This window comes from Lactobacillus gallinarum DSM 10532 = JCM 2011 (assembly GCF_001434975.1).
GTDB classification, from domain to species: Bacteria; Bacillota; Bacilli; order Lactobacillales; family Lactobacillaceae; genus Lactobacillus; species Lactobacillus gallinarum.
Genome location: NZ_AZEL01000041.1, coordinates 1 through 57,671, shown reverse-complemented (window position 1 = coordinate 57,671; position 57,671 = coordinate 1). Strand labels below are relative to the sequence as shown.

Here is a 57,671-nt window from a genome sequence, read left to right as displayed (position 1 = left end):
TGATTAAGCCATATAATTTGCAGGGTAAGGCTGTCGATCAACTAGTACAAGAGTTTGAAGATAACGGTATTAGTATTGTAGATGAGAATGGGGATCCATCACGACTAGCCTTAAAGAAACAAAAAGATGTTGAAAAGGCTGAATTAAAAGATATGTCTGCACCATCCAGCGTTCGAATGAACGATCCAGTGCGGATGTACCTGAAAGAAATTGGACGTGTACCTCTTCTTACTGCTGATCAAGAAATTGCACTTGCCAAAAGAATTGAAGAAGGGGACGAAGAAGCAAAGCAAGAATTGGCTGAAGCTAACCTTCGTTTGGTAGTTTCTATTGCTAAGCGTTATGTGGGACGTGGAATGTCATTTCTTGATTTGATTCAAGAAGGTAACATGGGGCTAATGAAAGCCGTAGATAAGTTTGATTATCGTCTTGGATTTAAGTTCTCTACTTATGCTACTTGGTGGATTAGACAAGCTATTACTCGTGCTATTGCAGATCAGGCTCGTACAATCAGAATTCCTGTCCACATGGTTGAAACGATCAACAAGTTGATTAGAATTCAACGTCAATTGTTACAAGACTTAGGTCGTGAACCAACTCCAGAAGAAATTGGTGCTGAAATGAATATGTCAACCAATAAGGTTCGTGATATTCTTAAAATTGCACAAGAGCCAGTTTCTCTTGAAACTCCTATTGGTGAAGAGGATGATTCACACTTAGGTGACTTCATTGAGGATAAGGATGCAACTAGTCCAGAACAACATGCTTCTTATGAGATGCTTAAGGAACAACTTGAACAAGTACTTGAAACTTTGACTGACCGTGAAGAAAATGTTTTACGTTTGCGTTTTGGTCTTGATGATGGCCGTACTCGTACTTTGGAAGAAGTAGGTAAGGTATTTGGCGTAACTCGTGAACGTATTCGTCAGATTGAAGCTAAGGCTTTAAGAAAGCTTCGTCACCCAAGTCGTTCAAATCAATTGCGTGACTTTATGGATTAATTATCTAGATCTATAAAAAAGACGTTAAGCATTTGCTTAACGTCTTTTTTTGATTTGCTTTATTGTTTGCTGACTTTTCCTTTAGCGATATCATCTTCAATGATCTTCATTGGGTTGAGCCAAGTACCATTGTCTTTCCAGTAGTAGCGACATGGTACACCATGTTTATCAATGTATTTCTTGTCTGTCTTAGTTATTCCTAAGTGGATGTGAGAACCGGTTAAGCGACCGATCTTTTGGCCTAACTTAATCTTTTGGCCCTTCTTTACGTAAATATCTGTGATGCTGAGAAAACCTTCTTGATAGATTTCTACATAGCCATCATCAGAAATCACCCAAACATATAAGCCAAGGCCTGGAGCATACTTAACTTTATGAACTGTCCCAGCATGCACAGCATAAACAGTGGAGTGTCCTACTTCGCTGAAGCCGAAGTCGTAACCATCGTGGAAGTAACTCTTAGTAGGGTAGTAACGTCTAATTATGTCAGTTTCACCGAATTTTTGACCTGATTTAAATTTTATTTTCTTTTCGTAAAGGCGTTTAAAAGGATAACCCCAGGTAACCTTATGAACTACTTTTTTCTTCTTTTTAGGCTTTTTCTTTTTTACGACTTGAGTCTGAGGTCTATTGGCATTTAAATCAAAGTGCCAAAGCGGTACCGAAGCAAAAATAATAATTGCAATTAATGCAATAAAAAGCGATACTTTGCTTTCTGTTTTTTTCATCTAAAAAAGTTCATCTCGTTTTCCATCAAGCATATGTTCACTAACATTAGGATCGAAAAATACAGGTAAATCATGATCAAAATTATAAGCTAGCTTATGTTGCTGCAGCTCTTCTTTAGTCATCCAAGTTAAAGTCCCTTCGTCTGATGCCTTGACTGTCCCCTTAAATTTATCGGCAACATAGAAAAAGACTAAATAACGTTCATGATTTTTATCATAGAACTGCTTTACTCCAACAAATTGGGGATGAGAAATGGCCAGTCCGGTTTCTTCTTTGATCTCTCGAACAACAGAATCATTAAAAGACTCATGTGGTTCAACGTGACCACCAGGGAAGGTAAGGCCTGGCCAAACTGGATCGTTGCGGTCCAAAACTAGAATTTTATCTCCATTTTTGATCATGCACATGTTAGTTAAAGTTACTGTCTCAGTTCTTTTCAATGCAAAAACCCACTTTCTTTGTACGATTATAGCAAAACATGACTAAAAACAACTACTAAATATGCTAAAATTTGATTAAACATACTCTTTATGGAGGATTAAATGAACTTAAGATTAAATACGCTGGCAAAAATGGTTGATCCGGACAGCAAAGTTGCAGACATTGGAACCGACCATGCTTATTTGCCAATTGAATTAGTTAAATCAGGAAAAATAAAATTTGCCATTGCAAGTGATGTAGCTGAAGGTCCGCTTGAAAATGCTAAAAGTGATATTGCAGAGGCAGGTTTAAGTGACCAAATTGAAACGCGTTTAGGCAATGGCTTGGAGACTATTACTCATCAAGATCAAGTAGATACTGTTGTTATTGCTGGTATGGGCGGTAAATTAATGGTAGATATCTTAGATACAGCTTGGAGTAAAGATTTTCAATTTAAGAATTTAGTGCTTGAGCCTAATATCGGTGAAGCAGGTGTACGTAATTGGCTAATGATGCATAATTATCAAATTGTAGTTGAAAAGTTAATTGCGGAAGCAGGCCACACTTATGAATTAATTAAGGCAGGATTAACTTCAGACAAGCATGATTTAACTGAAAAAGAGATTTTATTTGGCCCATTTATCATGCGTGAAAAAAATCCAGTCTTTTATCAAAAGTGGCAAGGGCAATTGCAATATTATGAAAAATTGCTGCAAAATTTGAATAAAGCACGCAAGAAAGATGAAGACCGTATTAATGAAGTTGAACATAATATTCAACTGATTAAGGAGGAATTAAGCGATGACTAAAGTTAAAGATATAGTAGAACGCTTGAGACAAGATTTCCCAGAAGACATTGCTTCTAAGGGCGATCCTGTTGGCATGCAAATTGGTTCAATGGATGCTGATGTTACTAAAGTAATGACTACTTTAGATGTACGTCCGCAAGTAGTTGAAGAAGCTGTCAAAAAAGGTGTTAATTTTATTGTTAGTCATCACCCAGTAATGTTTAGACCAGCTCGCAATTTGAACTTTGCCAATGCGCAAAATGCAATGTATGGCGAGATTATCAAAAATGGAATTACTGTTTATTCAATTCATACCAATTCTGATAAAGCTCAAAATGGTTCTGCCGATTGGCAGGCTGAAGAATTAGGATTAAAAGATGTAGAGCCATTTTGTTTAGATGATGATGGCATTGCAATGGGACGTAAAGGTAAGTTGCCTAAAACAATGTCAGCTTATGATTTTGCCTATTATGTTAAAGATAAAATGAACATTAAGATGGCTAGACTGATTACTGCAGATAATGAAAAACAAATTTCTACTGTTGGTTTTATTTGCGGTGATGGTGGTAAATATTGGACTAGCGCTTTAGATGATAATCTAGATGCCTTTATTACTGGTGACGTTTACTATCACGTAGGTCATGATATGATTTCATCAGGCTTAACAGTTGTTGACCCTGGTCATTATACTGAAAAATTGTTTAAATATAAGGTATACGATCGTCTCAAGAAATGGAACGAAGAGAATAACTGGAATGTTTGCGTTGAGCTTTCAGAAGTTTCAACTAATCCATTCCAAGATTTGTTTTAAATAGAAAGAGGACAGAGTAAATGGAATACCCAAACTTGTTACCAAGATTTTTAAAGTATGTAAAAGTAAATTCACGTTCAGATGAACATTCAGATCGTTTTCCTTCAACTGAAAGAGAAGAAAACTTCCAAAAGAACGTCATTATGAAGGATCTTGAAGACTTAGGTTTAAGTGACATTCATTACAACCAAAAAGCAGGTAGTGTAATTGCTGAAATTCCTTCAAACGTTGACTATGATGTTCCAGTAATGGGCTTTTTAGCACACAGTGATACTGCTGACTTTAATTCAGAAAATGTTAAGCCACAAATTCATGAAAATTATGATGGTAAAAGCAAGATTCAATTAGGTGACTCAGATTTTTATCTTGATCCCAAGGTCTTCCCACACTTGAAGAATTACAAGGGCCAAACTATTATTACTGCCTCAGGCGATACCTTGCTTGGTGGGGACGACAAGTGTGGTGTTTCTGAATTAATGACTTTTGCGGAATACTTAATGAATCATCCAGAAGTTAAGCACGGTAAAATTCGTTTGGCATTTACTCCTGATGAAGAAATTGGTACCGGTGCAGAACATTTTGACGTAAAAGATTTCGGAGCCGATTTTGCCTTTACTGTTGATGGTGAAGCACCAGGTAAGTTGGACTGGGGAACTTTCTCTGCTGCTCAATTTAGTCTTGATATTCAAGGGGTTAACGTTCACCCAGCTGTAGCTAAAGGTCAAATGATTAACGCTGTGCAAGTCGGAATTGATTTTCATAATCAGTTACCTGAACACGATCGTCCAGAACACACCGATGGTCGTGAAGGTTTCTTCCATTTGTTGAGTTTTAATGGTACTGTTGATAACGCTCATCTGGATTACATTATTCGTGACTTTGAACGTGATGGACTTGAAGACCGTAAGAATTTGGTTAAGTCAATCGTTAAAAAGATGAACGATGAATTTGGCGTTGAACGTATTAAGCTTCAAATGAATGATCAATACTACAATATGGCTGATGAATTGAAGAAGCACATGGATATTGTGGATTTAGCTAGGGATGCATACAAGGCAGAAGGCTTAGAAGTTAATGAAGATCCAGTTCGTGGTGGTACAGACGGCTCTCAATTAACTTACATGGGTTTGCCATGTCCTAATATTTTTGCCGGTGAAGAAAACATGCATGGCCGCTACGAATATACTGTGCTTGAATCAATGTATAAAGCGGTCGATGTCATGATTAAGATGGCAGAATTAAATGCGGAAAGAGCTAAGTAGTGAAACTATTTTAGTCATAATCATTTAAAATATATACTTTTAAACAACATGAAATCATTGATAAACCAATGAATTGTTTTGAACTTTATCTTATAAAAATAATTCACTGCTATTATTAAAAGCTTATACATCCTTTATTAATAGGATGTATAAGCTTTTTTTATTATTTTTCTAAATTGTGAAACAAATTTAATGCTTGCAAAAAGGCAAAAAGATAGTTATATTATGAGTGTAATAGATATGTAATACAGCTAAAAACAGAAGGTGAGTAAATGGAATTTAAAGATAATATTCCCATTTATCTTCAAATTGAACAATATTTATATCGTCAAATTGCTTTGGGGAAGATGAAAGCAGGAGAGAAAATCCCATCTGTAAGAAAGTTAGCACTTGAATTGACAGTTAACGTTAATACAGTTCAACGTGCTTTGCAACAGATGAACGATCAAGGCATTCTTTACACTAAGAGAGGCGAAGGTAATTTTGTTACTGAAGATATAGAATTATTAGCCAAAACTAAGCAAACATTGATTGATAATCAATTAGATGAGTTTGTTCAGAATATGGCTAAGTTAGGTGTTGAAAGAGATAGTTTAGTGACAGTTTTGGAAAAGTATTTAAAGGAAAGTGAGGAGTAAAATGTCAGATTTATTACAGGTCAAAGATTTATCTTATAAAAAGAATCAGAAGATGATTTTAAAAGATGTAAATTTAAATCTATCTTCAGGTAAAATCGTTGCTTTATTAGGTGAAAATGGTGCTGGTAAGACGACTCTGATGCGAATTATTGCCGGCGTCGCAAAGAATTATCGCGGTGAAGTCAATCTTGAAGGTTCAACTAAAGAAGCCGAGAGAAAGGCTAAATTGTCCTTTACTGATGGCTTAACTGGTTTCAGTGACTCCACTAAGATTAAGGACGTGGTTAAGTTTTATGCCATCATTTTTCAAGATTTTGATGAAAATGAATTTACTGAATTACGTAAGTTCATGAAGCTTGATCCAGAAATGAAACTCAGTCAATTATCACGTGGTATGAGAGAAAAGTTGATTATTGCATTGACCTTTGCACGCAAAGCTGATTTGTACTTACTTGATGAACCTTTTGGTGGAATTGATGCGATGGCACGTAAGAAGATCATCAACTCTATTATTCTTTGGAAAGAAGAAAAGGCCACAATTTTAATTTCAGATCACTTTGTCAACGAAATTTCATCATTGCTTGATGAAGTAGTTGTTGTAAAAGATCATACAGTTCTAGAACATAAATCAGCTGATGATATCCGTCAAAATCATAAGAGCATTGAAGAATACTATGAAAGTTTTTATGCAGATGAGGATGATGAATAATGACTAGTTTCAATACTTTGTTCAACAGGATGTTTCAAGAAAAAAGTAGGGCAGTTTATCTAATTTATTTGATTCAAGCATTTTCAAGTTTGTGCTTTTCGCTTTGGATGATTTTTTCCATGAGAGGCGAACCCAATGTCATGATGATTAATGGTCATCGTGAGGTAACTAACCATTTGATTGCTTACTTATTGATCTTTGGTGTCATGATGTTTATCACATCATTTTTTGCAAACTTTGTCTACTGGATTATTTCATCCGTTAAGAATGAAAAGATTAACCGTAGTCAAACTTGGCGACTGATTCCTATTAATGATACTGAATTTTTGCTAAGTAATTTTGGGACTGCTTTTATTTCTTATCTGTGGTTAATCATCTTGGAAGGAATTACCGTAGCAGTTACTTGTTTACCTGTCTTAACGGTGAATGAAGTTAGAAAGAATTTGTCTGGTTTCTTTGAGGAAAGTCACCGCTTAGCTGTACAAGACTGGTGGAGTCTGCTTGGAGCTTTAGTTTTAGTAATATTACTCGGTTATGCTTGGTATGCCATTGTTAGCCTTATTAACTTAAGCAGCCGCAGTATTATGGACTTTTTGCCTAACGGTTCTAGCAAATTTATTATGTTTATCGTTAGAGTAGTAATTATTATTGCGATTATTTGGTTATTAAGTAAAGCAACTACAGTTGTTTTTGGTGCAATTAGTAATTTTATTCCATTCTTAGCTGATGGTAATAATGATTTGCAAATGAGTGGTACATTAGTAGCATTTTTACTCTTTGATGTGGTAGTAACCTTGATTGATATTTTGCTCTTGAACAAATTTGTCGAAGCAAAGCAAAATTAAGGAGGTACTTATGACTAGTTTTTCGGCCTTATTTAGGCAAATGTTTGTCCAGAAACGACGCTATGCTCATCTAGTATTATTGGTACAAACCTTTGTAGTGATTTTTATTTTTTTAATGGATCTGATCACTAGCAACAATTTTGCTAAAGGCTATTTGGTGTTTGGTCAAGGTTCACATCCTAGGTTTTGGGATGTTATTTTGGCCTTAGGAATAATGACTACTGCTATTGGTGATGTTGTTTTTCTTGGCTTACTTTGCTGGCAAAATGAAAAGATTAATTTGAGTCAGACTTGGCAGTTGATACCAGTATCAAGTATTAAGCTTTGGTGGATCAATATTTTTACCAGTTTGGTTGAATGCGCATATATCTTTGTCATTCAAGTTGTGCTGGGGATCATTGTCTTTGTAATTGATTGCCTTAGCTATGGCTATAATATAGTCAAAATTTTCAATCAAACCTCCGGCTTCAATTCATGGTCTGATTATGCAGGCTTTTTTGAATTGATCTTTTGGCTAATTGGATTGGTTTTAATCATCTTTTGTTTTGTTAGTTTTGCCAATTTTTTGACCAGAACTATTACAGATCAATTACTTGGTAAGAACTCAACTGTGATCAAGATTTTTGTTATGGCAATCTTGGTAATCGTAGGTGTCACCATTGCCTTTAGAATTAATGATCAAATAACTACGATGTATATCAATCATATGATGAAAAATCGAGCATACAGTGGTGATACATTCCCAATGATTACTATTGAATACTTTGTTGGTTCACTAATTTTAGGGATAGTTAACTCTTACTTAGTACAAAAATTCGTTGAACCCAAGATAAGATAGGAAAGTGAGAAACTTGACTAGTTTTTGGAATTTATTTAAACAGATGTGGTTACAAAAACAGCGTTATATTTATTTGCTGTTTGTAGTTAACATTTTTACAGTCATTTTTATGACCGTATTGAGAATAACCATGCCCAGTAACTTTTCAGTTAATTCAGGTTTAACAGGATACTGGGAAGATACTTACATGTGGCTGACCATCTATTTTGACATTGCCTTTTGTGCAGTGACCTGCTGGCAAAATGAAAAGATTAACTTGAGTCAGAGCTGGCATTTAGTAGCTGCTGATGAAAGAAAGACTTATCTAGCCAATGTGTCTACAAGCATGGTTGCCTGTGCTTTGTTCTTTTTCTTGCAACAAATTATTAATGGGATCTTGTTGCTGCCAGGTTACGGATTAAACAGTTTTATTCAAGTCTATCGAGATTTTCAGCTTTGGCCAGCACACTATGATTTAATGAGAGATGTTTTATTACATTGGCTCTTTATCATTATGATCATTTTACTTATTTATCTTTTTGTTAGTTTTGCTAACTTTGCTTCAAGGATGATCACAGATTTTCTTCCATTTAAGAGCACGTTGTGGATTAGATTACTAGTAATCGCAATCTTAGTAGTTGTTGCTGTGTATTCAGGCTTAATTATTTTCTCTCATTTAGAAACTTTGATCGATATTAAGCGCATGTCGCCTCACGCTAATATAATTTGGCAGTATGATCCAATGTGGTTGGACACATTGATTTTATTTATTGTTAATCTTATATTTGACAGTATTGATCTCTGGTTTGTTCATAGCTTTGTGGAACCTAAAATCGCAAATTATTAAAAAAGCAGTCATCATTAAGATGGCTGTTTTTCTTGTTATAATGATTTTGAGGTAAAGTTATGAAAGAAGAATCATTATTTTCTTTAGCAAATCAAAATCAAAATACGCCATTGGCAGACCGCGTGCGTCCACAATCCTTAGCAGATTTCGTTGGTCAAGCTGATTTAATCGGTCCAGATAAGATCTTGCGTGAATTAATTGAGAAGGATGAGGTGCCCTCATTAATTCTATGGGGACCACCTGGCACAGGCAAGACAACTCTTGCTGAAATCATCGCTAAACGCACGAAGGCGCATTTTATCACCTTTAGTGCGGTTACTTCTTCAATCAAAGATATTCGGAAAATTATGGAAGAGGCAGAGCAAAATCGCCAATTTGGTGAGAGGACAATTGTCTTTATTGATGAAATTCACCGTTTTAATAAAGCTCAACAGGATGCTTTTTTGCCGTTTGTGGAGCAGGGGAGTATCACATTGATTGGTGCTACAACCGAAAATCCTTCTTTTGAAGTAAATTCGGCGCTTTTAAGTAGAGCGAAGGTATTCGTGTTGCACTCTTTGACTACCGATAATATCATTCAACTTTTAAAACAAGCGTTAAAGAATCCAAATGCTTTTCCTGAATTTAATATAAAAATATCAGATGAGGCTTTACGTAAGATTGCAATCTTTGGTAATGGGGATGCACGTAGCAGTCTAAATACTCTTGAAATTGCCGTTTTGAATGGTAAAAAATCTGGTAAGACTGTTGTAGTTGATGATGATATTTTAAGTCAGTTAATTGATACTAAATCTTTACGTTATGACAAACATGGTGAAGAACACTATAATTTAATTTCAGCTTTGCATAAATCAATGCGTAACAGTGATGTTGATGCAGCTGTTTACTGGGTTAACCGTATGATTGAGGGCGGAGAGGATCCTTTATATATTGCTAGAAGACTAGTTCGTTTCGCTAGTGAAGATGTGGGTTTAGCAGATACCAATAGTTTAAATGTCGCAATTAATACTTTTCAAGCATGTAAATACATCGGTTTGCCAGAATGTGGAGTTCATTTAACAGAATGTGTGATTTACTTGGCCTCTACACCAAAATCTAATTCAGTTTATGTAGCACAAGAAAAGGCAAAGAAATTAATTAAGAAGACAGGGAATCTCCCAGTTCCATTGCAGATTAGGAATGCACCAACTAAGTTGATGAAGGATTTGCATTATGGTGAAGATTATCAATATGCTCAAGACAGTCCGGATAAATTGACCAATATGAAAACTATGCCGCCAGAGATAGAAGACGAGGTATTCTATCATCCTAGTGATCAGGGAAATGAGATTCGATTTAAGAAGAGGCTAGCTCAAATTAAGGCTTGGCATGAAAAACACGGATAAAAAAGGCTTCACTCAAATTAAGAGTGAAGCCCTTTTTATGATTACTAATTAAGCATTAGCAGACATATAGTCATAAAGTTGATTAATTTCTTCGTTGGTGAATTCCCCATCACCAGTTTTCATTGCATGCACCTTTTCAACAGATAGGTGACTAGCAAAAGCTAAATCAGTATCATTAACATGGTGTTTAACTTGAAAATCAATAATTGCATTCGATAATTCTTCTTGTTGCTCATTCATAATAATCTCTCCTTACACTTTAATTTTAATCAAATTATATACAAAATAAAACTTTTAAATAATTAAAATGTTTTCCACTGAGTAAATGGCCAGTAGCGGAAGACAACTTTCCCAATAAGTGCACTCCGTTTAACAAAGCCAAAGTAACGAGAATCTTTAGAAACATCTCTATGATCACCCATGACGAAGTAGTGATTCTTAGGTACTTTTTCTTTTAATGTAAAATTGTTAGTATATAGTTCTCCTAAACGATGAGCTTGCTTTTCATACTTGTTATTCAAATATGGTTCAGCGATTTGCTTACCGTTAATGTAAAGCTTATCATTTTTTGAAGTAACCATATCGCCAGGTGTGCCAATTACACGCTTGATATATAAAGCGCCTTTTTGATCAGGAGCTTTTAAAATCACAATATCATTGCGCTTAGGCGTAAAATGACGAACGGCAATTAAACGATCACCATTTTCAAATGTTGGCTGCATTGAGGGGCCAGAAACTGTTTCATTTGAAAGGAAAAAGCTAAATACAAAATAGTAAATCCCCATCAAAATCGCAAACATAATGATTATATCGAGAACAAAATGACCTATGCTTTCTTCGTCTTCATTTTTCTTCTTAGTTTTTTCTCCCATAAACAATCTCCTTTTATTTGCTATTTTTATTATAACTGATTTCTATGACTTTGAATGGTAAAATCATTAGGTAAGGTAGGAAGATATGACGAATTATTTGCACAAATTAACTATGTTAGATGATGAAATTAATCATCCTCTGATACATGGTCAAGTAGAAGAAATAAAACAAATTGATCATTACGTTGGTAATGGTAAGCCGTTAAAAGCCGCACCAGATAAATTGGGATTATTACCAGATCAATTTGAAGATGTTTTAAAAGAAATCGGAAATAATCAAAAAAGAAAATTAACCGATATTAATAACTTATTTAATAATTTTCGGCAATACTTATCTTTGAAATATGGCATTTGGTCAATAGCCAATTTAAAAACGGCAGCTTTGATAAAAGATAAGATGCAGATTGATACTGCTTTGGAAATTATGGCTGGCAATGCTTATTGGTCAAGTACACTAGCAAATGTTGGAATTCAAACAATAAGTACGGATTCCTTAGAATGGGCTAAGACTTCATCAACAGGTGCGGAGCCATTTCATCCAGTTATTAATTTAGAAGCAGCGCAAGCAATAAAAAAGTATTCCGATGTGGATTTGATTCTTTGCTCTTGGTCACCCAATTTCGGTCAAAGTGATCTTACGGCAATTGATGCATGGCAAAAATATAGTAATGCAAAGCATTTTATCTTCATTGGTGAAGAAGATGGGGCAACTAATTCGCCAGAATTCTGGCAACGTAATTGGTTTAAACATACAGCAGCTTTGAATGAAATTAATAGTTCATTTCAAAGTTTTGATTTTATTGATGAACGGATATTTGAGATAGATAATGAATTTTAAAAGAATTTTTTTACTTTTAGTACCGTTAATTATGTTTTTGGGAATAGGCACTATGATTTCTAATATTCAATCTGATTATGCAGATGAAGTATTAGAAGCCCATGGGCTGACTAACAATACACGCTATTTTAGAACAGATAGCGATGAAAGCATTAGTTCTTTTTTACGTTACCTAAATAAGAACTATAAAAATCATAAGATTCAATTACACTTCGATAGTAATTATGAAAAAAAGCAGGTCTTAGTCTGGAGTAATCATGTGGTAAAAAGTTTGCCGACAGAAACAGGACGCTATTTTTCTCCAGATGATTTTGAAGGGAAAGTCTCATTTGCTGTATTAGGTCCTACCGCTAAGATCAATGTTTTAGAAGCACAAAATAATAAATATGTTGTTTTAGGACGAAATTATTATTCTGTAATTGGCACGTTTAAAAATTATCCTCAAGTTGAAATGGATAAATATTATCTGAGCACAGGAGTAAATCAGCCTACAGCACGAGATCAGTTAAGAAATTATAGGATAGTGATTGATAGTACTCCGTATGTAATTAGTAAGATAGCTAAACATTATCACACTAAGCTTCATATTCCTTCATTTGTACAGGAACATCACCGTGACCGCTTGTCAGTATTGCCTAATATTTTAATGTTAATAACTTGCATGATACTAGGTGTGGTAACTAATATAGTACTTGCAATTTTAATGATGCGACAAGCTAAATTAACCCACCTTCATGGCGATTTATTCCGCAATTGGGTAATTAATCGTAGTGCTCGTACTTTAATGGTAGAAGGCGTTTGTGGACTTTTAGCATATATCTTTTTAAGATGGCATGCATTTTATTCAGTGGCTAGTGTGTTGAGCATAGTTTTACTTGTGGCATGGCTAATGAATGTAGTGGCATTTTGTATCACGTTATATCACTTAATAAGAAAGGATAAAAAAGTTGTTAAAGCTACCCGTTGAATTTAAAGAAAAATACGAAAAATTATTAGGCGATAAAGAAGCGACAGCACTTTTTACGGCAATGAATGAAGAAAGCAAAAAGGCTTTTAGAATTAATACGTTAAAGAATCCGATCAAATTATCTTATGACTTAAATAAACCAATTCCTGATCTTAGGGATGCATATTATGGCGAAATAAGCGGTGAAGATCCTGAATGGGTAAGTGGATACGTTTATTCGCAAGATCCTGCTGCGATGTTTCCTGCTGCGTTGAGCGGTGTTAAGCCTGGAGACAGGGTATTAGATCTTTGTGCTGCTCCTGGTGGGAAAACAACTGAATTAGGAGAGCAGCTAGAAAACGAAGGACTGTTAGTTGCTAATGAAATCTCTGGCAGTAGAGCTAAAGCTTTAAGAGAAAATATCGAGCGTTGGGGAATAAGTAATGCACTGATTACTAATGAAAGCCCAGAAAAACTTTCGCCAGTATTTTCTGATTTCTTTGACGTAATTTTAGTTGATGCTCCATGTAGTGGAGAAGGGATGTTTAGAAAGAATCCTGAAGCAATTGATTATTGGGCTCAAGATTATGTTTTGACATGTCAAAGAAGACAAAAAGATATCTTGAACGAAGCAGTTAAGATGCTCAAGCCAAATGGACGCTTGATCTATTCGACTTGTACGTTTGCTCCAGAAGAAGATGAACAAATTGTTAGCTGGTTAGTTAATGAACACGATTTTAGTATTTTAGATACTGGAATCAAAGATGAAAGAATAAGTCTAGGTCATCCTGAGTGGAGTGATAATAATCAAGATTTGACCAAAACGCTTAGATTTTGGCCACAAGATGGAGTCGGTGAAGGTCAGTTTGCTGCTGTATTGCAGAAAAATGGTGGCAATGTAGAAGTTGTAACCAAAAAGAGTAAAAAGAAAAAGCAAAAAAAGAATCCATTGCGTTTGACTAAGAACGAACAAGAACTAGTTGCAGAGGTGATTAATCAATTTAATTTGCCTACTAGTTTGAGTGATTGGTCTAAAAAAGCAATGGTTAGAAATGATCATGTCTTTATTCCTGCGATTGTTTTACCTGAAAAGACTAAGCTGCACATTGTTAATAATGGTGTCGAATTAGGAATTCTAAAGAAAAAGAGATTCGAACCGGGTCATCAACTTGCAGAAGTATTAGGTCAATTGGAGCAGACATGTGTAGTTGATTTGGCAATCTTGGATGATTACCAAAAGTACTTACATGGAGAAACGATTAAGGTCCAAAGTGATTTGCGTGGTTTTGTGCTGGTTAGTTATAGTCAAATGATTTTTAGTTTTGGCAAAATTACTGGTAATGGAATTTTGAAAAATTTCTATCCTAAAGGACTTAGAAAATAATCGCGGCAGTTGCGGCTATAAAAGAAATTTTTCGACTGTTTCTCAATCTTCGGCTTGGACCGTAAGAAAAAGAACTAAATAAATATTAAAAGGATTAAGCATTAGATCCGGGGATCAGGAATGCTTAATCCTTTTTCTTTTCTACAATAAAAATAAAAGTAAGAAAGATATAGAGGCCAAAATAATAAAAATTATGTAAAATAAAAGCACTAGATTGTCTAGTGCTTTTTTGATATTAAATTAATTGATCTATTTGGTTCTTTAGTTGTAGATCATAGTATTTTTTTATTTGGGGTAGGGATGCCAAATCGTTTTTACCATAAATCGCAATTAAAGCAGCTAATTCATCTTTCCAATCGCTGATTAAGGTTTGAAGTCCCTCAAAACCATTCTTGTTGAATTCCTGCAAGAATACATTAGAAATACCAACAAATTGTCCACCTAAAGCTAGCCCTTTTAAAATATCTAGCGGGTTACATACACCACCTGAAACAATAAAATTAACGTTTTCTTTTTGTGCCATTAAGGCTGAAACAACAGTAGGTAATCCGATGTCTTCTAGATAAGAAACATCCCGTGAATTACGTGCATTTTCAATTTGAGCGAAATTTGTTCCCCCAGCACCTGCAATGTCAAAGTACTTAATGCCATTTTCTTTAAGCAGGTGAATGCTGTTTTGATCAAGACCAAATCCTACTTCCTTAATAATCACGGGGATGGAAATTTGATCGAGGATATTCTTGATTTTATCGAGCCAAATAAAGTCACGATCACCTTCTGGCATTGCAATTTCTTGGACTGTATTAAGGTGAATCTGTAATGCATCAGCTTGCAATTCATTTATTGTTTGTTTAATCGCACTAATGGGAGTTTCTGGATTAACATTGACAATTAAAACGCCATTTGGGTCTTCATTGCGAGCAACATAAAAACTTTCTAATTGATCCTTTTCCTTAGCTAAAATGCTAGCAGAACCAAGAGCTAGAGCAATCTTTTCTTGATGTGCGATCTTTCCCAGAGCCTGATTAATTATTAAGGATTGTTTTGATCCACCTGTCATTGCATTGATAAAAAAAGGAGCAGAAACGCTCTTGTTGAACATTTCTGTTGCCAAAATAGTGCGATCAACTTTCCTCTCTGGTAGAGCAGGGCGTAACAGATGCATTTGATCAAAACTATTATATTTTTCTTCATTAAAAAACATCTGAGCTAATTTCAGATGTTCTTCTTTTCTTTCAGATCTAATTGACATATTGATTCTCCAATTAGTGAGCAAGGCTAATTTGGTGAACTCTAAAGTTCAAAGGTAAAATCCCATTGCGGCGCCATTCACTCTCTAATGCATCAACATCAGTGTCAGCACCAGTAATTACAATACCGCAGTCACCATTACCAGCACCAGAAGTTTTAGCGGCACCACCAAAGTCTTCAGCAATTTTGATTAATTGAGTCAAACGTGGAATTTCAATGGCAATTTGGTTAATTTTAGCAAAATGTTGTAATAAATGACGATTAACACGAATTTGCTTCTTTATTAATGGAATATCATTTGCCTCAAAGCCGGCAATCATCTTTAATACGCATTCTCTAGAAGCAGCTAAGAAGTTTTTGTATTCCATATTTAAAGCTGCCTTATTAGCGTTGGTTTCATCAACTAAACGAGAAGTTGATGCTGGCTTTTGACTCCAACCAATCATTAATTTCATATCGTGAGGTGGGGTTAGCAACTCAATCTTAAGTCCTGGCCAAGCTTCATTTATGACTTCTGATAAGGTTTTATTAGTTAGTTCATATTGTAGCCATTTTTTATCAAAAGTTTGGTAGGCTAGCCAACCACCATAAACACTAGCTGCAATGTCACCAGCAGAACCATTACCTTGGACAGAATAATGGGAAATGGCAGATAATTTATATACTAGTTCATTGCTCATTTTGACACCATAGAAGTGTAAAATAGCTTTAACCGTAGCTACAGTGACAGCGGCACTTGAACCTAAACCATACTTTTTACCATCAGCAGAATCTAGATCTGAATTAACATGCAGATCGTAGACTTTCATCTTAATGTTTTGTTCAATACAATATTGTTCTGTGTAAGAAATTGCAGATAAAATGTATTCAAATGGGTTATCACGATTATCGATTACCATCTTAGAACCTTGACGGATCCAGTGAATAGAATCTTGTGAATATTGTTTAGAGTGGATTAAGCCCGTAGAAGTCTTGCTTTTAGTAATTGAAACACGTACAAATTGATTTACGGCAACTAAAACAGCAGGACAGTTTTGTTCTAAAACGGCGTATTCTCCAGCGATATATAATTTTCCGGGTGCTTTTTCTGTTATCAAAAGAATTAAATCCTCGAATCTAATTAACTTTCTATTACAACGATTAATCCAAGTAGGTAATACCAGGACCAAAATTTGCAATCACTATATTAACATTATTAAATACTGACTTAAAGCGTTCAACAATTTCTTTGCTATTTCTTAACCGGCAAAGAACTTTAATGTTTGGACCAGCATCTATAGTATAGTAGCATTCAATTCCTTCCTTGCGAAGATCTTCAGCTAATTTAATGGCGCGAATTGTATCTGGTTCAAAGTACGTAAATTCAGGTTGAGCGGTTAAATTGATGGCATGCATTTCATTAGCATTTAATTCTGCTAGTTCACCTAATGCGGTAAAGTCATTATTTTTAATGGCCGTAATCATTTGCTTTAGTTCACTTTCATTGCGTTCAAGCCAAGGCTTAAAGAAAGGAGAAGATTGTGCTTCTTTCATGCCGCTAGTAGAAGAAATCTTCTTTTGCTTAGTGTTTAATTCTACAGCCAAAAGGTGTAGATCCATTTGAGGATGTTCATCTAAAGCATATGCATAAGAACTTTCGTCGGAATCTCCCTTTTGCCAAACCGAGAACCCACCAAAAATAGAGCGACATGCGGAACCAGAACCGATTCGTGCTAAACGTGACAACTCTTTTTTGTCAACTTGGATATTATAGCATTGGCAAAAAGCAGCTGCCAATGCGGCGAAGGCTGAACTAGAAGAGGCGAGTCCAGCAGAGGTTGGAACATGATTAACAGATTTAACGATTAAGTTGTCATGAAAACCAAATTTATTTTGAAGTTTGGCCAAATATGAAAAAACTCGTTGGCTTTGTTTAGAATCTTGCTTTTTTCCATTTAAATAAAAAGCAGGATCATCGTTTGTCTTTTCGATTGTAGTATCGGTATAAAAAGCATCTAGTGTCATTGAGAGACTAGACATTAAGGGAAGTCTTAATTCCGCATTTGCTTTACCCCAATATTTAATTAAAGCGATATTTGTATGAGCACGTACTATTTTTGACATTAAATTTTCTCCACCCAGTAGTTACTAATTAGATCTTGACATTTATCCGCAATGTTTTTGGCGATTTCTTGGTTCTCGCATAGAGCAATAGTAATTCCGCCTAAGCCACCACCAGATAATTTGAAGCCAAGGGCACCATTATCTAGAGCAATTTTTTGTAATTGATCAATTTTGGTAGTTGAAATATTAAAAGAATGCAAAATCGTTTGTGCTTCATTAAAAATATTACCTACAGTTTTGATATCATGATCAATCCAGGCTTTTTTTGTCAGATCAGCTAATTCGCCTAAGCGTTTCATATTAACATTTGCCTTTTTTGATTCACTTAAAAGTTGACTTACTTGAGTAACAGCCTTCTTAGTATTGCCTAATTCTCCAGTGTCCATAATTAAAAGTGTAGCACCTAATTCAGCTTGTAAAACTTTGGGTCCCATTTTTTTGTTAAAAAATACTAAGTAGTTGGAATTAACTGTAGCGGCATCAAGACCAGAAGCCTTGCCGTGATTAATCATTTCTGCCTGATTGGTAACTGCCATAATTTCAGATTCAGATAAATTTAAAGAAAAGAATTCGTTTAAAGCCTTTGTAGTACCTAGAGCAACTGTAGCGCTGGAGCCAAATCCTCGTTCCATAGGGATTTCTCCAGTATATGTGATCTTTAATGGCTCATCGTTGTTTGCCTTTTTTTGCATAGCTTTGACAACATACTTCAGACCATCATATTCACTCGGAGCATCATAAAAAGAGCCATGGTAGCGTGCGGTATCCATCCACATTTTAGAATTGTTTTCGACAGTAGTTTTAATATGCAAAGCTTTGATAGGCATCGCTAAAGCATCATAGCCGTAAACAACAGAATGTTCACCAATAATAATTACTTTCCCATGAGCTAAAAAACTAGTTTTCATTTTTTAATCATCCTTAAAATAGATTTAATAAAAGATATCAACCTTGCTATGATAAAATAATAAACAAGGAAGTGCGAACAAATGATCAAAATTTTAACAGGACGACAAACTGACCCATTACAAGAAAAAATTCTGGCCTCAGCAATTGAAAATTATCAAAAGCACCCAGAAAACAAAACTTTTATCATCGTTCCTAATCATATTAAGTTTACCACAGAAGTTAGAGCGATTAATAAACTTGCATCTAAGAAAAAGCAAACGGAGACAGCAGTCAAAAATCTGTACGTGTTATCGTTCTCGCGTTTAGCGTGGTTTTTCTTAAAAGATGCTGAACAGGGATTGCCTACACAATTAGATGATGCTGCTAGTGCGATGTTGCTAACCCATATTATTGAGGAAAAGCAAGACGAGCTGATTATCTTTGAACAGAGTAATTCAGGGATGGTACGTCAACTTTATAATACGATTTTACAAGTGTATGACGGCAATTTGGATTTGGATAACATAGATGAAACTAATTTAGATCAAGAAACTAAAAGTAAAATTCATGATTTACGGATTATTTATAATGCTTTTATTGAGGAAATAGCGGGCAAATTTTCAACTAAAAACGAAGTACAAGTACAGTTGAATGAAATTTTAGCTAAAAATTCTGATTTAAAACATGTTAGTTTTTATTTCTGTGATTTCTCTCATTTTTCTCTGCAGGAAATGTTAACTATTCAAATCTTAATGAGAAAAGCTAAAGATGTAACACTGGCTTTTAAAACGAGACTAGGAAACATCAATCCTAAAGCTGAAGAAGGAGATTATGATTACGTCATTCAACAAACTATCCAGCGATTAGTTTCGTTTTTGCAAGAGAGAGATATGGATTATGTAGCAAATGAATTTCCGATTGCTGCTGAGCCTACTTCACGTGAAATCCTAAACAGCCTTTGGACAGAAACGATTCCTAAAGTTGATGAATTAAATCAAGTACAACTTGTTAAAGCTGATTCTCGGTATGCGGAAGCATATTTTGTTGCGCGAACAATTTATCAACAAGTGGCTCTGAATAATTATCGCTATCGTGATTTTCTAATTTTGGCACCAGATTTGAAAGAATATGAGACATATTTAACGCCAATTTTGCGGCAAAATAATATTCCTTTCTTTAATGATTTGCAGCAGGAAATGAAATATCACCCTCTAGTTGTATTGATTGAAAATCTGTTCAATTTACGTGACTTAAAGGATAGTCCATTTCAGACGCAGAGTATGCTTGCCATATTAAAGACGCATTTGCTCATCCCATCTTGGTATAAAGAAGAAGCTGAGTATATTCATGATGTAGATGAATTAGAAAATTTTGTTTTAGCTCACGGAATTAATCATAATTTGTGGAAAAAACATTTTGCAGATTTTGTAAGTGCAGAAGTTATCAGATTAGACAAAATTGATGAAGAAGTGGTCAAAATTGATCGATTACGTGGTTATTTGGTAGATAAAGTTACAAATTTGTTTACTAAATTAGAGCAAGAAAAGGATAGTCAAAAAGCTCTAACCATATTCTTTGATTTTTTGACTAAGAACGGAATTGCTGAGCGTTTAGAACAATGGCGCGATGATGCGAATGAATCTGGTGATTTGCAACAAGCACAGCAACCTGAACAATTATGGGACTTGCTGATTCAATTATTGAAAGATTATCTGGCAATTAACCCAGAGCAATTTGATTTAGATGAATTTTTTAATATGATGATTAGCGCATTCAAGGAAGCTGCTTTCTCGCAAATCCCTTCAACTCTTGATGCTGTCAACTTATCAGAAATGGGAATGGTTCAAGCCAGTGGGTATAAGCAAGTCTTTATTATTGGTGCGACAAGCGGAAATTTACCTGCAATTGAAAAAAAGCCAGGTTTTTTGACGACAGAAAATTTAAATCAATTGCAAAGTAGTTTTGAATCTGATGCATATTTGGAAGATAATCAGCGACTAAATAATTTAGATCAAAATTATCAGTTTGGCTTGTCTTTAGCCTTAGCGCAGGACAGAGTGTATATTTCTTATCCTGTTTTAAATGCATCAAATGAGAAATTAGATCCGTCAATTTATTATCAGCGTCTACAAAATTATGGTGCGCCTGAATTTAGTCAACATGATCTACCAGAAAAGATGCAGGATCTTTTATCTTTCATAACTAATCCTGATGCGAGCCTAGGTTACTTAGCCTATATGAATTCTAATGCTTCATCTGATGCAATAAATGAACTTCTAAGAATTACACAGAAATATTTACCACAAAAAGTAAAAGTTGTGCTTGACGCAAGCGACTTTGATAATCAGCCTGAAGATATCGGAGAAGATTTAGCAGCGGAACTATATGGTAAGAATTTGTATTCATCAGTTTCACAGTTGGAGACTTTTTATGAAAATTCTTACGAGTATTTCTTGACCTACGGGTTAAAATTACGGCGCCGCTTTGAAAATGAATTTGATGTTATTCAAGCCGGAAATTATTTCCATGAGACATTTGATCGGTTAGTTAAGCGATTGAATGAACAGCATCTTGATTTGGCCGATTTAAGTAGTGTAGAGCTTGAGCAGCAACTTAATCAGGTTAGAGATGTTATCAAGGATGAAAGTAAATATGCTCAATTGATGAATGACCCGTTTAACCAGTATTTATTCCACTGTTTAGATCATACGACTTCCAAGGTAGCTCGAAATTGGCGTAAATCACTAACTGAAACACCGCTGCGAGCCAAATATTCTGAATTAAGTTTTGGTTTAGATCAAAAAATTAAAGGTATCAGTTTAGATATTCCGGATTTAGCTGGTAATCATCAAGTTAATTTACGCGGGAAAATAGACCGAGTAGATTTAGCTAATTTTGCTAATAAAGATCAAGTTTTAGCGCAAGTGATCGATTACAAATCTTCTGCTAAAAAATTTGATTTAGGGATGTTTTATAACGGTATCGCCCTTCAGATGGTTTCTTACTTGGATGTTTTAACTAATAATAATCATTTCTTTGCGGAAGAGGACAAGCTTTCGCTATTAGGTGCTTTTTATCAAACAGTTACTAGACAGCTAGAAAGGCTAAATAGTAATAAGTTAATTGATAGCAGCTTAAACTTACGTGAAAATGCAATGGATAGTAAGCCTAAGTTGATGTATACGGGCCTAATTAGTAATAATCCGGAAATTTTGTTAGAAGCTGAGCCATTATTAGATGGTAAGCCTAGTCAAGCTTCTCAACTTTATACAGGAGTAGGAACCAAGGCAAAAGGCGGCTTTAAATTGCCAGCAGATCGTAACTTTAGCGAAGAAGAAATTCAGTTGCTATTGGAATATGATGAATATCTTATTAAAGAAGCTTCTAGACAGATTTTATCTGGTCAAATTGAATTAAATCCATATCGTTATGGCAGGAGCAAAAATGCTCTAACATATTCAGACTTTAAAGATATTTTCTTCTTTGACGCCATGCTTAGACATAATCAATATCACGAGATTAGCAACATGAGTAAGAGAGATTTGTTAGCTAAAATTAAGGAAAAACTAGGAAAGAAGGATTAGTTTTGCCACAATTTACAAAAGAACAAGAAAAAGCAATTAATGATCAAGGGCATGATATTTTAGTTTCCGCATCTGCCGGTAGTGGTAAAACTACTGTTTTAGTTGAGCGTGTTTTAAAAGAAATTTTAGCAGGTACGCGAGTAGATGAATTATTAGTTGTGACTTTTACCAAAGCCGCAGCCGAAGAAATGAAGATCAGAATTAAAGCTGCTTTAACTAAAGAATTAGCCAAACCTGGAGTTAATCATAGATATTTGCGTGAGCAGTTAAATCAGGTAGATACCGCTAATATTTCAACTATTGATGCATTTTGTTTGGATGTAATTCATCGCTTTTATTATTCAATTGAGTTAGATCCTAGTTTTACGATCTTAACTGATGATACGCAAGCTGCCTTGTTGAAAGAACGTGCTTTGCGTGAGATCGAAGGGGAAATGTTAACTAATAAGGATCAAGCTTTTAGACATTTCTATGATAATTTTGCTGGTGATCGGGATGCAGATAGTCCTCGTGATTTGCTATTAGATTTATACAATTTTGCTATGGCAAAACCAGAATATCGCGCTTGGCTTAAACAATTGCCACAGATTTATGATATTGAAGACAGTGTTGTGGAATCAAAGATTTGGCAAAAACAAATTAAGCCGTATATTGTGGCTAAATTCTCGGAATTACAGGACAAGATAGCATCTTATTTATCACAAGCTGTGATGGAAACTAAGGAATTGGCTAAGGTAAAAGAGTCATTCACGCTGTTTGCACAAAATATAGATAATTTTGTCCAAGCGGTTAAAGAAGATGCTGATTATGATAAGCAGAGGGAGTTATTAAGAAGCTGCGTATTTACAATTAGTTTTCGTAAATCGAAAAAATGGGATGAAGACCTGGTAGAGTTTTATGAAGAAATCCAAGCTTTAAAAGATGAATCGAAGAGTCAGGTACTCGATACCTTTACTTCATTTTTTGCGGTAGCTGAAAAAGAGCAGATCAAGATTATGCAAGACGGGCAAAAGATTGTCAGTGCTATTTCAGCTGCTGAAATTAAATTAATTGAACGCTTTAATCAGTTAAAACGTAATGAAAATTTGCTTGATTATAGTGATATGGAGCAATTAGCTTATCAAATCTTAAGTCAAGATACGTCTAGTTCCCAAATGGCGCGCGATTTTTATCAAAATAAGTTTAAGGAAATTCTGATTGATGAATATCAGGATATTAATGCTCTGCAGGAAAGAATTATTCAGCAAATTAAAAATGAGGAAAAGAACACTCTTTTCATGGTGGGGGATGTAAAACAGTCAATTTATGGATTTAGACAAGCTGAACCAAGTCTGTTTTTACAAAAATATCATCAATTTGCCCAAGAACAGAATGAACATGAAGAACGGATTTTGTTGTCAGATAATTTTAGATCAACCGAGCCAGTAACAGAAACAGTTAACCTAGTGTTTAAGAGCATTTTAAGTACTGATTTTGGTGGGATTGATTATCAAAAAGAAGGGCAGCTAGTTTTTGGGGCGAAATATTATCCCAAATCACTGCCTCAAGCAAGTGAAGTGATTATTCATGAAAAGAAAAACGGCACTAATAAAGATGAAAGTGAGATAGACTTTTCTGAAATTCAAATGGTACTTGCTCGGATTAAGCAGTTAGAAGAAGAACACGTTCAGGTTTTTGACAGTAATACTGGTAAAATGCGAGATATGCAATATAGTGATATTGCTATTTTAACTAGAAGTCGTAGTGATAATCTGGAAATTATGCAAGAATTTGCTAAGCAAGATATTCCATTATTTGTTACTGATGCAGAAAACTATTTTCAAACTTTTGAATTAACTGTCATGATGAATTATTTAAAAATAATTGATAATCCTGATCAGGATATTCCATTAGTAACAGTATTACGTTCTCCACTGTTCAATTTTGATGAAAAAGAGCTAGCCAGAATTAGAATTAAGAGTAAAAATAGCAACTTTTATAGTGCACTTACTTCATATGTAGGTACTAACGATGAGTTAAGTAAAAAGTGTAAAAACTTTTTAAATCAGTTAGCAGAATTGCGTAGTTTTGCCACTACCCATAGAATATCGGAATTAATTTGGAGCATATATGAGCGTACTAATTTATTAGAGATAATGACGGCATTGCCTAATGGTGAGCAGCGGCGAGTTAACTTAGAAGCACTATATGAAAGAGCTTCTTCATATGAAAGTGCAGGCTTTAAAGGACTATATCAATTTATTAACTTCATTGATCGAATGAGACGTAGTCAAAAAGATTTAGCACAGCCACTTTTAACTAAAGAAGCTGGTAATGCTGTTAGATTAATGACGATTCATGGTTCTAAGGGATTAGAGTTTCCAATTGTTTTCTATGTAGGGATGCAGCACCATTATCAGATGCGCGATTTAAATGGTAATTATATTATTAACTCTGATAGTATGGGGATTACCTTAAGAGAAAAGCATTATCGTGTAGACTCACTAGTTAAGGCAATGGGTAACATTACTAAAAAACAGCAATTGCTTGAAGAAGAAGCACGTATTCTTTATGTGGCTTTAACTAGAGCAAAGCAAAAATTGATTTTGGTAGGTGATGTTCCTAGCTTTAACAAAAAGGTAAAAGAATGGTCGACGGAATTGAATCACGCTGGTCAACTGCCATTAATTAATAAATTATCAGCTACTAGTCCTTTAAGTTTTATCGGACCTTCATTAAGATTTGATCGACATGTGGCTATTAAATTGAGTGATGTTACTAAGTCAATCGATCAAAGTCAAAAGATCCTGTTTATTGATTATCAGGATGAAGATATTAAATTTACTGAAAAAGAAGAAACTGATAATAAGCAGCAGGAAAATACAAGTAAGCTTAATTTGCTAACGCAGACAGTCAACCAGCTATATCAATTTGATTATCCTTTCAAAGATGCAAGTGAAACTACGGCTTATCAAGCGGTTTCTGAAATCAAAAAAGCATTTAATGATCCAATAGATGCTGAATTAGAGAATTCTCATTTATTAACTTCTACTAATCGTTATTTGCAACCAATTGATACCAAGCCTAATTTTTTGTATCAAACAAAATTTACAGGAGCAGAAATCGGTACGGCTACTCACTTAATCCTGCAGTATTATGATTACACGAATGATAGTGCAGATAATTTAGATCAAGAGATAGAAACGTTGATTGAACAAAAGAAATTGAATCCAGATATTGTTTCGAGCTTAAAGAAGGACCAAATTGACTGGTTTGTTCATAGTGATTTTGCCAAAGCTTTTTGGAAAGAGCCAGATAATTTAAAGCGAGAAGTTGATTTTTCTAGTTTGCTTTCAGCTAGAACTTTATTTAAGGATTTTAGTGATCCAGATGCTAAAATTTTGGTTCATGGTACAATTGATGGTTATTTTGTAGCAAAGAATGGTATCATTTTGTTTGATTACAAAACTGATCATGTGAATAAATCTAATATTGATAAATCAATTGAATTAATTAAAGAAAAATATACTGGTCAGCTTCGTTTGTATGAACAAGCGTTAAATGAATTTAGTGAAAAGAAAGTTATTGGCAAATATTTAATTCTGCTTGATGCAAAACAAGTAGTTGAGGTTAAGTAGTTAGAAAGAAGGAAAAAGATGGCAAAGATTTTTGCAAAAGATACCTTTGCTGTTGTTGACTTAGAAACTACAGGAACGCAGCGAGAAAAAGGCCATCATATTATTCAGTTCGGATGTGCAATTATCAAAAATATGAGGGTGGTTAAGACATATTCATTTATGATTAATCCTCATCGTGAAATTCCCCAGTCTGTAGTTAATCTGACTAGTATTCATAATGAAGATGTACAAGGGAAAGATGATTTCTCTGTTTATGCACCGAAGATAGTAGAGATTTTAAAAGATACGGTTTTCGTAGCGCATAATGTTGATTTCGATTTACCTTTTCTAAATTATGAATTAGTACAACATGGCTATGAGGCTTTGACTAATAAGGCAATTGATACAGTGGAATTAGCTAAGATTGCTTTTCCTACATTGCCTTCATATAAGTTGAGTGATCTAACTGCTCAACTTAAGATTAAACATCTTAATCCTCATAAGGCTGATTCAGATGCATACGGGACCGCCATTTTATTAATTAAAATTATTCATAAATTAGAGAGTCTTCCTCAGGCAACTTTGAATACGTTGAGCTCTTTATCAGCAAGTTTAATTAGAGATACATCTTGGGTAATTGCGACAATTGCAGATAATCTGCGTAAGCAAAAACGACCACTGGGCTCAAGCTATATGCAGGTTCGCAATATTATTTTACAAAAACAGAATGATCAATTAGATCGTCATGGAGAGAATGCTCATTTTCCAAAAACTGATGATGAAAAGAAGAATTTGTTTAAAGGTAAATTGCATTTTCGTCGTGCTCAGGTAGATTTAATTAACCATTTACATCAATTTATTAATAATTCCGATAAACGAGCTATGATAATTGAAGCGCCTAATGGAACTGGAAAGACTTTCTCATATTTGTTTTCATATGCGTATCAACTTTATTCGGGTAGAAAACTAGTAGTAGCTACACCAACCAAGGTATTACAAGAGCAGATAATGGAGCATGAGATACCTCAGCTTTTAAAGGTTACTAAATTAGATTTAACAGCTGAGGTCGTTAAATCCAGCAGTCATTATTTAGATTTAGATGGGTTTGTACAAACGATTTTTCAAGGTACGCCGAATAAAAATACTCTTGTATTACAGATGCAGATCTTAGTTTGGCTTACGGAAACTAAAACTGGTGATCTAGATGAGCTAAATTTGACTAACTATAATGCTCCGTTGTTTGCACAGATTCAACACCCGGGGGATGCAAGAGTAGGTAGTCGTTTTGCTAGTGTAGATTTCTGGAATCTTGCACGAAAGCGCCAGGAAGAGGCTGATATATTAGTTACTAACCATGCTTATTTGGCTAATCATTATATGGACACTATTTGGGGGCAAAACCCATATTTAGTAGTTGATGAAGCACATCGCTTTACTGAAAACGTTATTAGTTCACGTAATGATTCATTACGCTTTGAAGCTTTATGGGGCGTATTAAGTCATTTACGCAACCTGCTTTATTTTTCTAATGATGGTGTAGAAAATCAATTTAATGATAATGTGCAACTCAACTTTTTATTAAAAAAGCTTGATCCACAGATTCTAGAATTGATTCAATGTATTAATGATTTACAAAAGGATTTATACGCTCAAAACGATAATGCAGTCAATAGGTCATTTTTGGCTAATGGAACTTTAGAATTAAGTTTTCAAGGAAAAGGCTTATTTAATAAAAATAGTCAATTTAAGCAATTATTATCTAAGTTCCAACAAAAATTAGAGGAAGTTAGAGAATTAACCAATCAGGTTTTGTTTGAACTTTATCATGAGCAAGAACAAATTCTGACCAATACTGAGACGCTGCTGAGTGAAATTACTGAACAAATTGATCGTTTAGATTATTATTCTGAAAAGAGTTATCAATTAGCAGATATATTATCTGATTCGCAAAATTTGGATCAAGATGGGTTTATATTGATGGTTACTAATCCGGATGATCCTTTAAGCACTAACTTAGATTGGCTGATGTTAGATGCTGAAGAAGTGCTTAATCAAATTTATAGTCGCTTTGACCATATTGCTTTTATCAGTGCTACATTAACCAGTAACCATAATTTTGATTATGCCGTTAACCAGCTGGCTTTAAAAAATATGGCTGTAGTTGAATACATAGGCAAAAGCACATTTAACATCAAGAAGCATTTGCAAGTAATCTCGGTTAATAACATGCCTAATCCAGATAGTGAAGCGTATGAAGATGATATTGAGCAAATTTTAATTAACGATCTTACAAATAAAAACCACGTTCTAGTGTTAATGACTAATCTAGAAAAAATTCGAACGGTATTCATGGCTATTATGAATTCCCCAGAATTAAAAGATTTCGAAATATTGGCCCAAGGAATATCGGGTTCTAATAATAGAATTGCAAAAAGATTTGTAATTGCTAAAAAAGCGATTATTATTGGTGCTGATAGTTTTTGGGAAGGAATCGATTTTCATGATTGTGGTATTGATACTGTATTTGCAGCGCGATTGCCATTTGAATCCCCAGATCAGCCAGAAGTTCGTTTAAGACAAAAAAAACTAGAAGATCAAGGGATTAACGTCTTTGAAAAGGATAGCCTCCCTCGAGCTGTTATTAGATTCAGACAGGGAATGGGGCGCTTAATTCGTGGTGAAAAAGATCATGGACAATATATTATTTTGGATCCTAGATTATGGTCTAAAGAATATGGCAAGGCGTTCTTACAGGCAATTCCTGTTAAGGTAGAAAGAGTTACAAAAGAGAAATTAAAAGAATTAGAAAATAAGAAAAAATGATGATACAAGATGATACGAGACAAACGTTAAAATTTATATCATGGGTAATCGGGATTGTTATAATTGCTTTTGTGGCTAGCATTTTAATCTTTTATTATGCGGGGTCTCGCAGTCGAGGTAATGATCAAAAAATTGCAGAAATAGCCCGGACTAAAACTCCAATTAAGAATATTCAAAGCTACTATCATTTAGATAGAGGAACTAGTAGTTATGCTATTACTGGAACCGGGAAAAAAGGCAAACGCTATTATTTTGTTTATTTGCCTAACTCTAAAAAAGCATATTTATATCCAGCAAATAAAGGAGTATCTGAAACCTATATTAAAAATAAGTTTAAATCCTCTCATTCTGATGCTACAATTAATCATATTAATCTTGGTTGGTATAAAGGCCAAGCAGTTTGGGAAGTAGCCTATAAAAAGCATAATGATAATTTGGGCTATACAATATATGAATTTAAAGATGGAAATGATATTTCAGAAGTCGATAATTTATAGAAACTTTGGTATCATGGAACTGTATAATTGATAAAAAGGTGGACAGGAATTTTATGACAGAATTGATTTCAATTAAAGATTCTTCTAAACATGTTGACGAAGAAGTTAAGATGCATGTTTGGTTAACAGATAAAAGATCAAGCGGAAAAATTATTTTCTTGCAATTGCGTGATGGTACTGCATTCTTCCAAGGTGTAGTTCGTAAAAATGATGTAACAGATGAAGTATTTGAAGCTGCTAAATCACTTAGACAAGAATCTAGTTTTTATATCACTGGTATCGTACATGAAGATGCACGTTCTCACTTTGGCTACGAAATCCAAATTACTGATTTAAAGGTTGTTTCAAATAATGAAGGTTACCCTATTGGTAATAAGGAACATGGTGTTGATTTCTTGCTTGATCACCGTCACTTATGGTTAAGATCAAAGAAGCCATTTGCTATTATGCAAATTAGAAATACTATGTTTAAGGCAACTGTTGACTTCTTTGAAAAGGAAGGCTTCATCAAGTTTGATGCCCCAATTTTCATGCATTCAGCACCAGAAGGCACTACTCAATTGTTCCACGTTGATTACTTTGACCATGATGCTTACTTATCACAATCAGGTCAATTGTATGGTGAAGCTGGAGCAATGGCATTTGGCAAGATCTTTACTTTTGGTCCAACTTTCAGAGCTGAAGAATCAAAGGGTCGCCGTCACATGACTGAATTCTGGATGATGGAACCCGAAATGGCTTGGATGCACCAAGATGAATCATTAGACTTACAAGAAAGATACTTAGCTTACATGGTTAAGCAAGTATTAGACAAGAATGAATACGAATTGAAGATTTTAGGTAGAGATCCTGAAAAGCTTCGTCCAACTACCGAAGGTAACTTTGTTCGTCTTCCATATGATGATGCTGTTAAGATGCTTCAAGAGGCAGGTCGTGACTTTAAGTGGGGCGATGACTTTGGTGCACCTGATGAAGGTTACATTTCTGAACAATATGACCGTCCAGTATTTATCGTAAACTACCCAACCTCAATTAAGCCATTCTACATGAAGAAGAATCCTGATAATCCAAAGGAATACTTATGTGCTGATGTTATTGCACCAGAAGGTTACGGTGAAATCTTTGGTGGATCAGAACGTGAAGGTAACTACGAAGTGTTGAAGCAACAAATTATTGATGCTGGTCTTAACCTTGAAGATTATCAATGGTACCTTGACTTACGTCAATTTGGTGGTGTTCCTCACTCAGGCTTCGGTATGGGCTTTGAACGTACTATTGCTTGGGTATGTCACCTTGACCATATTCGTGAAGCAATTCCATTCCCAAGATTGATTAACAGAATGCAACCTTAATAATTGCATCGACAATTATGAATATGTAAACCGAAAGTTGGACTATTTATTAGTTCAACTTTTATTTTTGGAAAGGAAATCTGCCTTGCAATTTAATGATTATCGCGCTTTAGGTTTTACCACCTTACAAAATGGCTTAATTGCGTACTATTCTAAACTTAATATTAGTGATGCGGAGTTATTGTTAATTATTCAACTGGAAGCTTTTAGTCAGCGTGGAGAGTCGTTCCCCTCGAACGAAAAAATAGCGGCTAATACTAATTTGACGGTAGCAGATGTTGGCAATATTATTCAAAGACTAATTGATCGAGATTATTTAACTATTGAGCAAGTAAAAGATAATCAAGATAAAATTGGTAATAGATATAGCTTAAATAAATTGTATGATGCTATAGATCAATATATAGATCAGAATGTATTAATCAAAGATAAGAAGAGAGAAAAGACTGTATCCGTTGTAGATGATTTAGATAATAATCCGTTAAATTATCTTTCTCGTAAAGTTGAGGTAGAGTTTGGACGTTATCTGAGCCCAATTGAGAGGGAAGAGATCGCTCAATGGCTAAGTGTGGATCATTATACTCCTGAAGTGATAGAATTGGCTCTGAGAGAAGCTGTGTTGTCTCAGGCTTATTCTTTGAAATATATTGATCGAGTTTTACTTAATTGGCAGCGGCATAACTTAAAAACCGTTGATGAAATTGAGAGATTTTTAAAGAGGAACAGATAGGATGGCAGAAGATTTATTAAGCGATGATAAAGCACGTAGTGTTTTAAAAAGAATTTTAGCAATGTACCCTGATGCTAAAGGCGAATTGCAATGGGATAATACTTTTCATTTGTTGTGTGCGGTAATGATGAGTGCACAGACGACCGATAAAATGGTTAATCGGGTTATGCCTGATTTTATTAAAAAATTTCCTACTCCTGAAATTTTAGCCAATGCTCCAATTGAAGAGATTGAAAATACAATTAAGACTATTGGATTGTATCGCTCAAAGGCCAAACACTTAAAAGCTACTGCACAAATTTTAGTTGAAAAGTATAATAGTGAAATTCCTGAAGATAAGAAGACTTTGATGACGTTACCTGGAGTAGGAGAGAAAACTGCTAATGTAGTTTTAGCTGAAGGTTACGGAGTTCCAGCAATTGCGGTAGATACGCATGTATCAAGAATATCGAAGGTGTTTCATATTGTTGATCAAAAGGCAACACCACATGAAGTTGAACAACGGTTGGAATCAATTTTACCTAAGAATGAATGGATTAAAACGCATCATGCTATGATTCTATTTGGAAGATATACAATGCCAGCCAGAGCCAAAGGTGATCCATATTCATATTTGAATTAATTAAGATGAAAAAGGTTTATTTCTATTTGCAAAAATGCTTAGAGAAATAAACCTTTTTTTGTTAATGATATAATTATAGTGAGTTGTTACTAAATTTGAAATGCATAAAAAAAGTCTGCCTTCACTACGTTTCGGCAGACAAATAAAAAGAGTAGACACGCCAGTCTACTCTTAAACAATTAATCTTTATCAGAGTCATCATGATTTTGTTCATGATCTTCGTTATCTTCATTTCTTGTCGGCCTACTACTTTGAGTATGTGAAGCGGAAGATGATGATTGTTCACGACTACTTTGACTAGATTGAGATCTTTCAACTCTGCTTGATTGATGAGCAGTACCAGCTTCACTAGAAGAAGACTGAGTATTGTTTGTATTAACAGAATTGTTGGTCTCATTATTTGTATCAGTTTCTTCATCATCTTCATCGTAACTGGCCGCGCTATCACTGACACCAGCAGGGGCATGACCTCTAACATATAATTGCCAAGTGCCGCCAGTTTTTGCACGAATGACAGATTTAGGCTGTTCCCAATTCAAGTTTGGCTTATTTCTCATTAAGTAAGACATCATGCTCTTATACATTAGTTGAGCTGATTGTTGTCCAATACCTGAAATAGTACCATCCTTTAAATTATCATAACCTGTCCATATACCAATTGTATAAGATCTAGTGTAACCAACAAACCAGGAGTCCTTAGGAGTTGAATTATAACCAGGGTATTTTGCTAAATCTTCATCAGAATATTTAACAGTACCAGTTTTACCAGCTTGATAAAGATCTGGAATCTTTGCATTAGTACCTAAACCATGTTTGATGACGCCTTTCAGCATATCAGTAATCATGTATGCTGTTGACTTCTTCATAACACGAACACCGTTAGAGTCATAATTTCTAGTTAAACCATCAGGTGTTTCAATTTTAGAGACAAATTGAGGCTTATGGTAAATACCCATTGTTGCGAATGCACTGTAAGCACCTGTCATTTGCAAACTAGAGGCATTAGCACCAATAGCAACTGATAATCCGGAATTGGCTGGGACATTAACGCCCAATCGACGAGCAAAAGCAGAAGCACGTTTAACACCAACATCAGCTAATGTCTTAACAGCGGGAACATTACGTGATTGTTCCAAAGCTTTACGCATAGTCATCATGCCATCATATTTATTATCCCAATCATAAAGTTGGATATTAGTACCTGGGTAAACATATTTGCTATCGTCAAGCATCTTTGCAGTTGACCAATTCAAATATTGAATTGCAGGAGCGTAATCTAATACTGGCTTAATTGATGAACCTGTCGACCGTCCAGTTTGAACAGCACGGTCTAAGCCTAATTGAACTGAAGGCAAGTGTCGACCACCTAAAATTGCTACAACATGACCATTATTAGGATCGATCACTGTAGCACCAATTTGCATTTTATTGTTTGTGAATGGGACAGAGCCATTATTTGCCAATTCATAGAGTTTGTTTTGAGCATTTTGATCAATATTAATAGTGATTTTCAAATTATCATTATAAGGATCAAAACCTTTGCTCTTAACTTCAGAAATAACTTCTTTGATGTATGGATCATCGATCTTTCGAATCTTCGATTCGTTATCTGCTCGACGCTTTTTTAGCCCCTTAGTAATTGGTTCATTAATTGCCTGGTTATACTCATCTTTAGTGATCTTTTCGTTTTGTAGCATAGTTTTTAGAACAATGTTACGACGATATTGGGCCTTTTGAGGATAAAGGTAAGGATCATAGGCAACGGGAGCATTAGGCATCCCTGCGATTAAAGCAGTTTGAGCTAAATCAAGCTTTTTCAGTGGCTTGCCATAGTAATAGTTAGCAGCAGTTCCCATACCATAATTTCCATAATTCATGAAGACTTTGTTAATATAGAATTCTAAAATTTGGTCTTTACTGAATTCATGTTGTACTTTAACTGCTAGCCAAGCTTCTTGAGCCTTTCTCTTTAAGGTACGTTGTGATGCTGCAGTAGAAAATACTGTTAACTTAACTAGTTGTTGAGTAATAGTAGATCCACCAGCAGCAATACTATTGCTTTTGGCATTAGTAAGCATAGAACCGACGATTCTAATTGGATCTACGCCAAGCTTATCTTTATAAAAACGCTTGTCTTCAACGGAAACTACGGCATCTTTTAATAATTGTGGTATATCTTTATTTTTTACGTAAATTCGTTTTTCAGAACCAAGTGACAACAAAAACTTACCATCATTATTATATAAACTAGACGTACCGCCACTTTGCAATTGATCTTGACTGATATTAGGTGCATCTTTTGCATAAAAAGCAAATAGCCCAATACCTGAAACAATCAATAGCAAAACTATTAGAAAAAACCATTTAATGATTTTGATACCTAAACTATTCTTAATCGACCTTCGTTTATGATAATTTCTACGTGATTCGCGTTTCATATTATTTTCTGTCATGATTATCTTTCCCTATCTGCAATAAATTTATCAACTGCTTTTAAATAAGGTAGTGTAGGACGAAAACCGCTTTTGATTTCATAGGAATTGTCCACGATTTCTTTTAAAGTCATAGAACTTTTATCCTTTTCTCTCCAAGCATTAATTACAAAGCTAGCTGGAGTGACAAAATATCGTTCCAAACTAGCGAATCTAATAATTGTAAAGCAAATTCCTTTTTGCTTCAAACATGCGCTCAAATGAAAAATCTGGTGCTCATGAAAGTTCTTTAAAGGAAAGTTGGTTTTATTTCTGGTTTCTTTAGCTTCGAAATCAAGATAATATCCTTTATAAACGCCGTTATAGTCAGTAGTTGAAGCTTGTCTAAAATAAGCTTTACGAATAACAGCTTTAGAGCGTTTAGGATAATCAACCTTAACAATTTGAATGGGGGTAGGCTTCTTATGAACTACGGCGATACCCTCAGTCAAATAGTATTTATTAGATTCATTAATTTGTTGTTCAAGTGTCATTCCACGATCAGAAAAGTTAACGCCTTTCCGGTGAGTATATGGACGACGAGTACTATTTTCTTTCTTTTTAATAGGTTTTCTAAATGCAGCTAAACTGCCGCTTGGATATTTGACCATTGACTTCACTCCTGTTAGCATTATAGCAATAAAGACTAGATTTTTGAATATAGGGGGCTTTTAATGCAGCGTTTATGGGTAACTGGTTATCGTAGTTATGAATTAAATGTTTTTGGTGATAAAGACCCTAAAATTACTGTTATTAAGTACGCTTTAAGAAATTATTTTAAGAGTTTGCTTGAAGAGGACCAGTTGGACTGGATTATTACGGGAGCAAATTTAGGAATCGAGCAATGGGCGGCAGAAGTAGGACTAGAATTGGGTCAAAAGTTTCCTGTGCGAACTTCTATTATGATCCCGTATGAGAAGTTTGCTGATCGCTGGAATGAAAATAATCAGTCTAAGTTTTTAAACTTAAAAGAACGCGTCGACTTTTTTGCTTCAACTTCTAATCTACCTTATCAAAATTCGGTGCAATTACGTAATTATCAAAATTTTATGGTTCGACATACTGATAGAGCTTTGATGATTTATGACCCAGAGCATCCCGGCAAACCAAAATATGATTATAATTTAATTCAAAAGTATCAAGAAACTAAAGAATATCCATTAGATTTAATTGATTTTTATAATTTACAAGATGCAGCGGAAGAATATCAAGAGACTCATCGACAGAATTATTTCTCCGAATAATTTTAAAGTTTTATAAAAATGGAAATCTTGGTTTTACCTAGGCTATCTTTTTGCTAAAATAAAAATGAATGTAAAGGAGTTGTCAGTAGAATGGCAAATTTAAATGATATTAAACTATCTGCACAAGACATACTAAAAAAGCAATTTAGAAGTAAAGTAAAAGGTTATGATCCAGACGAAGTAGATGCTTATTTGGATGAAGTTATTTCAGATTATGAGAATTTTCAACAAATTATTGAAGATTTATATGGACAAATTGGCACACTTCAACGTCAAATAATGGACGAAAGACAAAAGGAAAAGAAGACAGTTGAAACAGAGAAGGAAGATAAAGTAAAAACTTACACCCCGACTCATAGAAGAACTGCCTCAGTTCCTAATTTTGCGGATGATAATGATAATAATCAGGGCGAAATTTCAACTAACATGGCCATTATTCAACGAATTTCAACTTTAGAAAGAAAAGTTTATAATCTTGAACAACATGTTTATGGTATAAAGCATTAATTTTTGCTATAATGGTTAACGGTGTGGATCTTGAGTAGGCGCGGCTAGCTATATGCTAGCTGAGGAAAGTCCACGCACGCACAGGCTGCGATGCTTGTAGTGATCGTATTCAGCTCAATAAGCTGGAGAAGAGTTTTTAACTCTTACGGCGGAAAAAATGCTAAATCTTTAAGACATGCATGACTATCCTGAAAAGTGCCACAGTGACGAAGCAAAATTAGAAATGATTTTGGTGGAACGAGGTAAACCCTGCGAGCGTGAAACCCAAATTTGGTGGGGGAGTCTTGGTCTAAGAAAATGAACTAAAGACCAGGTTATTGTCTTTGACAATAAAGATAGATGACTACTGAAGGTAATTTTTGCCAGAATTACTGGAACAAAACGTGGCTTATAGAGATTCACATTGGCAGAGTTGGGCTTGAGTCCAGCTCTTTTTTTATTTTTAATTAACGAAAGAGAAATAATGAAAGAATATCAACTATACGCAACTATGGGCGCTGGTTTTGAAAGCGTTGTAAACAAAGAATTACAAAGTATGGGTTACAAGACCAAAGTCGAAAATGGACGTGTGTTTTTTAAGGGAACCCAAGAAGATATTGTAAAGACTAACTTGTGGTTAAGAACTGCGGATAGAATCAAAATCTTGTTAAAAGAATTTAGAGCAACCGATTTTGATACTCTATTTAATGAAGTTTATGATTACAACTGGGCAGATTTGTTGCCAGTAGATGCTAAGTTTCCTGTGCAAGGTCGTGCAGTCAAGTCGAAGCTTCACTCTGAACCAGATGTACAATCGATCGTAAAGAAAGCTATCGTCAATAAGATGATTGATCAATATCATAGACGTGGCTTCTTGCCAGAAACTGGTAGTGAATATCCATTGGATGTTCACATTTATAAAAATATTGCTCGTATTTCCTTGGATACTACTGGAGCAAGTCTTTTTAAGCGTGGATATAGAGTAGAACATGGTGGCGCACCATTAAAGGAAAACTTTGCGGCAGGTTTATTAAAATTGACCCCGTATAATGGAACGCATCCCCTGATTGATCCAATGACAGGTTCTGGTACTTTAGCAATTGAAGCGGCTTTAATTGCTAAAAACATTGCACCAGGAACATGGCGAAAATTTGCTTTTGATAATTTCGATTGGTTTAATCACGATTTACATAAATCTGCATTAGAAAAAGCTAAGGCAGAGGTCAAAACATTAGACGCTCCTATTTGGGCTAGTGATATTGATCAATCTGTACTTGAGGTTGCTAAGTTAAACGCTCATAATGCAGGGGTTTTACAAGATATTCGTTTTAAGCAAGTAGCGGTCAAAGACTTTACTACTGACTTAGAAAATGGAATTATTATTGCCAACCCGCCTTATGGTAAACGTCTTAAGGATCGAGAATCTGCTGAAGAATTATATAAGCAAATGGGTGAAGTTTTACGTCCACTAGACTCATTTAGTCAATATTATTTAACAGCTGATCCTAATTTTGAAAAATGTTTTGGAGCAAGGGCTACTAAGAAACGTAAGCTGTTTAATGGTAATTTAAGAGTGGATTTCTATCAATATTGGGCAAACAGAAGATAAAAAATGATTACGAAGGATCTTAATACTGAATTTTGGGTAATTTCTGATACGCATTTGATTGCAAACAGTTTGCATGATGAAGGACAAGCTTTTTCACAAATGCAAAAAACTAGTCAAGGTAAGGACTTATATTATCAAGAGACTGCTCTAACAGCTTTTATGCGAATGGCACAAAGAAAAAAGCCTGCAGCAATTATTGTCACAGGCGATATTACTTTTAATGGTGAAAGAGTATCAGCTGAAAAATTTGCCGAAATCTTTCGACCATTAAAACATACGAAAGTATTAGTTATACCAGGAAATCACGATATTTTTGATGGTTGGGCTAGAGAATTTCGTGGTAAAAAGCAATTTTATGCAGGTGAAATTAGCCCAATTTTTTGGCGTTCAATTTTTGCTAAATCCTATCGTCAAGCAGTTGATACGGATGATAGTTCTTTGGCATATAGTGTGCAATTAAATCCACAATATTTTTTGATATTGGCAGATTCCAACTTATATGGTAAAGAAGAAACGACGGCTGCTCCGCATACGCGAGGAATGATCGGCAAATCCCAACTTAAATGGATTAAAAAACAGCTGCAGTATGCGGAGAAAAATCAACTTCGTCCGATTTTATTTATGCATCATAATTTATATGCTCATAATCCTGCTGTAAATAAAGGATATGTGGTTGATGATGCAGTTGAATTAAGGCGGCTTTGCAGTCAATATAATGTTAAACTAGCTTTCAGTGGTCACATTCATGCTCAAAATATTATGGGTCCCCAAGAAACAACTCCTACAACTGAAGTAGTAACTTCAAGTTTTTGTTCTAATGATCAAGGATATGGGGTTGTGCGCGTTCATTCACGTCATATTACATATGTAAGACGTAATTTTGATATTACAAGATACCTGACAGACCAAGAAAAAGAAAATTATACCTTAGAACATTTTCATAAGTATTTAAAGGATCTACAATTAGGCAGTATCTCTGCGGATATGATGCAGAGTGAATTGAATAAATATCATGACGATATAGATTTAGTTCGAGCAATGGGTAAATTGTTTGGCTGGATGAATTATCACTTTTTCACTGGGCATAATCATATTAAGGCGAGTGAATTGAATAAAATTCATTCTTCAAAGGCCTATCAAGTGTTAATTAAACATCATCCTGAATATAGGCTATATTTAGAGACTCTGTATGACACCAGTGATCATAGTAATTTACAAGTAAAAATAAAATATTGATAAATAAAGAGAGTATGATTTATTTCGTACTCTCTTATTTTGATGGTTTTTGATACAATAAGAAAAGGAATAAATGATATGTAGGGTGTGATCTAAATTCTAAAATCTAAACGGCATTTTATATTTTTAGGAACGATTGGAGCAATTTATTACTCATGGCTTTTAATCATTCTGTTGACAGCTTTTATTTTGGGTTATGAAGGAAATAAAGCAATTAATATTCCTGGAATGGTAGTCGGATTCATTTTTATTGTTTTGTTAGTGTATACATGGTTGTATTCATTTTTCGAAAATAGTAAAAATAAATATTTACTTAAATTACCATACAGAACTCAAATTAAGGTAAGTAAACCAGTTTTAATTGCAAAATGGCGTATATTTGAAATTTATCGATTAAAAAGTGAATTTCAAAGCTATTCTGTTTTAGTTTTTTCAAGAAAGAAGAATAAGCATAGATGAAATCAGATATTGAAATTGCACAAGAAACTAAAGAGTTACCAATTAATGAAATTGCCGCAAAGGTTAATTTAAAAGAAGATGATCTAGAACCATATGGTTATGATAAGGCTAAGATCAATTGGCAAGCTATTAATCGCATTTCCCAAAACAAAAAATTAGGAAAGTTAATTTTAGTAACTTCTATCTCGCCAACACCAGCTGGAGAAGGAAAATCTACTATTACTATTGGTTTAGGTGATGCTATCAATAATCAATTGCATAAAAATACAATGATTGCTCTGCGTGAACCATCAATGGGTCCTGTTTTTGGACTTAAAGGTGGTGCAACCGGTGGTGGTATGGCACAAATTATTCCGATGGAAGACATTAATTTACACTTTACTGGTGATATGCACGCTTTAACTGCAGCGATTGATACATTAGCTGCATTAGTAGATAACTATATTTATCAGGATAATAGTTTAAATATTGATCCAGAACGAATTCTTTTGAAACGCGGTTTAGATGTTAATGATCGTGCTTTGAGAAATATTACAGTTGGGCAAGGCTCTAAGTTTAATGGCGTTGAGCATAAATCAAGTTTTGCAATCACTGTAGCCAATGAATTGATGGCTATTTTATGTTTAGCAACAGATATTGATGATTTGAAAGCTAGAATTGGTGATATGCTTGTTGGTTATACCAAAGATGATCAACCAGTTTATGTTAAGCAACTCGGTTTTCAAGGTGCAATTGCTGCATTACTTTCTAATGCATTAAAGCCAAATTTAGTTCAAACGCTTGAGCATACTCCTGCACTAGTTCATGGTGGCCCGTTTGCAAATATTGCACATGGGGCTAACTCGGTTATTGCTACTAATCTTGCCCTACATTTAAGCGATTATGTTTTAACTGAGGCAGGCTTTGGTAGTGATCTCGGTGGTCAAAAGTTTATGGATTTTGTATCTAACCACTTGGACAAAAAGCCAGATGCAGCGGTTGTTGTTGCAACTGTTCGTGCGCTTAAATATCAAGCTTTAGGAAAGACCGACAATCTGGATGAAGAAAATCTTGCTGCTTTGAAGGCTGGATTTAAGAATTTAGAGCGTCATATGAATAATATGCGTTCATATAATGTGCCGGTGGTTGTGTTAATTAATCAATTTGCAACAGATACTGAGGCAGAACTTGATTTGCTTAAAAAGTTAGTTGAAGAACAAGATATTCCAGCTGAGGTAGTTACTTACCATGATGATGGCTCTAAAGGCGGAATTGAAGCTGCACAAACAGTAATTGATTTAGCCGATTCTGGTAAGGCTAAAGTAGTATCAACTTATGATGAAGATGACGATGTCAAAACCAAAATTGAAAAGGTAGCTACTAAAATTTATCATGCTAGCGGAGTGGAATATACAGAAAAGGCTGATAAACAAATTAATGAGCTAACCAAGTTAGGCAAGGAAAAGTTGCCAGTAATTATTGCTAAGACACAATATTCGTTTAGCGATGATAAGAAGCAATTAGGTGCTCCAACTGATTTCAAGTTGCATGTGAAAGGAATCAGTTTGAAAAATGGAGCTCGTTTTATTGTTGTAACTACGGGACATGTATTGGATATGCCAGGCTTGCCTAAGCATCCTGCAGCTTTGGATATCGATGTTGATAATAATGGCAAGATTAGTGGGTTATTTTAATAAAAGATGCAATTTTTATATTTATTTATTTCATTATTTGTAGTTTTAGCAGATCAAGGATTAAAAAATTATATTGTAAGCAATTATACCGTTGGTGAAGTTCATCAGATTATTCCGGGAATTTTATCATTTAATTATTTACAAAATGATGGTGCAGCTTGGAATATTTTAACTGGTCAAATGTGGCTATTTTACGCTATCAGCGTTATTGCCATTGCAGTTTGTTTATATTTTTTGTTCAATAAAAAGTATAAAAATGCATTGTTTGACGTGGGATTAGCCTTAGTATTAGGTGGTATTATCGGTAATTTCATTGATCGACTTCATTTAAAGTATGTAGTTGATATGCTTCAACTTGATTTCATTAATTTTAACATCTTTAATATTGCTGATTCTGCTATTACCACTGGTGTGCTCATTATATTTATTTACTTAATTTTCTTTGCAGATAAGGATGATAAAAATGCCTAAAAAATATTTATTACAAGTTAAAGATGAGCACGGACGTTTAGATAAATTTATCTCAGAGCAAGTACCTGATTTGTCTAGAACTAGAGTAAAAGAATTAGTTAAAGAAAAAGAAATCCTAGTTAATCAAAAAGCAGAGAAAGTATCTTATAAAATTCAAGCAGGCGACAAAATTGAAATTAATGTTCCAGCGGTAAAACCAATGGATGTTGTTCCAGAAAATATTCCACTTGATATTGTTTATGAAGATGACGATGTAATTGTAGTAAATAAACCACAGGGCATGGTGGTGCATCCCGCACCAGGACATCCTGATCATACTTTGGTGAATGCACTTCTTTATCACACAAAAGATTTGGCACAATCTCCCGAAGGTTTTAGACCTGGGATTGTACATCGAATTGATAAGGATACTTCAGGTTTGTTGATGATTGCTAAGAATGCTCAAGCAAGAGAATTACTTGAAGATCAGTTAGCGCATAAGACAAACAAAAGAATATATTGGGCCATTGTTCATGGTAATTTTAGTGAAGAAAATGGTGTCATTGATGCTCCAATTGGCCGCAATCCATATGATCGCAAGAAGATGGCAGTGGTAGAAAATGGTAAAAAAGCTATTACACATTTTAAGGTACTCAAACAATTCAAAGGCTATAGTTTAATTCAATGTCAACTCGAGACAGGACGAACTCATCAAATCAGAGTACATTTAGATTATATTGGACATGCAGTTGCGGGAGATCCATTATATGGTCCACGCAAAACTTTAAAAGGGAACGGCCAGTTTTTGCATGCTAAAGTTTTAGGCTTTAAGCATCCCCGGACAGGAGAATGGCTAGAATTCACTGTTGAACCACCTAAGATATTTCAGGATATGTTAGCCCAATTAGAAAAAGCAAGTGAATAAAAATGAAACGTTATTTGATATTAGAAGATGGCAGCTCTTTTGCTGGTGAAGGTATTGGCGCAAGTATTATTTCCACCGGAGAATTAGCAATTCAAACTACTAATTTTGGCTATCAAGAAGCATTAACTGATCCTACTAATGCTGGAAAAATTCTAGTTTTCACATCGCCAATGATCGGCAATAATGGGATCAATGCAATTGACTATGAAAGTATTGATCCTACTGTTAAGGGAATAATTGCTAATGATATTGCTTTGAATATTTCTGATAGTGAAAATTTTGAAGATCTTAGTTCGTTTTTAAAAGAAAAAAAGATACCTGCCATTTTTAAGGTAGATACCCGTGCGCTTGTTCATCGTTTGATCGAAGAAGGAACTATTAAGGCCTCAATCATGGATACTAATGATGAACACGCTTTTGATCAAATTAAAGCATTAGTTCTGCCTAAAAATAAATCGGCAATGGTTTCAACTAAAAATGCTTATGCATCCCCAAATGTAGGTAAAACAGTTGCAGTTTTAGATTTAGGATTAAAGCACTCTATGCTCAGAGCTTTGTCTCTTAGAAAAGTAAACACAACCGTTTTACCTTATAATGTTAGTCCGCTGGATGTTGAGAACTTACGTCCTGAAGGAATCATTATTTCAAATGGACCAGGTAAACCGGAGGAAATAGTTGATAAAATTGCTCCGATTTTAGATCATTTTTATGGCAAATATCCAATCTTAGGAATTGGATTAGGTTTCTTAGTGTTAAGTGATTATTTAGACTTTGAATTGGTTCAGTTACCTCAGGAATTCAATGGAATTAATTATCCAGTAATTGAGCAAAATACTAATGCAATTTGGCAGACTTCAATGAATATTGATCAATTAGTATTACCTGATAGCGTAAAAATGAATATGAATCGTGAATATTTTGATCTTCATAGTGAATTAAATGCAGGATTTTGGAATATCAAAGACAAGATAGTAGCAACCGCTTTTAATCCAGAGGGAGCCCCAGGATCCCATGATGCAGATGAAATTTTCGATTATTTTTTACAAATGATGGAGTAAATTATGCCGTTAGAAAATGATTTAGATAAAGTATTAATTATCGGATCAGGTCCTACTTTGATTGGTAGCGTAGCTGAGATGGACTTAATGGCTACAGAAGCTATTGATGCCTTAACCGAAGAAGGAATACAAGTTATATTGGTTAATCCTAATCCAGCAACTATCTCCACGGATAAAAAGTCCAATGTTACCGTATATCTAGAGCCGATGACATTAGATTTTCTTAAGCGAATTTTACGTATGGAAGAACCAGATGCGATTATTACTGCGTACGGTTCAACTAATGGATTAAAAGTTGCTCATAAATTATTGCAAGATGGAATTTTAGAGCAAATGGGCATTCAGTTGCTAACTTTGAATTCTCGTATCTTGCAGATGGGTAATCAGCAAAAAAGAACAGAGCTTTTAAATAAATTAGGAATTGATACTAGTGAGTCTTGGGAATTAAATCAAAATGCTCAAGACAATATGAATGGTGCTATGGATAATTTACTTTCCAAAGTTACTTTTCCAGTATTAGTTACTAAGTATAATCGTTATGTTCATAATGAACATTTACGATTTAAGACTAAAGAAGCTTTAGTGACCTATTTTAAAGAAGAAAGACAAACTGATAATTTTACATGGAAAAATTATCGATTAACGGAGGATCTTTCAGCTTGGGAAGAAGTTATTGTTGATGTAATACGTGATAAGGATGGCAATTTAGTATTTACTAATTTTGCTGGTTCGATAGAGCCAGTGGGAATAAATTCTGGTGATTCAGCTATAGTAATGCCGTCTTTAACTTTAAATAATGATCATATTCAAGAATTGAGAGAATCAGTTAGACGAATTGTAGATAATTTGGAAATTGTTGGTTTTACTAGTTTTCATTTTGCTATTAAACATCATGGCACCCAAATTAAGTCAAAATTATTGACGATCCGTCCTCGTTTAACTCGTAGTTCTGTTTGGGCTCAACGAATTGGCATGTATGATGTGGGTTATGTAGTAAGTAAAGTAGCTATTGGTTATCGACTAAATGAAATAACCGATCCATTATCAGGATTAAATGCTTCTATTGAACCTACTTTAGATGCAATAGCGATTAAAATACCTTATTGGTCATTTACTGGTTCAGGTTATAACCATTATCAGTTGAATAATCGAATGCAAGCCAGTGGCGAAGCAATGGGCGTAGGACGTAATTTTGAAACAGCGTTTTTGAAAGGTTTAGATGCAACTACTAATCTTGACTTGGGCTGGGCTGCTTTTGTAGAAGAGAGCCGGAAAACATATGAAGAAATAATTGAAGATCTTAAGCATCCCGATGAATTACATCTAATTAAATTACTAGCAGCTATTAAAGAAAATATTCCTTTTAGTGAATTACAAGAAATTACAGGCCTTCATCCAATTTATTATCAAAAGCTTCTTCATATTGTCACAATCATTAATAAACTAGTGCAAAATAAGGAGCATTTAACTTTAGATTTAGTAAGAGAAGCTAAAGATTACGGCTTTTTTAATCCATTGCTTGCTAAGGTATTAAATATTTCTGTAGAGGAAGTACGATCATTAATTAGTAAATATAATTTAGAACCATCATTTTTAAAGATAGACGGTTCGGCTGGAGTTTATCGGCCTAATGTGTGTGCTTACTATGGCGCATATGATGTTCAAAATGAAGCTAAAGATTTAGCGGCAGATAAAAAGATATTAATTTTAGGTATGTTGCCTTTACAAGTATCTGTGACTAGTGAATTTGACTATATGATTGCTCATGCAGCAAAGACTTTACATAATAATGGCTATGTTACAGTTTTGCTTTCAAATAATGATGAATCTGTTTCTTCTAGATATAAGGATATCGATCGAGTATATTTTGAATCAATTACATTAGAAAATATTTTAACTATTGCTAAAAGAGAAAATATTAAAGATGTACTTTTACAATTTTCAGGTAAAAGAGTAAGTGCATTAAGTAAGCAATTGGAAGAAAATGGTCTTCATATAATAGGTCAATGGGAGACTAAAGATCCTCGTGATATGATTACGGAATTATTAAATCATCCCCTGACCGATTTAAAACGAGTACCATCTCTGAAAACTACAAATCCTAATGCTGTATTTGAATTTGTTGATCAATATGATTTTCCAATTTTAATTGGGGGCATGAATAAAGAGAATAAATTAAAATCCGCTGTAGTTTATGATATTCCAGCAATTAAAAGATATTTAGCTGAAAATCAGGTAGATCAAATCACCGTGTCTCAGTTTATTGAAGGGAATAAGTATGAAGTAACAGCTATTTCGGATGGTAAGAATGTCACTTTACCTGGTATTATTGAACATTTAGAGCAAACAGGTTCACATGCATCAGATTCAATAGCGGTTATTAAACCTCAAAATTTATCATTAGAACAACAAAAAAAGATTGAACAACAATCGATTAAATTGATAAAAGTATTACAAACAAGAGGAATCTTTAACTTACATTATTTGTTGGTAAATGATGAATTATATTTATTACAAATTAAGCCATATGCAGGTCATAACGTAGCGTTTTTGTCTAAGTCTTTGAATAAAGATATTACTGCCTGCGCTACGGAAGTCTTGATAGGTCATAACCTTCAAGATTTGGGCTATCCCAATGGACTATGGCATACAAGTAACTTTATTCATATTAAAATGCCAGTATTTTCTTTCCTTAATTATAGTAGTGGCAATACATTTGATTCTAATATGAAATCATCTGGTTCAGTAATGGGGCGAGATACTCATTTAGCTAAGGCATTATACAAAGGATACGAAGCTAGTGATTTACACATCCCTAGTTATGGGACAATTTTTATTTCAGTTAGAGATGAAGATAAAAATCGAGTGACAGAATTGGCTCGTCGATTTGATAGATTGGGCTTTAAGTTAATTGCAACCGAAGGAACTGCGAATATGTTTGCGGAAGCTGGGATTACTACAGGAGTTGTAGAAAAAGTCCATAATAATCCTCGCAATTTACTAGAAAAAATCCGACAACATAAAATTGTAATGGTAGTAAATATTACTAATCTTTCTGATGCGGCTAGTGAAGATGCATTACGAATAAGAGATGAGGCTTTGTATACTCATATTCCGGTATTTTCAAGTATTGAAACCGCTGAATTAATTTTAGATGTATTAGAATCACTAGCGTTAACTACACAACCAATTTAAAATAAAAAAGCTAAGTTTATTCAAATAACTTAGCTTTCGCAATAAGCATGTTTAAGAGGCATGCTTATTTTTTATTGACTTTCATTGCCATAATTTCTTTCTCTACTGGAGTGACTTCAATAGAGTTTTGACCAGTATAAATTACAAATCCGGGTTTAGCACCATTAGGCTTTTTAACACGTTTGTCTTGTACATAATCTACTTGAACATGGGCAGAGTCTTTGCCCTTAGAAAAGAATGCTGCGATTTCAGCTGCTTCTTTAATATCGTCTTCAGATGGTTGATCATCTCGTAAAATCACGTGAGATCCTGGCATATTTTTAACATGGAACCAGTAATCAGATTTGTTAGCCTTTTTTAAAGTTAACCAATCATTTTGATAATTGTTTTTACCAACTAAAACATGTTTACCAGAAGAAAGTTTAAATTCATTCAGATTACGTTCTGTAATTTTATTTTTTCGTTTATTCTTCTTTTGTTTTCGAATATATCCTTGATTGATTAACTCATCATTAATTTGATCAATATCCTGCGGATCCGCATTATCGATAGCAGTTTGAATAGAATCAAAATAGCGCAAATTTTCTTCGGCTATTTTGATTTGCTGATTAACATGTTTAATGGAATCGCGCAATTTTTTATATCGAGTAAAATATTTTTGAGCATTGCGTGCTGGTGAAAGGGCAGGGTCTAATTTTATTGCAATAGGTGCATTGTTTTCATAGTAGTTAGGCAGGGAAACTGTAGTCATTCCTGGCTTCACTTGATTTAAATTTGCGTTTAAAATTTCACCCTTAATACGATATCCTTCTGAGTTTTCAGCAAGATCGAGTTGTTTCTTTAATTTCTTGATTTTCTTGCTTAGCTTTTTTTGCTCATTCTTAACCACGCGTTCTACTTGACTAGCGCGTTGTTTTACCCAATCACGATTAGCTTGATATTCATAAAATTCATCAAGTCCTTTGTTAAGGTCAGGATTAGAGCTTTCCTTTTCAAGATCTAGATGATAAGGCAAATAACAAAAGATTTTTCTCTTATTATTAGGAGTCTTTAAAACAAATGCGCGTGGATTGTCGAACTGATTGAAAAACGTTTTAAAGGAAGAATAGCTGTATTCATCTTCTAAGTACCCCAATAGTTCACTTCGATCATCTTTATCTAAACCATCCATTTGCTTAGCTAAACTTTTAGCATCATTTTCATTGCTAAGTTGTTTAAATTCAGTTTCAGACAAAGTTAATCCATTTATTCCTGGCTTCAATGGAGGTAACTCATATTTCGCTTTTGGTAATAAAATACGAGCTCTATTTTCATCAGGATTAATTCTCTTTAATAAGTCGATGATATGATTATCTTTTTGATTGTAGAGAATCACGTTACTGTGACGACCCATTAATTCTACGGAAAGAACTAATTCGATTTCATCACCCAATTCATTGCGATTACTAAAATGGAAATTAGTAATTCGATCTAAACCTACTTGATCAATAGATTGTAAAACAGAGCCCTCTAAGTATTTACGTAATACCATTACAAAAATAGGAGCTTTATCAGGGTTGTTAATTGTTTGTTCAGTTAAATACATCCTTGGATATTGTGCATTAGCTGAAATTAAAAATTGGTAGTTTTTTCGATTTTTTCTAAAGATTAAAACTAAGTCTTGATCAAAGGGTTGGTAAATTTTTGATAAACGACTTCCTACTAGAGTAGGGGTTAAATCTTGTAATAAACTATGGATAAATGATCCATCAAATGCCATAATACATCACCTCAAAATACGTTTAATATTATAACAATAAAATTCAATATTCTAAAATTATTAGAGTTATCAACTATAAGCTAAAAATAATACACATTAATAATTAGGTAAAACTAATATAAATACAAAATGACATATCAAAGTTATAATTAACATTAGTATTAAAGTTTTAATATTTAATGTTTCACACAACACTATATATCTAATATAGTTTGGAAACGGTATTATCAAATAGATTATTAAATGATAAAATACAGTTATAGTAATCTAATTTGGAGAAAAAGGACTTTGTATATGGATGTATTATTTTTTAGCACTATTGCAGATCAAATAAAAAAAGAAATAAATCACAAGTGTAGCCTGAATATTTCACAAACTAGAATTTTGCTTTTTTTGATGACACAAATAATAAAGCTTTAGCCATGGGGAAATTAGCTGAAGCACTTAATATTTCTTTATCTACCTTAAGTCGTCAGCTTCAACAAAAAAAGACAAAGAGCCTTATAGAAATTACACGATCTGAAAAAGATTCAAGTAAGATTGTGAAATTAAGTTCAGAAGGTATAAAGAAAGCAGAAGAACTAAAGAATACACTTAGTAAAATTGAAAGTCTTCTTTTTATATCTTTGGATTCTGATGCTTCTAGTCTGTTTGTTAAGCAACTTTACGAAATTGCACAAGCTTCTTCCTCATTAGACGACTTGCAATAGGTGTGTAATTAATGGTTTTATGCTATAATTCTTCTGTATTATATAATTAAAGAAATTGGGAAGGGGAAATAAATTGAAAATCGCATTAGTTACTGACAGTACTAGTGTCTTAACTGAACAAGAAGTTAAGGACAATAATATTAATGTGGTTCCGATTCCCGTCATCGTTGGCGACAAGGAATACTTAGAAGGAGTTAATATTACTTCTGCGCAACTTTTTGAACTACAAAAGCAAGGCGCAGCTTTTCCTAAGACTTCACAACCAAGCATGGGTCAAATGATTGAATTATGCAATAAGCTTCATGGAGAAGGCTATGAGGCTATCATTGCTATTACTTTATCGAGTGGTATTTCTGGATTTTATCAAAACATGGTAAACATGGCTCATAATAATCCGGAATATAATCTATATCCTTATGATTCTAAAATGACCGTAAGATTACAAGGTTATTTGGTATTAGCTGCTGCTAGAATGATTAAGAATGGCATGGAACCAGAAGCTATTTTAAAGAAACTGGACGAAATTCGAAAGACAATCGATGAATATTTTGTAGTTGATGATCTTAAGAATTTAAGCAGAGGCGGTCGTTTAAGCAACGCAGGTGCGTTTATTGGTACTATGCTGCAAATAAAACCATTATTAACATTTAATGATGATGGTAAAATTGTTGCTTTTGATAAAATCAGATCTTTAAAGCGTGCTGTTGCCAAGGTTAAGAAACTTACTTTAGAAAAAACTGCAGAATTACCTTATAAGGATAGATTACGTTTATTCGTATTTCATTCTAATGACCTCAAACAAGCAGAAGACATAAAAGAGTTTATTAATACTAACTTCCCAGATAAGCCGGTGGATGTGGCTGAATTCAGTCCTGTAATTGCTACACACTTAGGTGAAAAGTCTATTGCGATTGCATGGATGATAGACTTTGATAAATTAGATTTAACTAAATAATAAAAGAGGCGCTGTTAAACTAAAAAACAGTGTCTTTTTTATTATTTAATATTAATAGTAAAATTGTTATAGTTGCAGTTATGGATATAATAATAAATTTACTATTATTCATGTGGCGATCAGCAATAGCACTTTTATTATTACTAGACATATTAAAAACAGCACCATTTTTATATAGTTTGGTGCTGTTTTATTATTTAGTTTCATTTAAATTTTGATGATCATTAGAAATTGCATCTAATGCTGCTCGCTGCTTCTTTTGATCTACGTGAGTATATAAATCTGTGGCAGTTGTTCCTTTTTGACCTAATTGTTGTGCTACTAAAACTTGATCTTTAGTAACAGCATACAATTCAGAAGCTAATGTATGGCGCAATTTATGAGGGGTAAGAGGATGACCAAAGCTGGCTGAATATTTGCTAACCATTTTTTCAATTGCATTAGTAGTCATGCGTTTTGTTTTATTGTGCCATCTTGTTAGAAAGAAAGCCGTTTGCTTAGAATCGGCCATATAACGCTCAGCTCGGATTTTTTTATAATTTTTAATATAGTTTAGAGTCCATTCAGCAATAGGGACACTATCCTTTTGTCCGCCTTTACGCGTGACATCTAAAACTGCGTCCTTTATATTCAAATCTTGCATATCTACGCCAGCACACTCAGAAACTCGAATTCCTGTCCCTAAAATTAAAGCAATAATGGCCATATCTCTTTCTTTATTCATCTTGAAACCAGGTTTAGCTTGCTTATTGCATTTATTTTCATAGTCATGATCAATAAATTTAAGAAATTCGAATTTGAGGTTTCCAGTGTACATGTGTGATTCTAAAACGTGAGCACGATAATTTAATGTTTTAGTATCATTTAAAGACTCAATTTTGAGCATTACGTTGCGCTCAAAATAGGGCTCACCATTATTATTATCTGATGTAATGGTCAAAAATTTAAATAAAGAGCGTAGGGCATTAATAGAACGATTAATAGTAGTGGGGGAGTTCAAGTGTCCTTGCTTATTCTTAGTGTGGCCTAAGTTATCAATGTACAACATGATATCATTTCGCCGTAAATTTGCTAAAGTATCTGGTAAGATATGTTGATTATCTTTTGCAGTAGAGATGCCTTCTTGACGTAACCAATTAAAAAAACGACGTATCTCGGTTAAATATTGATAGGTGGTTGTTAATGAGTGATTAGTACCTAAATTATATTGTTTAACAAAGTCTGGCATATTATCTAGTTCAGTTTTAATTAAGCTAAGATACTTAGTAGATTCCATATTTTCTCCTTACTCGAACAAGTGTTTAAATAATTGTATCATAGAAAAAGGCAATAAAAAACACCTATCTTTGGAGATAGGTGAATATTAAAAATCTCAGCTTTAATTACTTTTCCCAACTCAAACGATAATATCTATAGTATTATTGTAAAAAATTGTTCATAAGTATTTAAAGAATGGAATAAACCACGTCACTATAACTGGAATACTAGCAACGCCGGTAGCAACCCTTCAGCATTCCAGTTATAGTAACTTTGATTATGTTTATCTATATAATATAGGCATTTAACATCAAGCTAAACAATCTGTATTATTAGACAGTGTTGTTTGTATGGTACAACTTACCTTTCAAGTATTTATTTTAAGATGATTAAATCTAATGATCAAGTCTTAAACGCTAAATTTTCAAAAAAATATTTATATTTAATGTTAATTTAGTTTAAAATATTGTTTTTGAAATTTCATGTATAAAAATTGTACAATAAAGACGAAGATTATATAAGACGAGGAAAAATTATGACAGAAGAAATTGATGTAAATTTTCAAGCTAAGAATCCAAGTGGTATTAAATTATTAAATCGTTTGTATGATGGTCATTTAGTATTAAATGATATCGGTGTTCGTTTGGATGAGCAGCTTAATAATGAAAATGAAGAATTAACTGTACCAACTCAAGAAGACGTTAATAATTTGGACGATACTTTTGGCAAGATGGTACAAACTTTTAGTGATATCACAGATGCTTATGGTAACGTTGATACCTTTGCGGATAATTTTGCCGGTACAACTAAGGATTTTGCAGAAAGATTAATCACTGAAATGGTAGACTTTAATAATGGTATTGCTGATATTGGAGATACTGAAGGTGGTCTTGAAAACTATGATAACGATAAACTCAACGATTGGGTTAACCAGGTTATGGGTGATATTGTAGCTACTAATGAAGCTTTCAATACTTTAATTAAGGAATAATAGTGCTTGAAGATCCAATTTAATAAAAGGCAAAATGGCTTTACAATCTTTAGATGGATCAATTAAAAAGGCGTCTCATGTGTGAGGCGCTTTTTTAATATATTATTTCTTTAAACTAGCTATTGGATAAATAGTGTAATCAGCTCTATAAGCAACAAGACGATGACCATCAATTACAAACTGGGTAGCATTCTTCATATCACTTTTATGGATAGAAACGTTTTTACCAGTGAATACAGCAATTGGCATCCCTAGTTGGCTTCTAATCATAACTACTTTAGCATCACCATTCCAGTCATTTTTAAAATTTTGATACATAGTATTTAATAGTGGAACAGCCTTGTTTTGATCATTGATATTAACATGCTTATTAAATTCATCTTCGTAATTCTTTAGTCCTTCATAGGCAATAAGAGTGGAGCCTACGTGAATCATTCTGTTGTGACCGTAATCAATGTCAATTACGCTAGATTTTTCGTTACCATTGCTGTCTTTTTGAGACATCTTTTTATCTGTATGAATATTAACAGATTTTGCCTTAATTTGATCGATCTTTTGTCCATTTGAATCATAAGTGGAAACTGTCAATGGTAAAGCACCGATTTTAGAGCGCATAGACAGCTCCCAATTTTCAAAATTGCTACAGCCAGAAAGTAAAGCTACGCTTAAAATACTTAAGCTTAACAATGAAATAAGTTTCTTTTTACGCATATGTTTTAAATTCCTCAATTCATACTTAATAGTGATGAGTTTAATTTTATCATATTTGTACTTAAGGGATGCAAAAAGGCGGGGAGTATTATTAAATTAAGCTATTGATAGTTAATAAAAAAACAAAAGAGTGAATTGATCTTTTCTAATAATCAATCCACTCTTATATATTTTGAATATCTTTTTCTAATCATCAGTACCAATTATACGATGCCAAATGTAAAATCCAGATCCGATTACTAATGCAATAGCCGCATACAAAAACATCCAGGCATTATAAAACCACCAAATATTCCTAGAATGCCTGCGATAATCATCAAAATTAGGCCAGTTATATCTCCACCTAAGTAAGGACTTTTTTCTAAGCAAATATAGACAATTTCAGCGCCAATAAACAGGCCAGCTATGATTATTTCAAGAATACCACCAACTATACTTTTAGCTGCGTATATGCCTAGTAATGACCTAACAGTCCGTCTAGAAATAGCCATACTGACAAAACAATCATTAAAATTTCAATAACTAATTTAGTAACTCTCATCTTTTTTAGCCTCCATATCTGTATATATTATCTATGCAAGATGCTAAAAAATTCAAAAATAATTTACTAAATTAATTTTGAAACATAAGCTTAAATCTGATAATTGAAAAAGGACTAAACTATTACGTCTAGTCCTTTTTCAATTATTTAAAATTTTCAGCCTTTACGTATGCATTTTTACCAACTCTATAGTAGGCTTCATTGTTAATATAATGTTTTGGTCCATATGTCTTAATAGGTGAACCTTGCTTTAATGTTTTCCACTCAGTGTTAAGTGATCCATTGTTTTGGTAAACATCGGCCTCAGTCTTAAATATACGTGAGTTACCTAAGATATTGCTTGCCATGATGTATTTATTATCGCCAATTTTAACGGCTGATTTACCATTGCTTAATTTTGTCTTGCCACCATAGTAATTGACTGATGTATAAGCTTTATAAACTTCGCCGGTACGCTTGCCATTGCAATCATATACGTAGGACTTATACATTATTGTGCCAGTATGTTTGGCATTAGAGTTAGAAGGTGCTTGGGAAACTGCAGAGCCTGAAATAGATAATGGGAGAATAGTTACATTACCGTCTGTAGACATTCCTTTCCAATTATCAGTGTATTGCCAGATAGCTACGCCGTCCATTGAAGGGAAGTATTTAAAATTAGGCTTATCTACTCGTCCAGATATAGCATATGCTGCTACCCATAAGGAATTAGGATATTTTTTGATAATAGATGGTGTATTAATGTTATTTTGTAACACAGAAGAACTAGCGTAAAGTAGTGGCTGATAGCCAGCTGCTTTAATTTCATCCATAAAGACTAAGATTGCCTTAGCGGTGACGTTCTTACCGTTAGTAATTATATTGCCGCTGCCAGTTTCATAATCACAAGCTAAGTAGGATCCTTTAGGAAGGCCAAGGGCTTTAGCAGATGCTACAGCATATTTAGCTTCACTTTTAGCTATAGAAGCATTAGAACTAAATGTAGCAAAGTGATAACCCATCGGCATCATGTCGTTAGCAATGGCAGATTTGATTTGAGCGGCAGCCTTTGGATTACGATAGCTAGTACCTTCACTAACTTTGACTATTGCAAATTGAGATCCGGCTTTGGCATGAGCTGTTAAATCCGCACTTTGATAACTAGCAACATCAATCCCTAGTTCTCTTGCTGCTACGGAAGTTGCTGAAGCTTGTACATGGGAAGGATTAATAGGAGAGAGGGATGCAGGTAGGAGACTCATCCCAGTGTTTACTAACATAGTTGCACAAGCTAATTTTACGAATGTTTTCTTTTTTAACAAATTAATTCCTCCATAATTGGTGGAGAGAGTTAATAATCTATATCTCTCACTTTTAATATATTTAAAACTTATATATTATAGATTACATTGGTAGGTACCAAAATGCAATAGTTGAGATTAAATATTAATATTGTAGTAATCAGATAGAAATAATTGCAATAAAATTGGGATAATAATTGAGAGTCGAGCATGGAATGATTATTAAATGTCATTCTTTTTGGTTTATGCCTCCTTAGAGGGATGCACGTTCAAAAGGCCTAGCAAACAGTAAAAAAGTGCTAGTACTTAGCCAAGTATGATAATAGACGTGGTGAAGAAATTTGAATGAAAATAAATAGATACTGATATTACAATTAGAATATTATGCTTTTTAGACACTTTTAATTTTTAAATGTCAAGAATAATACTTAAAACCTAAAGAAATGTATAAGGAGGGCTATTTCGTATATTACTTTAATGACAAAAATATTGTAATTATATAAAATATAGATAGTTAAGAAAAGCGCTTAATTAGCTAAATAAAGTATATAGATGTTTCTTTAATGAAAGCAAAGGTGATCAAAATGCTACATTGGATTTGGGTATTAATTGTTGGAGGAGTTATTGGTTTGATTGCTGGAGCTCTTACAGGGCATGGCAGATCAATGAACTGGATTGCTAATATCTTAGCAGGGTTAATTGGTTCCTCATTAGGTCAAGCTTTATTGGGTGCCTGGGGGCCACAAGTTGCTGGCATGGCAATTGTACCGTCAATTTTAGGTGCAGTAATTTTGGTAATCATTGTTGCCTTCGTTGTCAGCAAATTTAGAACTGCATAACGTTTATATGAGTAAAAATTTTTAGTACGTACTACAAACGAAAAGGCTAAATCTAGGATAAAATCCTTATTTAGCCTTTTTTGTTGCCCTATTCTCTTGGGAGAGGGGAGAGAAATAAAAGCATTAAAGGTAGTGTGGGCACAGATTGACGAAAATAAATAGGTTTTGAAACAATGAATTGATGATAATTTAGCTGTTTTAAATAGAATTTCTGGCTCTCATTATCAACTGAAGCCAGTTATATTTAGGTTTTTATTGACTAATAATGACGTATTTTAAAAGGATTTATGATTGTTCGAATAAAAATTCGTTATGTAATACGTAATTGCTAAAAATCAAGCGCTGAATATTAAAAATAGGAAAGATGATTAGCAAGTGTACTGTGTGGTAGATAGAGGAAAAGACTAAGAAAAGTCATAAGAACATAGGATAGACTTATAATATAAGGATTTTTAAAAATTTGAATGAAAAAATTAAAATAAAAAATAAAATTTATTCGAACTTTATAAATCAGCAAAAATAGCTGTTTTGAGAGGAACTTATTTCTTGCTATCATTAAAATTATTGTTTTAAGTAATGCATAGCAAATATAATTTATCTAATTAATTACCATTTATTACCATTTATAGAAAGCAAGTATAAAGAATATGGTCGTTAAAGGGATTATTTCATTAATAATGATTCAGCAAAATTTATATGACGAATTGCCTATCCCTAAAATCATTATTAAATCAGCTGATCATGCCATTTTACTATGAATATCCCTATAATCAGCATGAAATTAGACCGATTTTTAGTCTGAGAATCTGTATTAAATCTATTTATTATTATGGTAAAAATATCAGCGTATTAGCTTGATTAGCTAGTTATTGAATGTATATGGTATTTATTTCACTTAAGCCTTTAAATTTTGTTAGAAATTAATCAATAGATCCATTGATTTAATTTTTTTGAATTTTGACTTAAAAAATTAAGTAGGCAAGTTTATCGATTGGATTATTAATTAAAAATAATGAACTTGACCGTAGAATTGCGATCTCAGCATCTTTATAAAAGTAAAAAACTTTAATTAACTTGCAACAAATAAAAAAGGCAAAAATAAAAAGTATAAAAAGAGTTGCCAATTTTAAAATACACGAAAATGTCTTCTGTTTGTGTATTTACGATATTCTTGCTTATAACTTTACATAATATGAATTATGCGCAGATGCAAGTAAGAATTAATTGCTCTCTTTTATACTTCTTTATTGCTATATAATTACTTATTTTAGCATGTCTACTTTTTTATTATTTTTCAAAGCATTAAGATACATCGTGTTTATAAGTGCTAATAAGATTACAGCTATCCATATTGTTTTTAAAACCAAAAACTTTTGAAGAATTGCTGAAACAATTGCACCAACTCCAAATGAAATTACTAATAACATATAATTTACTGCAGCTGTATGTTGGCTTTTATCTTCACCAAAGAAAAATGCGCTCCAGGCAACAACTGATTTCTTTAGATTTCCAGTTGTAAATGCATTATTATATCCCATTCCTTCAATTTTGCTGAATGATGCATTTTGAATGGCTAGTCCAAACGCAATTGCCGGCACAATATAATAATTAGGAACACTACGCGGCAAAAAACCAACAATTAAGCAAATAGCCAAAATTGGAAACAAACAAAATACTCTCCAATAATATCCTTTAACGTACTTATGGAAAAGACCTACTACGAGCAATCCTAAAGAAAAAGCGATAAATGTACTTGCACGGTTAATCATGCCAGCTATATTATGGTCAGCTAAAGCTGAACTGAAGAAAATAATGTTTCCAGTTTGTCCAGCAGATAATGTATGTCCCCTTTGAATATATGTATAGGCATCCACAAATCCTCCACAAAAAGTAAGAGCGCATGCTAATTGTCTAGATTCTGCAGGACGCTCATATTTATTAAAAATCTCTTTTAAATTCATTTCTTCATTAATTCCCCTCTTAATTTATAATCAGTTTACATTATAAACTTTATATAGAACAAAAATATAGAGACTGTAAAATAGTTTGTGTAAGGATGAATGATTCCTTAAATTTATTTCTTT

General features: G+C 33.8%; 47 protein-coding genes, 1 other RNA gene and 2 pseudogenes (1 of these 50 running past the window's edge). 34 read left to right on the top strand and 16 right to left on the bottom strand.

Annotated features, from left to right (window positions below; all coding sequences use genetic code 11):
• Window positions 1–1,001: the 3' portion of an RNA polymerase sigma factor RpoD gene (rpoD, locus tag FC37_RS04910; RefSeq protein WP_056945521.1), read on the top strand. 112 nt of this gene lie to the left of the window's left edge; the window shows 1,001 of its 1,113 coding nt (coding positions 113–1,113); the start codon falls outside the window, past its left edge; the stop codon is at window positions 999–1,001.
• Window positions 1,002–1,060: 59 nt separating this feature from the next.
• On the opposite strand, the gene FC37_RS04905 is transcribed toward rpoD, so the two are convergent.
• Both FC37_RS04905 and FC37_RS04900 read right to left on the bottom strand, forming a co-directional pair.
• On the bottom strand, window positions 1,061–1,729 hold the full coding sequence (locus tag FC37_RS04905; protein WP_025005647.1) for a M23 family metallopeptidase: 669 nt from the start codon (window positions 1,727–1,729) through the stop codon (window positions 1,061–1,063).
• Window positions 1,730–2,170, bottom strand: coding sequence for an 8-oxo-dGTP diphosphatase (locus FC37_RS04900; protein WP_056945520.1), 441 nt, complete (start codon window positions 2,168–2,170; stop codon window positions 1,730–1,732).
• A 102-nt stretch (window positions 2,171–2,272) separates the two neighbouring features.
• On the opposite strand from FC37_RS04900, the gene FC37_RS04895 reads away from it, so the two are divergent.
• The 9 genes from FC37_RS04895 to FC37_RS04855 all read left to right on the top strand — a co-directional run bounded on the left by FC37_RS04895 (window position 2,273) and on the right by FC37_RS04855 (window position 10,252).
• Window positions 2,273–2,959: a tRNA (adenine(22)-N(1))-methyltransferase gene (locus FC37_RS04895; protein WP_025005648.1), complete on the top strand. Its 687-nt coding sequence runs from the start codon at window positions 2,273–2,275 to the stop codon at window positions 2,957–2,959.
• Entirely contained in the window at window positions 2,952–3,749 is a 798-nt protein-coding gene (locus tag FC37_RS04890; RefSeq protein WP_056945519.1) for a Nif3-like dinuclear metal center hexameric protein, read from the top strand. The genes FC37_RS04895 and FC37_RS04890 overlap by 8 nt, the downstream gene beginning before the upstream one ends.
• Before the next feature lie 20 nt (window positions 3,750–3,769).
• Window positions 3,770–5,011 carry a peptidase T gene (gene pepT / locus FC37_RS04885; RefSeq protein ID WP_025005649.1) on the top strand — a complete coding sequence of 414 codons (1,242 nt, stop codon included), beginning with the start codon at window positions 3,770–3,772 and terminating at the stop codon, window positions 5,009–5,011.
• 272 nt (window positions 5,012–5,283) lie between these two features.
• The gene (locus FC37_RS04880) at window positions 5,284–5,649 is read left to right on the top strand and encodes a GntR family transcriptional regulator (RefSeq protein ID WP_025005650.1); all 366 of its coding nucleotides are present in this window, start codon (window positions 5,284–5,286) and stop codon (window positions 5,647–5,649) included.
• A 1-nt stretch (window position 5,650) separates the two neighbouring features.
• On the top strand, window positions 5,651–6,358 hold the full coding sequence (locus FC37_RS04875; protein WP_025005651.1) for an ABC transporter ATP-binding protein: 708 nt from the start codon (window positions 5,651–5,653) through the stop codon (window positions 6,356–6,358).
• Entirely contained in the window at window positions 6,358–7,203 is an 846-nt protein-coding gene (locus tag FC37_RS04870; RefSeq protein ID WP_025005652.1) for a hypothetical protein, read from the top strand. Before FC37_RS04875 ends, FC37_RS04870 begins: the two co-directional genes overlap by 1 nt.
• 10 nt (window positions 7,204–7,213) lie before the next feature.
• Window positions 7,214–8,041 (top strand): ABC transporter permease, encoded by an 828-nt coding sequence (locus FC37_RS04865; RefSeq protein ID WP_025005653.1) that lies wholly within the window; start codon window positions 7,214–7,216, stop codon window positions 8,039–8,041.
• 13 nt (window positions 8,042–8,054) lie between these two features.
• Complete coding sequence (locus tag FC37_RS04860; RefSeq protein WP_236697281.1) at window positions 8,055–8,867, top strand: hypothetical protein; 813 nt, start codon at window positions 8,055–8,057, stop codon at window positions 8,865–8,867.
• 59 nt (window positions 8,868–8,926) lie between these two features.
• The gene (locus FC37_RS04855) at window positions 8,927–10,252 is read left to right on the top strand and encodes a replication-associated recombination protein A (protein ID WP_025005654.1); all 1,326 of its coding nucleotides are present in this window, start codon (window positions 8,927–8,929) and stop codon (window positions 10,250–10,252) included.
• Window positions 10,253–10,300: 48 nt separating this feature from the next.
• Here the strand turns inward: FC37_RS04855 and FC37_RS04850 are convergent, their stop codons facing one another.
• A complete protein-coding gene (locus FC37_RS04850) occupies window positions 10,301–10,492 on the bottom strand; it encodes an LBP_cg2779 family protein (protein WP_003627439.1) in 192 nt (63 codons plus the stop codon).
• 62 nt (window positions 10,493–10,554) lie between these two features.
• Window positions 10,555–11,124, bottom strand: coding sequence for a signal peptidase I (lepB, locus tag FC37_RS04845; protein WP_025005655.1), 570 nt, complete (start codon window positions 11,122–11,124; stop codon window positions 10,555–10,557).
• Window positions 11,125–11,209: 85 nt separating this feature from the next.
• Here lepB and FC37_RS04840 point away from each other — a divergent pair, with 85 nt between their 5' ends.
• Genes FC37_RS04840 through FC37_RS04830 form a run of 3 tightly spaced genes read left to right on the top strand, consistent with a single transcriptional unit; the run spans window position 11,210 to window position 14,292 of the window.
• A complete protein-coding gene (locus FC37_RS04840; RefSeq protein WP_025005656.1) occupies window positions 11,210–11,962 on the top strand; it encodes a hypothetical protein in 753 nt (250 codons plus the stop codon).
• On the top strand, window positions 11,952–12,929 hold the full coding sequence (locus FC37_RS04835) for a hypothetical protein (protein ID WP_056945518.1): 978 nt from the start codon (window positions 11,952–11,954) through the stop codon (window positions 12,927–12,929). The genes FC37_RS04840 and FC37_RS04835 overlap by 11 nt, the downstream gene beginning before the upstream one ends.
• Window positions 12,910–14,292 (top strand): RsmB/NOP family class I SAM-dependent RNA methyltransferase, encoded by a 1,383-nt coding sequence (locus FC37_RS04830; protein ID WP_025005657.1) that lies wholly within the window; start codon window positions 12,910–12,912, stop codon window positions 14,290–14,292. Before FC37_RS04835 ends, FC37_RS04830 begins: the two co-directional genes overlap by 20 nt.
• 235 nt (window positions 14,293–14,527) lie before the next feature.
• Here FC37_RS04830 and fni read toward each other — a convergent pair whose 3' ends face one another.
• Genes fni through mvk form a run of 4 tightly spaced genes read right to left on the bottom strand, consistent with a single transcriptional unit; the run spans window position 14,528 to window position 18,554 of the window.
• Window positions 14,528–15,544: a type 2 isopentenyl-diphosphate Delta-isomerase gene (gene fni, locus FC37_RS04825; RefSeq protein ID WP_025005658.1), complete on the bottom strand. Its 1,017-nt coding sequence runs from the start codon at window positions 15,542–15,544 to the stop codon at window positions 14,528–14,530.
• A 13-nt stretch (window positions 15,545–15,557) separates the two neighbouring features.
• Window positions 15,558–16,640 (bottom strand): phosphomevalonate kinase, encoded by a 1,083-nt coding sequence (locus FC37_RS04820; protein WP_025005659.1) that lies wholly within the window; start codon window positions 16,638–16,640, stop codon window positions 15,558–15,560.
• 43 nt (window positions 16,641–16,683) lie between these two features.
• Entirely contained in the window at window positions 16,684–17,646 is a 963-nt protein-coding gene (mvaD, locus tag FC37_RS04815) for a diphosphomevalonate decarboxylase (protein ID WP_025005660.1), read from the bottom strand.
• Window positions 17,646–18,554, bottom strand: a complete 909-nt coding sequence (gene mvk / locus FC37_RS04810; protein ID WP_025005661.1) for a mevalonate kinase — start codon at window positions 18,552–18,554, stop codon at window positions 17,646–17,648. The genes mvaD and mvk overlap by 1 nt, the downstream gene beginning before the upstream one ends.
• An 81-nt stretch (window positions 18,555–18,635) precedes the next feature.
• Between mvk and FC37_RS04805 the strand changes: the two genes are divergently transcribed.
• The 7 genes from FC37_RS04805 to nth all read left to right on the top strand — a co-directional run bounded on the left by FC37_RS04805 (window position 18,636) and on the right by nth (window position 31,738).
• Window positions 18,636–22,118 (top strand): PD-(D/E)XK nuclease family protein, encoded by a 3,483-nt coding sequence (locus tag FC37_RS04805; protein WP_056945517.1) that lies wholly within the window; start codon window positions 18,636–18,638, stop codon window positions 22,116–22,118.
• 2 nt (window positions 22,119–22,120) lie between these two features.
• Window positions 22,121–25,735: a helicase-exonuclease AddAB subunit AddA gene (gene addA, locus FC37_RS04800; RefSeq protein ID WP_025005662.1), complete on the top strand. Its 3,615-nt coding sequence runs from the start codon at window positions 22,121–22,123 to the stop codon at window positions 25,733–25,735.
• Window positions 25,736–25,753: 18 nt separating this feature from the next.
• The gene (locus FC37_RS04795) at window positions 25,754–28,537 is read left to right on the top strand and encodes a helicase C-terminal domain-containing protein (RefSeq protein ID WP_025005663.1); all 2,784 of its coding nucleotides are present in this window, start codon (window positions 25,754–25,756) and stop codon (window positions 28,535–28,537) included.
• Complete coding sequence (locus FC37_RS04790; RefSeq protein ID WP_025005664.1) at window positions 28,537–29,034, top strand: hypothetical protein; 498 nt, start codon at window positions 28,537–28,539, stop codon at window positions 29,032–29,034. The genes FC37_RS04795 and FC37_RS04790 overlap by 1 nt, the downstream gene beginning before the upstream one ends.
• A 53-nt stretch (window positions 29,035–29,087) precedes the next feature.
• Window positions 29,088–30,386 carry an asparagine--tRNA ligase gene (gene asnS, locus FC37_RS04785; protein ID WP_056945516.1) on the top strand — a complete coding sequence of 433 codons (1,299 nt, stop codon included), beginning with the start codon at window positions 29,088–29,090 and terminating at the stop codon, window positions 30,384–30,386.
• Between the two features lie 85 nt (window positions 30,387–30,471).
• Window positions 30,472–31,116, top strand: a complete 645-nt coding sequence (locus FC37_RS04780) for a DnaD domain protein (protein ID WP_025005665.1) — start codon at window positions 30,472–30,474, stop codon at window positions 31,114–31,116.
• Window position 31,117: 1 nt separating this feature from the next.
• Entirely contained in the window at window positions 31,118–31,738 is a 621-nt protein-coding gene (nth, locus tag FC37_RS04775) for an endonuclease III (protein ID WP_056945515.1), read from the top strand.
• 179 nt (window positions 31,739–31,917) lie between these two features.
• On the opposite strand, the gene FC37_RS04770 is transcribed toward nth, so the two are convergent.
• Together FC37_RS04770 and recU are read right to left on the bottom strand one after the other, a co-directional pair.
• Window positions 31,918–34,191 (bottom strand): PBP1A family penicillin-binding protein, encoded by a 2,274-nt coding sequence (locus FC37_RS04770; protein WP_035434300.1) that lies wholly within the window; start codon window positions 34,189–34,191, stop codon window positions 31,918–31,920.
• A 2-nt stretch (window positions 34,192–34,193) separates the two neighbouring features.
• Window positions 34,194–34,820 (bottom strand): Holliday junction resolvase RecU, encoded by a 627-nt coding sequence (gene recU / locus FC37_RS04765; RefSeq protein ID WP_025005667.1) that lies wholly within the window; start codon window positions 34,818–34,820, stop codon window positions 34,194–34,196.
• Window positions 34,821–34,883: 63 nt separating this feature from the next.
• On the opposite strand from recU, the gene FC37_RS04760 reads away from it, so the two are divergent.
• The 10 genes from FC37_RS04760 to FC37_RS04715 all read left to right on the top strand — a co-directional run bounded on the left by FC37_RS04760 (window position 34,884) and on the right by FC37_RS04715 (window position 46,544).
• Window positions 34,884–35,453, top strand: coding sequence for an SLOG family protein (locus FC37_RS04760; protein ID WP_025005668.1), 570 nt, complete (start codon window positions 34,884–34,886; stop codon window positions 35,451–35,453).
• Window positions 35,454–35,543: 90 nt separating this feature from the next.
• Entirely contained in the window at window positions 35,544–35,960 is a 417-nt protein-coding gene (locus FC37_RS04755) for a DivIVA domain-containing protein (RefSeq protein ID WP_025005669.1), read from the top strand.
• 26 nt (window positions 35,961–35,986) lie between these two features.
• Window positions 35,987–36,356, top strand: an RNA gene (gene rnpB / locus FC37_RS10040) — RNase P RNA component class B.
• Between the two features lie 67 nt (window positions 36,357–36,423).
• Entirely contained in the window at window positions 36,424–37,548 is a 1,125-nt protein-coding gene (locus tag FC37_RS04750; protein ID WP_025005670.1) for a THUMP domain-containing class I SAM-dependent RNA methyltransferase, read from the top strand.
• Between the two features lie 3 nt (window positions 37,549–37,551).
• Entirely contained in the window at window positions 37,552–38,784 is a 1,233-nt protein-coding gene (locus tag FC37_RS04745; RefSeq protein ID WP_025005671.1) for a metallophosphoesterase, read from the top strand.
• A gap of 455 nt (window positions 38,785–39,239) precedes the next feature.
• Window positions 39,240–40,916: a formate--tetrahydrofolate ligase gene (locus tag FC37_RS04735; protein ID WP_025005673.1), complete on the top strand. Its 1,677-nt coding sequence runs from the start codon at window positions 39,240–39,242 to the stop codon at window positions 40,914–40,916.
• Window positions 40,917–40,922: 6 nt separating this feature from the next.
• On the top strand, window positions 40,923–41,387 hold the full coding sequence (lspA, locus tag FC37_RS04730; RefSeq protein WP_025005674.1) for a signal peptidase II: 465 nt from the start codon (window positions 40,923–40,925) through the stop codon (window positions 41,385–41,387).
• The gene (locus FC37_RS04725) at window positions 41,380–42,291 is read left to right on the top strand and encodes an RluA family pseudouridine synthase (RefSeq protein WP_025005675.1); all 912 of its coding nucleotides are present in this window, start codon (window positions 41,380–41,382) and stop codon (window positions 42,289–42,291) included. The genes lspA and FC37_RS04725 overlap by 8 nt, the downstream gene beginning before the upstream one ends.
• A 2-nt stretch (window positions 42,292–42,293) precedes the next feature.
• Entirely contained in the window at window positions 42,294–43,349 is a 1,056-nt protein-coding gene (locus FC37_RS04720) for a carbamoyl phosphate synthase small subunit (protein ID WP_025005676.1), read from the top strand.
• Between the two features lie 3 nt (window positions 43,350–43,352).
• Complete coding sequence (locus tag FC37_RS04715) at window positions 43,353–46,544, top strand: carbamoyl phosphate synthase large subunit (RefSeq protein ID WP_025005677.1); 3,192 nt, start codon at window positions 43,353–43,355, stop codon at window positions 46,542–46,544.
• 64 nt (window positions 46,545–46,608) lie between these two features.
• Here the strand turns inward: FC37_RS04715 and FC37_RS04710 are convergent, their stop codons facing one another.
• A complete protein-coding gene (locus tag FC37_RS04710; protein WP_025005678.1) occupies window positions 46,609–48,303 on the bottom strand; it encodes an Rqc2 family fibronectin-binding protein in 1,695 nt (564 codons plus the stop codon).
• A 294-nt stretch (window positions 48,304–48,597) separates the two neighbouring features.
• On the opposite strand from FC37_RS04710, the pseudogene FC37_RS04705 reads away from it, so the two are divergent.
• Window positions 48,598–49,013 (top strand): annotated as a pseudogene (locus FC37_RS04705) (MarR family transcriptional regulator).
• Between the two features lie 73 nt (window positions 49,014–49,086).
• On the top strand, window positions 49,087–49,968 hold the full coding sequence (locus FC37_RS04700) for a DegV family protein (RefSeq protein WP_025005679.1): 882 nt from the start codon (window positions 49,087–49,089) through the stop codon (window positions 49,966–49,968).
• Between the two features lie 193 nt (window positions 49,969–50,161).
• Here FC37_RS04700 and xerS read toward each other — a convergent pair whose 3' ends face one another.
• A complete protein-coding gene (xerS, locus tag FC37_RS04695) occupies window positions 50,162–51,244 on the bottom strand; it encodes a tyrosine recombinase XerS (protein ID WP_025005680.1) in 1,083 nt (360 codons plus the stop codon).
• A 516-nt stretch (window positions 51,245–51,760) separates the two neighbouring features.
• Between xerS and FC37_RS04690 the strand changes: the two genes are divergently transcribed.
• Window positions 51,761–52,216: a hypothetical protein gene (locus tag FC37_RS04690; protein ID WP_025005681.1), complete on the top strand. Its 456-nt coding sequence runs from the start codon at window positions 51,761–51,763 to the stop codon at window positions 52,214–52,216.
• Window positions 52,217–52,318: 102 nt separating this feature from the next.
• On the opposite strand, the gene FC37_RS04685 is transcribed toward FC37_RS04690, so the two are convergent.
• From FC37_RS04685 to FC37_RS04675, 3 genes and pseudogenes are all read right to left on the bottom strand, one after another.
• Window positions 52,319–52,927: a DUF5052 family protein gene (locus FC37_RS04685; protein ID WP_025005682.1), complete on the bottom strand. Its 609-nt coding sequence runs from the start codon at window positions 52,925–52,927 to the stop codon at window positions 52,319–52,321.
• Window positions 52,928–53,113: 186 nt separating this feature from the next.
• A pseudogene (locus FC37_RS10760) lies at window positions 53,114–53,468 on the bottom strand (hypothetical protein).
• Between the two features lie 143 nt (window positions 53,469–53,611).
• Complete coding sequence (locus tag FC37_RS04675; RefSeq protein ID WP_025005683.1) at window positions 53,612–54,769, bottom strand: GH25 family lysozyme; 1,158 nt, start codon at window positions 54,767–54,769, stop codon at window positions 53,612–53,614.
• Window positions 54,770–55,332: 563 nt separating this feature from the next.
• Here FC37_RS04675 and FC37_RS04670 point away from each other — a divergent pair.
• Window positions 55,333–55,587, top strand: coding sequence for a GlsB/YeaQ/YmgE family stress response membrane protein (locus FC37_RS04670; protein ID WP_025005684.1), 255 nt, complete (start codon window positions 55,333–55,335; stop codon window positions 55,585–55,587).
• A 1,262-nt stretch (window positions 55,588–56,849) separates the two neighbouring features.
• Here FC37_RS04670 and FC37_RS04665 read toward each other — a convergent pair.
• Window positions 56,850–57,548: a YoaK family protein gene (locus tag FC37_RS04665; protein WP_025005685.1), complete on the bottom strand. Its 699-nt coding sequence runs from the start codon at window positions 57,546–57,548 to the stop codon at window positions 56,850–56,852.
• Window positions 57,549–57,671: the final 123 nt, after the last annotated feature.

Excerpts from the sequence above, each read along its gene's own strand:
- FC37_RS04905 (WP_025005647.1), bottom strand. The coding sequence starts at position 1,729 with ATGAAAAAAACAGAAAGCAAAGTATCGCTTTTTATTGCATTAATTGCA.
- FC37_RS04895 (WP_025005648.1), top strand. The coding sequence starts at position 2,273 with ATGAACTTAAGATTAAATACGCTGGCAAAAATGGTTGATCCGGACAGC.
- FC37_RS04890 (WP_056945519.1), top strand. The coding sequence starts at position 2,952 with ATGACTAAAGTTAAAGATATAGTAGAACGCTTGAGACAAGATTTCCCA.
- pepT (WP_025005649.1), top strand. The coding sequence starts at position 3,770 with ATGGAATACCCAAACTTGTTACCAAGATTTTTAAAGTATGTAAAAGTA.
- FC37_RS04880 (WP_025005650.1), top strand. The coding sequence starts at position 5,284 with ATGGAATTTAAAGATAATATTCCCATTTATCTTCAAATTGAACAATAT.
- FC37_RS04875 (WP_025005651.1), top strand. The coding sequence starts at position 5,651 with ATGTCAGATTTATTACAGGTCAAAGATTTATCTTATAAAAAGAATCAG.
- FC37_RS04870 (WP_025005652.1), top strand. The coding sequence starts at position 6,358 with ATGACTAGTTTCAATACTTTGTTCAACAGGATGTTTCAAGAAAAAAGT.
- FC37_RS04865 (WP_025005653.1), top strand. The coding sequence starts at position 7,214 with ATGACTAGTTTTTCGGCCTTATTTAGGCAAATGTTTGTCCAGAAACGA.
- FC37_RS04855 (WP_025005654.1), top strand. The coding sequence starts at position 8,927 with ATGAAAGAAGAATCATTATTTTCTTTAGCAAATCAAAATCAAAATACG.
- FC37_RS04850 (WP_003627439.1), bottom strand. The coding sequence starts at position 10,492 with ATGAATGAGCAACAAGAAGAATTATCGAATGCAATTATTGATTTTCAA.
- lepB (WP_025005655.1), bottom strand. The coding sequence starts at position 11,124 with ATGGGAGAAAAAACTAAGAAGAAAAATGAAGACGAAGAAAGCATAGGT.
- FC37_RS04840 (WP_025005656.1), top strand. The coding sequence starts at position 11,210 with ATGACGAATTATTTGCACAAATTAACTATGTTAGATGATGAAATTAAT.
- FC37_RS04835 (WP_056945518.1), top strand. The coding sequence starts at position 11,952 with ATGAATTTTAAAAGAATTTTTTTACTTTTAGTACCGTTAATTATGTTT.
- fni (WP_025005658.1), bottom strand. The coding sequence starts at position 15,544 with ATGTCAATTAGATCTGAAAGAAAAGAAGAACATCTGAAATTAGCTCAG.
- mvaD (WP_025005660.1), bottom strand. The coding sequence starts at position 17,646 with ATGTCAAAAATAGTACGTGCTCATACAAATATCGCTTTAATTAAATAT.
- mvk (WP_025005661.1), bottom strand. The coding sequence starts at position 18,554 with ATGAAAACTAGTTTTTTAGCTCATGGGAAAGTAATTATTATTGGTGAA.
- FC37_RS04805 (WP_056945517.1), top strand. The coding sequence starts at position 18,636 with ATGATCAAAATTTTAACAGGACGACAAACTGACCCATTACAAGAAAAA.
- FC37_RS04795 (WP_025005663.1), top strand. The coding sequence starts at position 25,754 with ATGGCAAAGATTTTTGCAAAAGATACCTTTGCTGTTGTTGACTTAGAA.
- FC37_RS04790 (WP_025005664.1), top strand. The coding sequence starts at position 28,537 with ATGATACAAGATGATACGAGACAAACGTTAAAATTTATATCATGGGTA.
- asnS (WP_056945516.1), top strand. The coding sequence starts at position 29,088 with ATGACAGAATTGATTTCAATTAAAGATTCTTCTAAACATGTTGACGAA.
- nth (WP_056945515.1), top strand. The coding sequence starts at position 31,118 with ATGGCAGAAGATTTATTAAGCGATGATAAAGCACGTAGTGTTTTAAAA.
- FC37_RS04770 (WP_035434300.1), bottom strand. The coding sequence starts at position 34,191 with ATGACAGAAAATAATATGAAACGCGAATCACGTAGAAATTATCATAAA.
- recU (WP_025005667.1), bottom strand. The coding sequence starts at position 34,820 with ATGGTCAAATATCCAAGCGGCAGTTTAGCTGCATTTAGAAAACCTATT.
- FC37_RS04760 (WP_025005668.1), top strand. The coding sequence starts at position 34,884 with ATGCAGCGTTTATGGGTAACTGGTTATCGTAGTTATGAATTAAATGTT.
- FC37_RS04755 (WP_025005669.1), top strand. The coding sequence starts at position 35,544 with ATGGCAAATTTAAATGATATTAAACTATCTGCACAAGACATACTAAAA.
- FC37_RS04750 (WP_025005670.1), top strand. The coding sequence starts at position 36,424 with ATGAAAGAATATCAACTATACGCAACTATGGGCGCTGGTTTTGAAAGC.
- FC37_RS04745 (WP_025005671.1), top strand. The coding sequence starts at position 37,552 with ATGATTACGAAGGATCTTAATACTGAATTTTGGGTAATTTCTGATACG.
- FC37_RS04735 (WP_025005673.1), top strand. The coding sequence starts at position 39,240 with ATGAAATCAGATATTGAAATTGCACAAGAAACTAAAGAGTTACCAATT.
- lspA (WP_025005674.1), top strand. The coding sequence starts at position 40,923 with ATGCAATTTTTATATTTATTTATTTCATTATTTGTAGTTTTAGCAGAT.
- FC37_RS04725 (WP_025005675.1), top strand. The coding sequence starts at position 41,380 with ATGCCTAAAAAATATTTATTACAAGTTAAAGATGAGCACGGACGTTTA.
- FC37_RS04720 (WP_025005676.1), top strand. The coding sequence starts at position 42,294 with ATGAAACGTTATTTGATATTAGAAGATGGCAGCTCTTTTGCTGGTGAA.
- FC37_RS04715 (WP_025005677.1), top strand. The coding sequence starts at position 43,353 with ATGCCGTTAGAAAATGATTTAGATAAAGTATTAATTATCGGATCAGGT.
- FC37_RS04710 (WP_025005678.1), bottom strand. The coding sequence starts at position 48,303 with ATGGCATTTGATGGATCATTTATCCATAGTTTATTACAAGATTTAACC.
- xerS (WP_025005680.1), bottom strand. The coding sequence starts at position 51,244 with ATGGAATCTACTAAGTATCTTAGCTTAATTAAAACTGAACTAGATAAT.
- FC37_RS04690 (WP_025005681.1), top strand. The coding sequence starts at position 51,761 with ATGACAGAAGAAATTGATGTAAATTTTCAAGCTAAGAATCCAAGTGGT.
- FC37_RS04685 (WP_025005682.1), bottom strand. The coding sequence starts at position 52,927 with ATGCGTAAAAAGAAACTTATTTCATTGTTAAGCTTAAGTATTTTAAGC.
- FC37_RS04670 (WP_025005684.1), top strand. The coding sequence starts at position 55,333 with ATGCTACATTGGATTTGGGTATTAATTGTTGGAGGAGTTATTGGTTTG.
- FC37_RS04665 (WP_025005685.1), bottom strand. The coding sequence starts at position 57,548 with ATGAATTTAAAAGAGATTTTTAATAAATATGAGCGTCCTGCAGAATCT.